Here is a 57,671-nt window from a genome sequence, read left to right as displayed (position 1 = left end):
GATAATTAATTTATCTGTTTTTGAATCATCCCCACCCAGTTCAGTATTGAAATAGAGAGAACCATTATCAGCCTTATAATCATTAAGAACATTTAAATGCGTTTGTGTTTGGTTGTCTCTTGAAAGCTTAACGACTCCACGGTTATCCAGTGAGGAAATAGTTTGCCCAAATCCATTGAGGTCAAACTGGCTGAAGTTTTTAACATCGACACGGCTTCCAAAGGCGTTTTGATTACCGGCCTTTAACGCGCCATCGTTGATGACCACAATGCCACTGTGCAGGTTGTTATCTCCTGCAAACGTGATGGTATTGGTATTGTTCTTCACTACATTAATGGTATTAATCAGGTTTGGGGCAAAATCATTATCATTTTGATAATTGAACACGAGTCCAGCCTGCATAGGGAGTTTATCGCTATCAAACTGGTAGTTATTTTTGCCAGTGAAGCCTTCGATACTCTCGGTATTTAATTCACCCGCTAGACCACCATCACCATGATAAATAACAGCATTAAAGTAATTACTGTCTTTGTTTAAATTGATTTTGTGGGTAGTGACGTTCCCGCCAGCCAGCAGGTTCAGAGTGCTTTTTCCTAGAGTCATTGGGAGAAGCTGTGTTTTACCGAGGGTTATCTCTTCTGCAGAGACCATGCCACCGTCAGCAATGGTAATTTCATGGCTGACATTATCCCCTAAAATAAGGTCATTTTGAGCGGTAATTTTTGATTGTTCGCCAGTCACGATGACGGTTGGATGCGGTCGGTTGATGTCGTAAGGGTCAACTGTTGGGGAATCACCCGTTCCTAATATGATATTTTTAGCGTTTATTTCAGCGCCATCTTCGACAGTTAATAAGCTTCGTAAATTTCCTCCTGTCGTAAAATTTTCAGACACATCAATTGATGAATCTTTGCCTGAGATTAATAAGGAGACAGGGGAATTATCACTCCAGACTTTATGTAAGCCAGCATGGAAGTTTTTAGCTTTAATTTTACCGCCAGACAAAATATTCAGTTCACTGGGGGTATCTGGATCGGCATTTCCAAAGTTTTTGGCAAAGTAAACGTCTTCTTTAACGTTTAATAATCCATTATTTTTGATATTTAAAACCGTTTTTAGGGATGCTTCGTCATAGTTTATGCCCATATCATGCATGACGACATTTTCAGCTTCAATAACACCGTCATTATCGATATTGATTGTGACAATGCCGATTGGGAATCGATTACTGTTAAATGACGAGGCGGTTAAATCTTGATTAACCTTTAAGATGGAACCTTTGCCATCGACATTTAAGGTATATTGCGCTTCCTCGTCTAGATTGGCACCCCAATAATTACCCATAGAAAACTTATCGGTATAAACTTGAGCGCCATTAAGAATATCAATACCTGATTGCGAGGGTGTTTTTGTGTATCTGTTATGAATGCTGATGACACCAAGATTCAAGGTACTTTTGTTATTCCAGATAGAATCGCTTCCTGAAACCGTCACATTTCCAGATTCTCCGAAAAAATCAGTGATCACTGTGCTATTGGTTTCTAATGTCCCAGATTTAATAAGAACTTTCCCATTTCTTATATATAAATTATCAAGATCTAAAATTTCATTTTTATCATCTAACTCTTTGACTTCACCATTTGTAATGGTGGCAGCATGACCTGTTGAAGCCATTATCAGTAAAAGAAGATAATTGGCGGGGTAATAACGTTTTTTATTTTTCATGTGAAACCATCCTTGACGTTTAATTTTTATAAATTAAATCAAGTTATTAGCAGTGTAATGATGCCCAGCGAGCTGTTAGGCTACTGATGCAGTTACAGGATTATTTAAATTATTTTTAAGCTCTTATTATTAAATTAATGAGCATTGATTTTATTGGTGAATTTTTTTAGCCTTTAATAAAGTTATCTAAATTTGACTAATTAAGTGGAAAAGTTAATGACAATGTTATCGCTTGGATCTGTGTGTCTAATTTATAATTCTAATAACTATAATAGGTATAAAGAATACCTATTTTGTATTAGAACTATAATTTCGAGAACTATAATCAAGCTTGTTATTATTTTCCAAGTGTTTTATTCAAGAATTAGCACTCATGATCCTTTTATCTAAATTGAGAAAATAAATGGTTTTTAATTTTGAAAGTGGAATTAAAACGGTTTTTTAATCCTAATGTTAAGGGTGAGAATGATTCTTTATCATTGATTTTCATTAAGATAATTCTTAATTGGGATTTATTTTACCTGCGTGATTTTTCAATTACGTAATTTGTTTTTATCCGTCCTGGTATTACCAGTTTTATTTTTTAACGATAATTAAAAATATATTTTTCATTTTTTAATGGATTTTTTGATAGGTTTAAATATTAATAAAAAGATATGAAAAATAATTTCTTGATTATTATTTTTATATGAAAACTAAATTCTTTTATGATTTATAAAATATTTTCGTTGCTACCAAATACTTTTCTCCATTGCATCGGGCTAACCCCAAACTTATCCTTAAATACCTGCCTAAATGTCACGGAGGATTGAAAGCCTGCTAATTCAGCCACGCGTTCAATAGAGAAGGCTGAGCTTTCCAGAAGTTCTTGGCTGCGATTCAAGCGGGCAACGGTTAGCCATTCGCCGATGCTAATGCCTGTCGCTTTTTGAAAATGACGAGTGAGGGTACGACGGCTCATGGACATCTTATTGGCAAGCTCATCGATAGAGTGGGGGAGTTGTAGGTGATTTAGCAGATAATCGAGCAGTTGATTAATGCGTTGGTCACTGGTGTTACGGGGAATAAGCTGTTCAATATATTGTGTTTGACCGCCGTCTCGATGGGGCGGTGTCACCATTCTGCGCGCCATTTCATTCGCTATCTTGGCGCCAAAACGTTGTCGGACAATATGCAAACAACAGTCTAGGGCGGCGGCAGTTCCTGCGGACGTTATTACGCCCTCATCTTCGGTATACAGCACATTGACATCTAGTTTGACCTTTGGAAATAACTGCTGAAATTCTTGTTCAAATTTCCAATGGGTGGCGGCTTTGTGGTTATCGAGCACGCCTGCATAGGCAAGTACAAAGGCACCTAGGCATAAACCTACCAATAAGGCGCCATTTTGTTTTGCCTCATTAATTGCAGTAAGTAAGGGCTCACTCGGGCGCTCATGAATTTTTTCCCAAAATGGGATCACCACAATATCTGCGGTTTTGAGGGCTTCGAAGCTGTATTCTGCATTGACCGCTGTTCCCTCTTTAGACCAGACTAACCCCGTTGTTTCAGCACATATTCTTCGTGAAAACAGCGGTTTATCCGTCATCATATTGCCAAAGAAAATCAAAGGAACCGACAAATGGAAGGTGCTAAACCCTTCAGTGACCACAATTGCAACGGTGGTTGTTTTCATTGAACGTTCCTTTATGGCAGCAAGTGGTAGAAAAGCAGTCAATGACAGAAAACAGCGGTGATAGCGATTTTAAATAGAGACAGTTTCACCGTCTTTCGGGGCAAAAACCGCATCGGCCAAACCATTTACAGCTGCGTAATTGAGCAACTGTTGCCGAGTGACTAAGCAGTGATTAATGGCTTCCATATGGGTACCAATAATCTTTGCATTTGGTCTTATCTGCCGTACTTTCAGCATATCTTCTTGTCCAAAAATAATCGAGCCGTATCCCAAGATATGCGCCCAGCCGGTATTCATGATCACTACATCGGGCGAATGAACCGCCAAGTTATGTTCGATAGCGGAAAACCAAATAGAATCTCCCATTAAATACAGCACCTGTTCAGAAGGGTGTTTAAATATCACGCCGGAAGCATCTCCCAATCGTTCACTTAAAACAGGATTTTCATAAGCAAGGTCAGAGCCATGTTGGCATTGGGTTTTAATTAAATGAATACCCGCAAACTCCGTGGATTCAGACAAAATGCAGAGATTAGTGAATCCTTGAGAAGATAATAGCTGTTTATCGTGTTCATTCTGAACAAAGATGAGCTTATCTTTCGGAATGGCTTTTACAGCGGCCTCATCCCAATGGTCTAAATGAGTGTGTGTGACAATAATCGCATCAACCTCCAATAAACTATTAATGTCGCAGGGTAGGTCAACCATAGGAATACGAATATGTGAATTGGCGGTGCCTTCAAAGCCGGGGTAGCTTCCTTTTTCCCCTAACATGGGGTCGATAAGAAATCTTTTGCCCGCATAGTCGATGATTTGTGTGGCATTGCGAATTTGGGTAATTTTCATAAAAATCGCCTTATTAAGTGAGTTGATAAGCTCGTGGCTCAATAAGGCGATTATGATGTTTTTGGGCAAAATCACCGCAACCATTAGGACAATTAGCGATGAGATTGGGTCAAATCATTGATATAAATAATCTATTTATTTTTCGCTCTGTATGATTAATTCGCAAGATATCCTATTGAGTTCAATAAATTCATTCCAAGTGTATTGATCCTTATAATGCAATAAATATTGCTTATCAACACGGCATATATCCGGCCGACTATCATAAACAGTACATAGCTTTTCTATTTCATCATAATTTTTGCATGTACCGTCACCTCTATCTAAGAATTGAGTTTCTATAGCTCTATTTACGTGGCGACAGCAAGCTCCGCATTTATTGCACGGAAATGAATGTATCATGTCTAGTTTCATAGAGAATTTAACCAATCTTCAAATGCCCCTTCTTTTTCAATATCATAAGGCATATCGATATTTCTTCTTTTAATCTCTTGATTAAGAATGATTTTTCTCTCATTTTCAGAGTTGGTTTCTTGCAAGGAGTTTACAAATATCTGCATTTCATCAGTATTGAAATTGAATTCGATTTTGGCGAGTTCTTCTACGTATTTATCTAACTCTTGGTTAACACTTTGATAATATTCTAATGTTAACTCATATTTATCTTTGAATTTATTGAGGAAGGCCCACAGTTTATTCATTAGCGCACTGTGTTCTAAAACATAGCACAGTGTTAAGGTCAGTAACCCTGAAGCTAATGCACCAAGAAAAAAAGAAATATCGCTACCGAATGGGAAAGTTAGCATAGCATTCAATGATGAAGTTATCATTGAGCCTAGGAAAACAGAAACGCTGGTTGCGATGATTTTTATCGAAGATTTAACTAGGTCACCTAGAGATAAATTTTCTGGATTGAAAAATAATAATTTTACGGCAGAGACTAAGCTACTCCATGATTCTCGAATTAATTTTCCGATAAGCTTTGATGATGTAAAAAATATGTTCAGTAGTGTGGTTGTGATGCTAGCGAATAAACCACCAAAAAAACCATTTTTAAACTCACTGAAAAAGTCACTAAATCTTATTTTTAGCCTTTCCCATATTTTTTCTAGAGTAGTTCCAATGTCATGTAAGAAATCGCTGAATGTAAAATTAGTTTTATGTTTTTTAATAAGCTTGGGAATGGATTCTTTCAGTTCGAACCACATTTCAGCAAATACAATGCCTAGCATTTGCCTAGTGCCCATTCGGAATCCAGTATTTAATGATGACGATGCGGAGCTCAATAAAAACTTACTGCTACTATAATAAGTACTGCTAATTTCTGCTTCATAAGCTTTTCTGGCTTTTTTATCGACAGCTGCCATCGCATCAAAATTAGCTTTTTCTTTGTTTTTAAGAGACTTTAATTTTTTTAGGTCAGCACTAGTCGGATTTTTTTTGTTTTCTAATGTCAGTATTTCTGATTTTATATCACTTAACTGGGAGTTAAGTTTGTTAATAAAATCAGTCATTTTGCTTGCTTTTTTTGATTTATTTATTGTTTCGTTGGTAAATGTTAAATTTGACTCTCTATTGGCTAGATCTGAGCCATTCATGTCAGCCAATACTCTAGCCGGGTCATTATGTATTTCATAAGCGGCAATAATATGGTCTAGATTGATATTATCATTTTGTGAGAACACATCGCCGGTGTAAGAATCTTTTAAATCACCAGCAAGTTTTTTTTGCTTTCCTACTTTGTTTGTCTCTTTATAGTTATTATGGCTGTGATATTCATGAGAGTCATATTCACTTCGGTTTTCGTATTTACTTTTTTCTTCTTGAGTCGCCCAAGTGCTGTTTCTAACATTATGAATAGTATCAACATCGCCTCCCTTTTTATCTTTTAATAATAAAAAATCTAATCCAAAAGATGTGACAAGGCTCTGAACCACAGTATCGTTAACTTCTTTTTGCCAGTTATAGTTTTTATTTATCATATTATGTTACCTTCGGATAGCCTAACATCGCAGGCTATCCGTGAGTTTAATTTATAGAGTTAAGATAAGATGTGGCGCCCAGCTATTTCTAATTGCTCATCTAATTTTTCATTGTTTAACTTTTGTAATCCATTGCTATCGGTTTGAATCTCAATTACCCCATCAACAATGATTGCTTCTTGGTCTTTATTTAATTTAGGTTTGAACAACGGAGTGGTGATGAGATCAGTCATGATTTTTGCAAGCTTATAACCATTTTCGATGACTGTTTTGACATCTTCGTCAATAACCAAAGGATTTTTATTACCCGCCTTTTTGTTTTTTTCGATCGTATTATTTATTTCGATCAATTTTGTTAGGTATGGTGCAAAAATTTCAAACTGAGCATTTAATATGCTGTGTATAGAAACAACATACTCTTTTGTTTTTTCTAGGTGTTTAGACGCTAGATTCATTTTTTGTATAGCAGAATTAACTTCACTGCGAACTTTTTGAGCATTTTCTAGTGCTTTTTCAGCATGGCTAGCATATGCCCATCCTGCAATGGCTAATATTGGTGCTACAACTGCGCCACCTAATACCATTGCACCTCCGGCCATTCCCCATCCACCAGCGGCGAGAGAACCACCTCCGATAGCTGCCATTGTTGCATTATAGGCGGCTGCGCCAGATAAGGCTGCAATAGGTGTTCCTGTTGATGCTGCGGCGAATGCCATGACGCCACCATAGACGGCAAAACCCGCAGCGGTACCTGATACACCAGCTCCTACAACTGTACCTAAATATTCAGTGGCGGAAATAGCGAGATTTTCAATTTTATTGATTTCATTACGTGGAATAGAAATGGTTATATCTTTACCAGACTCATTGAGTTGTTTAAGAATGCTTTGAGCTATTATGTTGAATTTATTAAAGTCTTCACCAATTTTTAATTCTAAATGGCCTAACTTTTCTAATTCTAGTGATGTCTTGTCATTCACTAAATCAAGACATTCTTTTTTTTCTTTATAACACCCCTCTGCATTTGACAATATATCCTCTGCTTCTGATTTTGTTTGATATCCATCATAAGCTTTTTTTCCACCAAAAGCGGCGGCTGCTATTGCTGCACCAGCAATAATAAATGGGATAGCCATAATATTCCTCTCAGTTTAGTTTCAATGAATAGTAACTTTATTGTTGATTTAGATAATTAATTAAATTTGCTTCAAGTTTAGATTTCAACCAGTTAGGCTCTAAAATTTTTATTTCTGGAATCCAATATAGTATTAAAGGTAAAATTTGTTTTTCACTTGTTACTGAACAAGAAATGACCAGATTGTTATTTTCTTCGTGTAGGATTTTTTGATCTGGTAATAATTCTCTTCTTTTAAAATAGTGTGAAATAGAACTAGAGATAGATACTTTAACTGTAAATTGAAGATCACTTACCCATGGGTTTTTACAGCTTATTAACTTGTTGCCAATATTATCGTCATATGAAAATTTTTCTTTAGAAATATCAAGCCATTCAATTCTGCTAAGTGAAAATGATTTTAATTGACCATTTTCTTTTGCGTTTAGATACCAAACGGTGTTATGACATATGAGCTTGTATGGTTCTATACTTCTATTTTTCCCTTTGTAGAAAATATTGCATTTTGCTTTGTTTTCAATGGCATGGTAAATTTTGTCATAATATTTTCTTAGGTAGTTTTTTATAGAGTACTCAATACCTTGAAATTTAATAATCACGTTCTCATTTTTTATTGTGGCGGGAATTCTTTGTAAGAAAGAATGGTTGAAATCTGGTAGGTATTTATCCACGCCAAAAAATGAAGTCATTTTATGATACTCAATAGCATTAGATAGCCCATACTTTGAGTTACCTCTATGTTCTAAAATTAAACTTAATGAACTTAAATCTCGATAGATAGTTCTTTCACTCACATTAAAACGTAGTGCCAGTTCATATTTATCCACTTCACCATATAAATATGAGTCTAAGATAATAGTAGCTAATCTTATACCTTGATTTTTTTTGTAATTAGTCATTTTTAGATATTTGAGTTATTGCCATTTGCCTAGAATATCAAAACAACTGACAAATAGCGTCAGTTTAGTGTATTTAAGCTAATGGGATTTTTCTTAAATTATATTTAACTCATATATGAGTTAATTTTGTTTAATATTTAATCCATTAACTACTGCTAATAATTCTGGGAATACCTACATTTAGTAATTTATATGAATTCTGGATTTAAATGTAATTAATTACTTAATGTTATAATCAATACTAAATATTAGTTGTGATTGTACACGAACAATCAATCGATATTCTTACCGTTACGCCCACCCCCCCTTTCGTCATTACTGTCGAACTCCCACCCCACAAAACCCCAACCAGCTGATAAATAACAATATTATTTCTGGCACAAAAAATGCTTAGGTGTCTGCAACAAACTTAAGATCCGACTGATTTTATTGGAGGGGAAAGCGAATGAATCGCTTTGTAATTGCAGACCCACAACTGTGTATCGGATGTAACACTTGCATGGCGGCGTGCTCAGAAACGCATAAAGCCCAAGGATTACAAACATATCCGCGACTAAAGGTGGTCAAAGTTGGCGAGCTAACCGCACCGATGCTCTGTCGTCAATGTGACGATGCCCCGTGTGCGCGTGTGTGTCCGGTCAATGCCATCACCCACGAAAATGACATGATTGTGCTGAATGAAAGCCTGTGCATTGGTTGCAAACTGTGTGGCTTGGTGTGCCCATTTGGGGCGATTACACCATCAGGCAGCAAACCGGTCGATATGCCTGATTTCTTTGAACAATATGTTCCAAAAGAGATGCTATTAGATGTGCCAGATAGCCTCCCAACCATGAATCCTTTCCTTGCGTGGAATGCGGGAATTCGCAATGTCGCCGTGAAGTGTGACCTGTGTGATTTCAGTGACGAAGGGCCAGCTTGTGTCAAAGTCTGCCCAACCGATGCCCTCCATCTGGTGGAAGAACACCAACTCGAAAACGAAAGTGCCAAACGCCGCAGCGCATCTGTCGATGCCATGCCGCCAGAGTTCGACATTTTTGTTGCTGATCGGGAGAACCCATAATGACACCTCTTCAGTTACTTTTATGGTCGGTGATTTTCTACGCGGTGGGTGGCTTTGTCTCGTTGCTCTTTAAACGCCAAGAAAAGCTCGCCATTTATGTCGCGGGAATTGCTGCCATGATCGGCGGTGTGCTGGGCTTATGCAGCTCTATTCCGGTGCTAATGAATGGCGAAGTACTCACTTACCTGTCGCAAGGCCCATTCCCGTTTGCCAACTTTGTCGTCCGATTAGATAGCCTCGCCGCCTTTATGGTGATGGTGATTTCGCTACTGGTGACTGTCAGTGCCCTCTATTCCTTAAACTATGTTCAGGAATATTGCGGTCGTGGCGCGTGGAGCATGGGATTCTTCCTGAACCTGTTTATCGCCTCGATGGTCGCCTTGGTGGTGATGGACAACGCCTTTTATTTCATCATCCTGTTTGAAATGATGTCGCTAGCCTCTTGGTTCTTAGTGATTGCCGACCAAGATGACAAATCCATCCGCGCGGGTCTGCTGTACTTCTTTATTGCCCACGCCGGTTCGATTTTAATTATGATCGCCTTCTTCTTAATGTGGCGTGAAAGTGGCAGCTTAGATTTTGACTCCTTCCGCCAGCTTTCACTTTCACCGGCGATGGCTTCGGTAGTCTTTTTACTGGGATTTTTTGGTTTTGGTGCCAAAGCCGGGATGCTCCCACTGCACAGCTGGTTACCGCAAGCTCACCCCGCAGCACCGTCTCACGCATCAGCATTAATGTCGGGTGTGATGGTAAAAATAGGTATCTTTGGGATCATCAAAGTAGGTATCGACTTACTCGGTGCCACTCAAGGCTGGTGGGGCATTGTGGTGCTGGCATTCGGTGCAGTCTCCTCGGTTCTTGGGGTTATGTATGCACTGGCTGAGCACGACATCAAACGCTTATTGGCTTGGCACACCGTCGAAAATATCGGGATCATCCTGATGGGGGTTGGTGTGGCGATGGTCGGCATGGCAAACAATATGCCTGTGCTGGCAACCATTGGTCTGCTCGGTGCGATTTACCACTTACTCAACCACGCCGTCTTCAAAGGCTTACTGTTCCTTGGGGCGGGCGCTGTGATCTACCGCGTGCATACCCGTGATATGGAAAAAATGGGCGGCTTGGCGAAGTTAATGCCACTCACTGCAACCGCGTTTTTAATCGGCTGTATGGCGATTTCCGCGCTGCCACCACTCAACGGCTTTGTCAGTGAGTGGTATACCTACCAATCTTTATTCTCCATGAGCCATGAAGGCACTTTTATTATGCGCATCAGCGGCCCAATCGCCATTGTGATGTTAGCCATCACCGGGGCATTGGCGGCAATGTGTTTTGTGAAAGTGTACGGCGTTAGTTTTTGTGGTGGTGCTCGCAGTGAGCAAGCCACTCATGCTCGCGAAGTGCCATGGACAATGACCGCCGCGATGCTGATTTTAGCAGCTATCTGCGTGATTTTAGGGGTAGGCGCGACCTATATCGCTCCGGTTTTAGCCAACGTGGCAATGTCCCTGACACACGCCACCGATATCACCGTGGCGCAAGGGGCGATGCTAGTTCCAAACAGCGCGTCTCAAGCGATGATCTCTCCAGCCATGACGCTGATCCTGTTGCTCGCACTGCCTATCATTCCACTGATTATCTACATGGTATTTAAAGGCAAACAGCTCGAAGCGCGCCGTAAAGGGGATGCTTGGGCGTGTGGTTATGCATGGGAAAAAGAGATGTCCGTATCCGCGGGAGGCTTTACTCAGCCGCTGCGTTCTATGTTTGCACCGCTGTATCGCCTGCGTACTCAGCTCGACCCTTCAGCGCGTTTAGCGCAAACCTTAGAAGTGACGAAAGAGGGAGCAGGGAAGGTGGAACCGTTCTGGGATGAGAAAATTATCTACCCGCTGGTTCGCGTGATTAACCGAATAGCAAAACGCATGCAATGCCTGCAAGGCGGGGACTTCAGGCTCTACTGCCTGTATGTGGTCGCGGCCTTGATCGTGTTGCTTGTTGTGATTGCGGCGTAAGGAGAGAAACCATGTCGATTCAAGAAACACCCACATTGATGACAGGGATCTTCGCCGTCGTTCAAGCCGTGGTTTTACTGCTGCTGACGCCGCTGTTCACAGGGATCTCCCGTCAAATTCGCGCCAAAATGCATTCCCGCCAAGGCCCCGGTATTTGGCAGGATTATCGTGATATTACCAAGCTACTGACACGTCAATCCGTCGCGCCGCGTGATTCTGGCATTATCTTTCGCATCATGCCGTATGTGCTGCTGGGCAGCATGTTGCTGCTAGCGATGGCGTTGCCAGTGGTCACGAACACGTCACTGTTTAGTGGTGCAGCCGACATCATTATCGTGCTGTATATCTTCGCGTTATTCCGCTTTTTCTTCTCACTTTCTGGTCTCGATACGGGCAGCCCATTTGCGGGTATCGGTGCGAGCCGTGAACTGACACTTGGCGTACTGGTGGAACCGACGTTATTCCTCGGCTTGCTAGTCGTAGCTCTGATCGCTGGCTCCACCAATATTGGCACCATCAGCGCTACGATGAGTGAAGGCTGGGTGTCTCCAACTGCCACGTTATTAGCGCTACTCGCTTGCGGATTCGCGACATTTATTGAGATGGGCAAAATCCCATTCGACGTGGCGGAAGCGGAGCAAGAGCTGCAAGAAGGTCCATTAACCGAATACTCCGGTTCAGGATTCGCGATGGTGAAACTGGGCATTGGCCTGAAACAAGTGGTCGTTGCGGTTCTGTTCCTGTCGATTTTCTTCCCATTCGGCAATGCCGGAGTCTTTACTGTTGGCAGTGTGCTGTTAGCGATGGGATTAATGCTAGTGAAATTATTGGTGATTTTCGTGCTGGCGTCGCTGGTCGAAAACAGTCTGGCTCGTGGTCGTTTCTTATTAACGCACCATGTGACTTGGTTAGGATTCGGTGTTGCGGCACTCGGATTCGTCTTCTACCTCACCGGTCTATAAGGAGCGACGAAGCATGTTAGAAAATATTGCACTAGCAACCTTGATAATCCCGTTCATCGGGGCGTTGCTGGTCAGTGTGCTACCCACCCGTCTAGCGCCGTGGCTAAGTACCTTAGTTGCCTTACTGGCGTCTTTGGGAACGGCAGCATTAGGCTGGCTCTATTTAGACGGTGGCAAGGTCGCCACTACACTGGAGTTAATCCAGACAGGCGATGTCGCGCTGTTCGGTTTTACTGTGGATGGCGTCAGCACGCTGATTGCGTTTGCGGTGGTGTTCCTTGGCTTCTTGATTTGCCTCTATTCAACGGGGTATCTCACTGAAGGAAACCGTGAACACGCTCATGGGCCAACTCGCCGTTATTACGCTTTCTTGCTGATCTTTATCGGTGCGATGGCAGGGGTTGTGCTCTCTTCCACTATCTTAGGGCAATTGGTGTTCTTCGAAATTACCGGTGGATGTTCTTGGGCGCTCATTGGTTACTACCAAACTGAAAAATCCCAGCGTTCAGCGATGAAAGCGTTGCTCATTACCCATGTTGGCTCACTCGGCTTATACATGGCGGCGGCAACTCTGTTTATCAGCACCGGAACCTTTGCTCTGAGCGCCATTGACCGCTTGAGTGAATCCCAAAGCCTGATCGTGTTTGGCGGTATTCTGTTTGCAGCATGGGGTAAATCAGCCCAGTTACCACTGCAAGCCTGGCTACCCGATGCGATGGAAGCCCCAACCCCAGTTAGTGCTTACTTACACGCCGCCTCCATGGTGAAAGTGGGTGTGTATATCTTTGCCCGTGGCTTGATGTCTTCCACCCATGTGCCAGAAATTATAGGTTGGGTGGGTGTCGTGATGGCGGTCATCACACTGGTGTATGGCTTTATGATGTATCTGCCGCAGAAAGATATGAAACGTCTGCTGGCATGGTCAACCATCACGCAGCTGGCGTATATCTTCCTCGCTTTATCCTTATCCGTTTTCGGTTCCAAAGAAGCCTTCGATGGCGGTATCGCGTATATCTTCAACCACGCATTTGCGAAAAGCCTGTTCTTCTTAGTGGCGGGCGCGCTGAGTTATAGCTGCGGTACCCGTATGCTGCCACGCTTACGCGGTTTGGCAAAGCGCTACCCATTACTCGGTGTGGGCTTCTGTGTGGCGGCACTGGCCATTGCGGGTGTTCCACCACTTAACGGTTTCTTCAGTAAATTTCCTATCTTTGCAGCGGGCTTCGCGCTGTCTGAACAGTTCTGGGTATTAACGCCAATTATGGTGTTGGTACTGATTGAATCTGTCGCGAGCTTTGCATGGTTGCTGTACTGGTTCGGTAAAGTGGTTCCGGGTGAACCTAGCGAAGAAGTGGCAAACGGCAGCGCAGTTCCTTGGGCAATGCAGTGGGTTATTGGCTTACTGATCGTAATGTCCTTCTGTTCTAGTGTTATCGCCGTCATCTGGCTCGGTTAAGGGAGAGAAAGCATGACTGGTTCAATGATTGTGAATAATTTAGCAGGGCTGATGATGATCACGTCGCTGCTGGTGATCGGCGCGAAAAAGCCGGTGGTCTCTTGTTGGTTCTATGCGTTGCAGTCGCTGGTGTTAGTGGCGATTTTCGGCACGTTATCTTACACCCTCAACGCCCCTGAATTGGCAATGTGGGCAGGTACCGCGTTCGCCACAAAAGTGGTTTTAGTGCCGCTGATTATGGGCTACGCCTTCCGCAAATTGTCCGACCCAACCGCTAACGGCGGGGTGATTAGCCCAGCTTGGTTGATGTTAGCGGCAGCGGTGATTGTGGTGCTGTGCTGGTTTGTGGTCGAGCCAATTAAACTGCCACTGGCGGCTGATTTAAAACCTGCTTTAGCAGTTTCTCTTGGGCACTTTATGTTGGGACTGCTGTGCATCGTCACTCAGCGCAATATTCTCAAGCAAGCCTTTGGTTACTGCCTAATGGAAAACGGCTCCCACCTGACCCTAGCGTTACTGGCGTATAAAGCCCCTGAGCTGGTGGAGATTGGTATCGCCACAGACGCCATTTTTGCAGTGATCATTATGGCGGTATTGGCTCGTAAAATTTATCGCACGCTCAACACACTGAACGTGGATCAACTGACCGCGCTGAAGGGGTGATGAGATGAGTCAAACAATGTTATTAACCTTATTGATGGCAACCCCGCTGGTGATTTCACTGCTGGCGTTCGCCTGCCGTTTATTGGGTAACGGTGCAAAAATCCCTGTCACTCTGATCCATGCTATTGGGATCACGGCATTGCTAGTGTTATCGATCTGGATGGTTGGCACGATAGATAAAGTCGGTGATTTGCTGATGGCAGGTCACTGGATCCACCTTGATAGCCTTGCCGGGTTATTCCTCGCTATCTTAGGGATCGTCGGCTTCCTGACTGGCTTGTACTCTATCGGTTATATGAACCATGAAGTGCATGAAGGGGAAATTAGTGTTGGAACCTTATGTAACTATTACGGTTTCTTCCACTTATTCCTGTTCACTATGTTGCTGGTGATCACCAGTAATAACCTGATCTTAATGTGGGCGGCGGTCGAAGCGACCACCTTAAGCTCCGCGTTCTTAGTGGGCATTTACGGTCAACGTTCTTCACTGGAAGCGGCATGGAAATACATCATTATCTGTAGCGTAGGTGTGGCGTTTGGTCTGTTTGGTACTATTTTAGTGTATGCCAATGCGGTGAACGTCATGCCGGATCCTGAAATGGCGATTTTCTGGACGGAAGTCCTGAAATATACCGACCTTCTCGATCCAACCTTGATGCATCTTGCCTTTGTCTTTGTGTTAATCGGTTTTGGTACCAAAACCGGTCTTTTCCCAATGCACGCCTGGTTACCGGATGCGCACAGTGAGGCACCAAGCCCAACTTCGGCGTTGCTGTCTGCGGTGCTGCTCAACTGCGCACTGCTGATTATCATCCGTTACTACATCATCGTCACTTCATCAATTGGTGGCGAATTTACGCAAACCTTATTGTTGGTGTTCGGATTAATGTCCGTCGCGGTGGCTGCGTTTTTTATCTTGGTACAAAAAGATATGAAACGTTTGCTGGCCTACTCCAGTGTGGAAAACATGGGGCTGATCGCGGTGGCATTAGGTATCGGTGGGCCTTTAGGTGTACTGGCTGCGCTGCTGCATACCTTAAACCACAGTTTGGGTAAAACCTTGCTGTTCTGCGGTTCCGGTAACGTGTTACTGAAATATGGCACTCGCGATATTACGGTGGTGAAAGGGCTACTGCGCACTATGCCATTTACCGCGGTGGTGTTTGCGGGGGGCGCATTAGCACTGGGTGGCATGCCGCCATTCAACGTCTTTTTAAGTGAATTTATGATTGTGGTGGCGGGGCTGGTCGCTAACCATTTCTGGTTAACCTTGCTGGTGCTGATCTTGATTACGGTAGTGCTGGGCGGGTTGATCCGCATGATCTCCAAAACCTTATTTGGCGAACAACCAGAGTGCGTAGCGCGTGGTGAACTGGGCATTTTAACCACATTACCAATGGCGATTTTGATTGTACTGATGCTGGTGATGGGAACGTATATTCCTCAACCTGTCAGTCGCTTACTGGAAAATGCCGCGACAATCGTGCTCAAAGATAGTGCGACAGTCGACCACCAAATTACCACCTTAAATTATCAATGGCCGTGGGGTGCAAGCACCTCCGAACCTTCATCGCAGGAGAAATAACGTGAGCTATCAGAATTATACAGATACCCTTCAGGGCGTTCGCAAAGGCGCGGGCTATCTGGCAAAAGTGCGCGAGAAATTTCCTCATGCCATGCTGGAAGAGGAGTGGCAAACCGCCAACCAAGTCACCATTACCGTCAAAACCGAGATGCTGCCAGACGTGGTGGAATTCCTCTATTACGGCTGTGGCGGTTGGTTGCCGGTGTTATGGGGGAACGATGAACGTCCTCTCAATGGGCAGTTTGCAGTTTATTACGCACTGTCGATGGAAGAGGGAGAAAAATGCTGGGTAACGGTGAAAGCGTATGTCAGTCCAATCACCCAAGAGTTCCCATCTGTAACGCCACGGGTGCCTGCGGCTGTGTGGGGAGAGCGTGAAATCCGTGATATGTACGGTTTACGTCCGGTGGGCTTGCCGGATGAGCGCCGCTTAGTGCTGCCGGATGATTGGCCGGAAGACCTGTATCCGCTGCGTAAAGACACTATGGATTACCGTCAGCGCCCAGCGCCAACCACCGACACAGAAACCTACGAGTTTATCAACGACAGCAAAACCCAAAGCCGCATCGTGCCAATTGGTCCGCTGCATATCACGTCCGATGAACCGGGACACTTCCGCCTGTTTGTGGATGGCGAGCGCATTGTGGATGCGGACTACCGTATGTTCTACGTGCACCGCGGGATGGAAAAATTGGCTGAAACCCGCATGGGCTACAACGAAGTCACTTTCTTATCTGACCGCGTATGCGGCATTTGCGGCTTCACCCACAGCGTGGCATACACCACCTCTGTGGAAAATGCGCTGGGTATTTATGTGCCTCAACGCGCTCACACTATTCGTAGCGTATTACTGGAAGTGGAACGTCTACACAGCCACTTGCTGAATATCGGCTTAGCGAGCCACTTCACCGGTTTTGATACCGGTTTCATGCAGTTTTTCCGTGTCCGTGAAAAATCCATGACTATGGCGGAATTACTGACAGGCGCCCGTAAAACTTACGGTACCAACTTAATTGGTGGGGTTCGTCGTGACTTCTTGAAAGAGCAGCGCGTGAAAACCATTCAGCTGGTTAAAGAGATGCGCCAAGATGTAACTCAGCTGGTGGACATGTTGCTGAGTACACCAAATATGGAGCAGCGTACCGTCGGCGTCGGCCGCCTCGATCCACAAGTTGCTCGTGATTACAGCCCTGTGGGACCGATGATCCGCGCCAGCGGCTTCAAGCGCGATGTGCGTTTCGACCACCCATTTGCGGACTACGGCAATTTACCAAAAACCTTATTCACCTTAGATGGTTGCGATGTTTATTCCCGCGTGATGGTACGCATTAAAGAGACATTGGACTCTCTGTCGATGATTGAATATGCCCTCGACAATATGCCAGAAGGCCCAATTCTGACGGAAGGCTTTACCTATCAGCCCCATAAATTTGCACTGGGCTATACCGAAGCGCCGCGAGGTGAAGATGTTCACTGGAGCATGCTCGGCGATAACCAAAAACTGTATCGCTGGCGTTGCCGTGCTGCCACTTACGCGAACTGGCCAGTGCTGCGCTATATGCTGCAAGGCAACACCGTTTCCGATGCGCCATTGATTATCGGTAGCCTTGACCCTTGTTACTCCTGTACTGACCGCGTGACGCTGGTGGATGTGAAAAAACGCAAAGCGAAAACTGTCGCGTACAAAGAGCTCGAACAGCACAGTATCGAGCGCAAACATTCGATTATGAAATAACGGAGGGACACCATGTTTAAACTTTTTAAAACCCTTCGTAATGCGGGTACTGCAACGGTGAAATACCCGTTCAAACCGCTGGAAGTGGCTCACGGATTTAGAGGTAAACCAGAGTACGACCCACAGCAATGTATCGCGTGTGGCGCCTGTATTTCCGCTTGCCCTGCCAATGCGTTAACCATGGAAACTGACTTAGAAAGTGGTGAACGCCGCTGGCAGCTGTTTTTAGGTCGCTGTATTTATTGCGCGCGCTGTGAAGAAGTTTGCCCGACTCGAGCCATCCACTTAACGGAAGAATTTGAAACGGCGGTAATGAACAAAGCGGATTTATATATGAAAGGGACATTCCGCCTGCAACATTGTCGCCAGTGTGGCGAAGCATTTGCCCCGAAAAAATCCGTGGAGTATGCCATGGCGCTGATGGTGGCATCGGGGATTGAGGAAGGCGGCATTGAAGCTCTGCGCCCAATGTATGAAACCTGCCCATCTTGTAAGCAAAAAAACAATTTATTGAATAATGATCGTCAGAACTTCCGTTTGCATATTCAGGGAGATAAATCATGAGTTTGCCAAATATCCCCGTCAACCATCATGTTAGCCAGCCGATTGTGCTCGATGAGCAGGTCGCAAAACTGAAAAGCACGCTGCTGAAAGATATTAAGCGTTCAGCCTATGTGTATCGCGTGGACTGTGGCGGTTGCAACGGATGTGAAATTGAAATTTTCTCGGCAATCACCCCGGTTTTCGATGCAGAGCGTTTTGGGATCAAAGTGGTGGCATCTCCGCGCCATGCGGATATTTTACTGTTCACAGGCGCTGTCACCCGTGCAATGCGTATGCCTGCACTGCGTGCGTATGAATCTGCGCCGGATCCAAAAATCTGTATCTCTTATGGGGCTTGCGGTTGCGGTGGCGGGATCTTCCACGACTTGTATTGTGTCTGGGGCGGTAGCGAACATATCGTGCCGATCGATGTGTGGATCCCAGGTTGCCCACCAACCCCAGCAGCCACGATTTACGGTTTCGCGGTGGCATTAGGGTTATTGAATCAGAAATTGGTTGGGCAAGATCACCGTGAAGCAGATGGGGAAAAAGTGGAGCTTTTACTGCCATCCATCCCTTTGGCGACCCGCGTGATGATCGAGCGTGAAGCGCGCCGCCAAGCGGGATATTACCAAGGTCGAGAAATCAGTGACCGCTTCTTGACCCTGCTGGATGGAGCGACCCCAAGCCAAGTGAAAGCTACGATGCAAACATGGATGGACGAGGAGCAAGACCCGCGTCTGCGTGAGATTGTGAACCGACTCGTGACCGTGCTGCAACAAGGGGGCATCGATGAGTGAGCCAGCAACTGAAACGGGCAAAGTGATTTTCTGGTCACTGCGCCAGAAATTTGTCGACAGTGACGATGACGTACCTGAAGACGCGCAGCAAGTGATGTATTACTCACTGGCGATTGGTCACCATGTTGGGATGATTGACTGCTTAAAAACGGAATTGGAATGTCCATTGGATGGCTACCAAGCATGGGTGAATGCCCTTCCTGAAGGGGAGGCGCGTCGCAAATTACAGGGCTTGATCACCTTTGGCGAGATTAATATCGATTCCACCCACACCAATATGCTGGCGTTAGCATTAGATGGTTTCGCTAAAGACAGTGATTCTCCCTATCAGGCATGGAGCGCCACACTGATTCGATTACTCGGTGAAATTGAGCGTGAGCCGGCAATTTATTTGATCGTGAAAAGACAGATAGCGAAAAGGCAGCCGATGAGTGATGTTGCGAGACAAACTCAACCGTCTTTTTCGATGGAAATCGAATCTTCAGCAGAAAATACATTCTCTTCAGAGAATCAATCACCCGTGCAGAATCTGATGCTGGCGGTGGGTAATAGCATGATGGGAGATGATGGCGCAGGCCCGATGCTATTCGACCTGATGCAGCAAACCCCGATTGACGGCTGGGTGGCAATTAACGGTGGCAGCAGTCCTGAAAGTGTTTCCCATCAAGTGCGAGCGTTAAAACCTCAGCGTTTATTAATTGTGGATGCTGCGGATATTGGTTTAGCGCCCGGTGAAATTCGGGTTATCGACCCCGATGATATCGCCGAAATGTTTATTATGAGCACCCATAACCTGCCGCTGAATTTTCTTATCGACCAGTTAAAAGAGGATGTCGGAGAAGTTATTTTCTTAGGCATTCAGCCCGACTTAGTGGGTTTTTATATGCCGATGAATGACAAAGTGGTCTCCGCTGTCGAGCAAGTTTATCAAGCCTTACCAACGTGGGAAGGGTTAGGGGGATTTCAGTTATTTGAGGGTGAGTAACGGCAGACTGGAAGCCTTTATTTAAAGGATATAATTTTAAGGGAATAAATAGACCGCGCTACAGGGATGCCGTGCGGTTTTTTTGTTTTAAGTGTTATTCATACTTAGCTAATAATCCGATTTTTTGGTTTCAATAATTAAATAAGATTAATCTATGAGTAATAAAAAATGAAATAAAAGATAAGTAATTTCTATTTTTATACTTATTTTATCCATATTTACACTCTCTATTGGTTAAATTAAGAAAATATATATCTAATCTATATTGGTTTTTGTTTCTTTGTAATTACTTGTTTAATTAGTGATTTCTTATTTTCATCTCTTAATTTCTCCTTGTGTTGACCACTTAAGTAAAACTGATTAAATTACGGAAATAGAAATTAGCATTTTTAATCAAATTGATTGCAGTTTATCCGTTACGTAATATTAATCGAGTTAAATCCCGTGCCATTAAAAAAACATTTCAGCAATACGATAAAACAGCATAAATATCGCCAATGGGTTGCGTTAAGTTTGCTTTTTATAAGCCCTAATTTGTGGGCTGAACCATTTTTGAATCCAGCAAAAGAAGCGGCGAATATCGATCTTCGCGAACAACAGCGCCAACAAGAACGAGAAAGAGAATTACAACGACAAAATACTCCAGTGGTAGATACGCAATTTGCTCAGCCTGATTTGTCATTACCGGATTATCCACAAAATGAAACGCCGTGTTTTACCATCAATACGATCCGCCTTGAAGGTGATTCGGCGGCTGATTTTCAGTGGGCATTAAAAGCGGTGAATGATGCTAAAGGGCTCTGCCTAGGTGGGCAAGGCGTTTTGCTGGCTTTAAACAAAGTGCAGAATGCTATTTTGGAAAAAGGTTATGTGACCACTCGTGTAATGGCGCAAGAGCAAGATTTAACCCAAGGCGAGCTAGTCTTAATGCTGCAACCTGGTCGGATTAATGCGATACGTTTTGATGAAGGTACTTCATGGCGAGGGCGTTTATGGAATGCTATCCCTGCGTCTTCAGGGGATATTCTTAATCTGAGAGATATCGAACAAGGTCTAGAAAACTTCAAGCGCGTCCCTAATGTCATCGCCGATATTCGTATTGAACCCGGCCCGGTTGATGGTACCAGTGACTTAGTGGTCAGTTGGCAAGAAAAACACCCTGTTCGTTTGAGTTTAAGCCTTGATGACAGTGGCTCAAAAAGTACAGGGCGCTATTTAGGCTCCGCGACGCTAGCCATTGATGCACCGTTTGCCCAAAACGACATGTTTTACGCCAATATCAGCAAAGATCTGTTCGATAAGGGTCCTTTTGGTAACGATTCTTATACCCTGAACTATTTTATACCCGTAGGTAATTGGGGATTTGCAGCCAACTATAACGAATATAACTATCACCAAAATATTCCTAATGCCAACGAAGTGCTGCGTTATACCGGTAAGAGCGATACCGCCCAATTCACGGTATCTCGCTTACTGTTTCGCGATCAATCCCATAAAACGACCCTTAATTTGCGCACTTACCGAAAAACAGCCAGTAACTCAGTTAATGACATTGATATTGAGCAGCAACGTCGCCGTACTGCCGGTTGGGAAGTGGGCGTAAACCAGCGTAGTTTCCTAGGTAATGCGACAGTGGATGCAAATATTAACTGGCGTCGTGGGACAGGGGCGTATGGTGCTCTGCGCGCACCAGAGGAAAAATCGAACAGCGGTAGTGCTCGTGTGGGGACATTGCTTGGTGATATTAGCTTAAACCAACCTTTTATGTTGGGTGAACAACCTTGGCGCTGGAATACCACTTTGCGTGGTCAGTGGACTCAGCACGCCTTAACACCGCAAGAGCGTATGTCTATCGGTGGGCGCTATACCGTCCGTGGCTTTGATGGTGAACAAGTGCTTTCCGGTGAAAAAGGCCTGATCTGGCGTAATGACTTGGCGTGGAATGCCTTCTCTAAAGGGCAGGAAATCTATCTTGCGGTGGATTATGGTCGTGTTGAAGGCCAGAGCACTAAGTACCTTGTTGGAAATCAACTTGCAGGTACCGCATTAGGGCTTCGCGGCTCAATATCATCACGTTTAAGTTACGACTTATTCGTTGGCATTCCGCTGTATAAACCTAAAAAATTCGACACCTCGGGAACCACGGCAGGATTTAGCCTCAATCTCGAAATGTAGCTGTGTTTCCATTAGACAGACTCGGTTATTTCCGTGTTTGCGTTGTGTTTTCTGAAGGATAGTACGTTATGAATAAGCATTGTTATCGTCTGATTTTTAGCCGCACTCACGGGGAATTACGTGTGGTGTCTGAACTGGCAAAAAGCTGTAGCACTGAAGCAGGTCAAACTCGAGGGTCGAATGGAGGCCGCCTATGGGTCACTTTACGCCGTACTTCGCTGTTGCTTTGGTTGGCACTATGGGGAAGCTCAGCACTAGCTAGTAGTATTGTGGCAGATAACAATGCACCTAAGAACCAACGTCCTGAAGTTATTAATACGCAAAATGGGATCCCGCAGGTCAATATTGCAGCGCCGAATGGTTCGGGAATTTCTCATAACCAATACAAGCAATTTGATGTGGATAATCGCGGGACGATCCTTAATAACTCCGCGGTCATGACATCCACGCAAACGGCTGGAATGATCCAAGGAAACCCAAATTTAGATCCGAATAAAGCGCCTGCTCGCGTTATTCTCAATGAAGTTAACAGTAATAACCCAAGCCAAATTAAAGGCTTCCTTGAAGTAGCAGGTGGCAAAGCCCAAGTAATAGTGGCTAACCCTGCTGGTATTATTTGTAATGGCTGCGGAACGATTAATGCGGGGCGCATGACGTTGACCACAGGAAAACCGCAATTTAATCAAGATGGCAGCCTTGCTGGATATCAAGTTGAGCGTGGTGTTATTCGCGTAGAAGGTGGCGGACTGAATGCGGATCGTCGCCATGACACTCAATATGTGGATCTGCTTTCCCGAGCTGTGGAAATCAACGCAGGAGTGTGGGCAAAAGACAATATTACTGTTGTAGCCGGCAAAAACCGTGTTGATACACAAAACAAAGCAACACCAATAGACAGCCAAGCTGCAAAACCTGAATTTGCTATCGATATGGGGCAAATGGGGGGAATGTATAGCGGCGCGATACGCATGGTGGGTACAGAAAATGGTGTGGGTGTCCGTAACCAAGGTGGACACATACAAGCAGATAAAACGCTGACGGTGAGCAGTAATGGGAAGCTGAGTTGGGGTTCTGACACACAAGAAGCGACCACGCAAGCAGGTAGTAATATTACTTTAACGGCAAAAGAGGATATCGACCATAAAGGTAAATTACACAGTGGCGGAGCACTGCAAGTTGAAAGCCAGCAAGGGTCGGTGGCAAATACTGGAACACTCGCTGCGCTCCATGATGTGAATATCAACGCAAAAGACAATGTTCAAAGCCGTGGCAATGTCCTTGCGGGAAGCGATAACAAAAGCAATATCGTCAATAACGCCAATATTACATTAACGGGTGGTGGCAATATTGAGGCTCATGGCAATGTGTTAAGCAAACAAACCGTGTCGGCAACAGGGCAATCACTGGATTTAAGCCAAAGCCAAATTGCGGCCTCAACGCTAGGGTTAACCTCAAAAAAAGGGGATATTGCGTTATCGCAATCGAAAGTGGATGCCAATGATATAACGCTAAGTAGTCAAAAAAATATTCATGCGGAACAAGCACAAGTCAAAGCCAAGCAATGGGATGTCAGTGGAAACACGTTGTTTAGCCAAAAAGGGACGTGGGTTCAAACAGGAAAAAGTGACAGCCAGTTTGCCCTTACAGGGCAGCTTGATAACCAAGATGGTGCGATAGAAGCGTATGGGCTTAAGTTAAGTGCCGATTCATTGAATAACCAACGTGGACAGTTAACTGCACTCGGTAACACTAAACAAGATTGGCAATTCAAAAACAGCCTCAATAACCAACAGGGTGTCATGGGCAGTAATGGTGATTTAACTCTGACTGCTAGTGAGATAAATAACCAGTCCGGAACCATTAAAAGCCAAACACAACTGACGCTGAACGCGAAAGATCGGGTGGATAACACGGCCGGTAACCTTGTGGCTGGGAAGTCTATTGATCTGCAAGCCGGCAGTGGGCTAAACAACCAGTCGGGTACAGTCAATAGCCAAAAAGTTACGGTGACGACTGATAATCTGAATAATGCACTGGGTAAACTGATTAGCCAAACTACTCTCGATATTGTCGCTCGCCAGCAAGTGAATAACGCACAAGGGTTTATCGGCTCAGGGGATTCTCTTTCCTTAAAAACGACGGGAAGTGTTGGAAATCAGCAGGGAACAATTCAAAGTGAGGCCCAGTTAGCAATTGAGGCAAAGGGCATTAATAATACAAAAGGTAAAATATTGGCTGATCAAAATCTGACTCTGAATGCAGGGGCAGATCTTGATAACCAAAATGGCACGATCTATGGTCAGGAAATTGCGCTTAATGCAGAAAATATTGGCAACCATTCTGGCCAAATTGTTGGTGAAAATACAGTCGATATCAAAGCAAAAAATACGTTAGATAACAGCAAAGGAAAAGTGATTGCCAATCAGGGCTTAACGGCTACTGTCGGCCAACAGCTCTCCAACCAAGCAGGTTTACTGCAAAGTGGTAATCAATTTGTTATCACCGCCCAATCATTGAATAACCGAGATGGCCAAGTTCTGTCTGGTAAAGTCCTTGATATCACGACTGCCGCGAAAATTGACAACGCAAAAGGCGAAATCAGCAGTCAATATGTCGACATCGATACAGAGCAGCTCGAAAACCAATCGGGTAAAGTGATTGCTAGCCAAAATTTAGATATCACTAGCCGTGATGGCGTCAATAATCAGACCGGATTACTCGAAGCTGGTCAGCAACTGAGCCTCGAAACCCAACGTGATATTGCAAACCAGAAAGGGGTTATTCAGGCAGGGAAAATTGCCGAGATTACCGCCAACAATCTTGATAACACCGAAGGCCAGTTACAATCTGGTAAAACCCTTGCGCTTAACACGCAAGGTAACATTGATAATATTCAAGGAAAAATAAGTGCAGGGCAGGCTTTAGACTGGCAAGGTCGCCAGCAGAGCACGTTCAATAACAATGGTGGGTTGCTACAGAGTGGTGGCACGTTAGCGTTAGCTGGCGGACAACTGAGCAACCAACAAAAGGGACAAATCCTGAGCCAAGATGCGCTTTCATTCACCCTTACTGGCGATTTTAATAACCAAACTGGTATTCTGACCAGTCAACGTGATGCTGTGATCAATGCCAACCTCGTTAATAATGCGCAAGGGGCAATCAATGCTCTTGGTCGTTTGAATGTTCAGGTCGCACAGCTGATTGATAACCGCGATGGGCGCATTTTTAGCCAGCAAGCCCAAACACTTAAAGCGCAAAATATTCAGAACCAGAAAGGCTGGATGGGTAGCTTAGATTCATGGCAGGCGACGACTCAGTCATTGAATAACCAAAGTGGTGAAATTCAAAGCCAGAAAAATATCGAACTCACGGCAAACTCACTGGATAATCAACAAGGCATATTACAAGCTGGTGGTGCTGCATCACTATTAGTTGCCAACGAAATCAATAACATCCAAGGCAAAATTAGTGCCAGCCAAAACCTGACTATGACAGGGCAATCCATCAATAATCAGCAAGGGAAAATACTCTCTGGCGGTACATTACAGCTTAGTGCTTCGAGTGCGAATAACTCGCAAAACGGCTTACTCTACAGCCAAAAACAGCTGTTGTTATCGATTGAAAATGTATTGAATAACGATCACGGTAAATTACAAAGTGGCGAAAGTCTTACGCTTACGAGCAAAGCGTTAGACAATACCGCTGGCAAGATCGAAAGCCAACAAACGCTGAATCTCACAAGCACAGAACTGATAGACAACACATCAGGAACCATTCTTAGCAATCAAAAACAAAAATTAGAAACCAACGTATTTAAGAACCAACAAGGTACAGTCAGCAGCCTTGGTGAACTTGCCCTGAATACGACAGAGCTTGATAACCGTACAGGTACTGTTATTAGCCAACAAGCGGGCATGTACAACATCGCGCAGCTCAATAACACGCAAGGAAAAATTCACAGCGGCGACACCTTAACGTTGAATGCTACAGATATCCAAAACCAGCAAGGGCAGCTAGTCTCCACCAAAGCGCTGAAATTGATTGCACTGACATTGGATAATCGATATAGCGGTATTTTAAGCAGCCAAGGTAGCTTCAGCCTGTTACTGAGTACCTTAGATAACCGTGAAAATGGTCTGGTACACGGCAGTAAAGAAACCACGCTAACCGTTAAAAATATCGAAAATACCCAAGGTCGACTGCAAAGTAACGAAAACTTGATGTTTTCGGGTGTCAATCGCTTGGATAACCAATCCGGCAATATCGTTGCCAATGGCGATATTGCACTGAATACGGATGCGGCTTCCGTATCAACTCAGCTTGATCTACTGAATCAAAAAGGTACCCTGCAAAGTGGTTCGGCTCTCGCCATTAAAACCCAGTCTATTAATAATCAGGGCGGGATCATCAAGAGCCAAAAAGCACTCTCGTTAACGGCTGCTCAGGATTATACACACCGTTCAGGCGATACCCTCACCAGTAATCAATCCGTCACACTGAATATTGCGGGCGCTTTGACCAATCTTACCGACTGGTTACTACCGGGTGATTTGACGATTAATAGCCAAGATTTGACTAACCAAGGCTCGCTTGTTAGCAAGTCAATGAATGTCACGACAGGCAAATTGGATAATCAGAACCGCTTAGAAGCAGATAACCTGACATTGAATGTTAATGACCTAGGTAATGCCGCCACGGTGATGGGGGACTCTATCCGTGTTAATGCCAAAACAATAGATAACTATGGTAAGAATGCAGTTATCGCAGGAGCAAAACACGTTGATCTTCGTACCCAAAATACATTAACTAACCGTGGCCAAGCGCTGATTTACAGTGGGGATTCACTGAATCTACAGAGTGACAATATCATTGAAAATAACGCCAGTTTTATTGAGGGCGAAGGCGCAGTTTCTATTATCGCTCGTCAGCTCAATAACTTACGCGAAGGTGTGGATATTCAGCGAGAAGCTGAAAGTCAGACATATCATAAGAACTTGTATAATTTCTATTGGCGTTCATTTGGAACAGAAGTGCACAAAACACCAGATGCAATGGCGCCAACGACTCAAAAACTGACTTTTCAAAATGAGCAGGCTGCATTAGACAGTAAGTACGGAACTATTCTCGATATTGATGCGCAGAAGAAGCGAGCTCAAGTTCGTGTGAAAAATAAAGATAACCAATTAACCACGATTTGGGTCAATTATTTAGCGCTTACGCCAGACAGTGATGGCGGCTATTCGATGACGTTCTATGAAACGAGAGCGAGTTCGGACTATCGCCGACAAAATCCACCTACACCTTATCATGGTGCAGTATGGCGGGAACATAACGAACCTAATTACGAAATATGGGATCCAAACAGACATATGGATCTCGCTAACTCGACTAAGGTTGAAGATTATAGCTGGATACGAGAACGCTCGGTCACAGGAACAGACACTCGAGATAAGCTGATATCGGAAGGTATTGGTGCACGTATCCTGTCGGGTGGGAATATGATGATCCATATTACTGAGCAACTCAAAAATGATGCGAGCACTATTACATCAACCGGTAATTTAGATATAGAAGGTAAAGAATTCGTAGAAAATACGGGTTATTCCGTGAATGAACGCCGCAAAGAATTCTACTCTGACCATTATGATGTCAGTAAAAGCCATTGGTACCCTGAATATAGTAGTGACAAAACCACGGCACTGACGACTCTTGATAGCATTATTTCAGGTAATGGTAATGTATCGATTACTGGCGCCAATATTACCAACACTACGGTTAATGACGCCCAAATATCCACAATCGAAGCGGCGATTAACGCTGCCAAAGCGGAACGCGCGGAGTGGGAACGCAACCCACTGACATTTGATATTGACGGTGTCGACAAACAGAACCTTAACACAGGATTGACCACGCATGGTGGCTCTGGGTTAACTACGCCAGAAGGTCAATCACCGCAAGAGCGCCCATTATTACCAGCAGAGCTGGCCTTAACGGAAAAACAGCATATCGGCGATGTGGCAACTTCTATCCCGAATAACGGATTATTCCGTCCAAACTTAACGCCAGATAGCCCATTTTTAGTGGTGACGGACTCGCGATTCACCGACAGAAATAAGTTTATCAGCAGCGACTATTTACTTGAGCGCGTTGGCTACTCTCCTGCGGACGTACACAAGCGTTTAGGTGATGGCTTCTATGAACAGCGTTTAGTTCGCGAGCAAGTTTTGAAATTAACGGGACGCCCTTCTGTGAAAGAGGGTGATGCGATGACGCAATATCAATATTTAATGGATAACGGTATTCGCGTAGCAGAGGAGTTTCATTTACGTCCAGGAGTAGCATTAACGCCTGCTCAAATTGCGGCATTGCAGCAAGATATCGTGTGGATGGTGAGCGAAACTGTCAACACGGCACAAGGTCCCCAAACAGTTTGGGTTCCAAAAGTTTACTTAGCGAATCAAACCATTAGGTTAACTCAGCAAGGCGCAATTATTGCGGGTAATACACTGCATCTTTCTGCGGATAGCGTCGATAATGCGGGGAACCTGTTGGCGGATAACTCCCTGAGTGTGGATGCGAAGCAGTTCACTCATCGTAATGGGGATGTCAATGCGGATAGCATCCAAGTTAAAGCGGATAGCATCACATTAAGTACCAACTTACAAGATGCCTTACGCCAAGCGACGATGAATGCCACCGATATCACGCTAACGGGAAATGACATTCAATTACAAGGCGCGAAGCTTGACGCAACCCATGACATTAAATTGAATGCCCGAGATAGCTTATCGATAACATCGGTCAAAAGTACTCATAAGGGGACTATTGATATAATAGCCGGCGCAATGGGTGACCGTAGTAATATCGTTAATACTTCGGGGAATCTCGCTCAAGTCAGCGGAGAATGGCAATTAGCACAAAGTAGTGAACTGAGTGCGGGTGGAAACCTCAGCCTGAATGCTGGAAAAGATATCACTGTCAAAGGTAGCCAAGCTCAAGCTGGCGGCACGCTGGATGTCAACGCCGGTGGCGATATCAATATCCTGTCGGATAAAACCACCAATAAAACTCAGCTCGATGCACAAGGAAACGGCTCTTCTGTTAGCAACTATCGCGAAGAAGGCCGTTTGGTTCTTAGCACTCTCAGTGGCGACAAGGGCATCTCTCTTAATGCGGGCAACAACTTGGTGGCTGAAGGAGCTCAAGTTGACAGTCAAGCAGGTAAGATTAGCGTCTCAGCCCAAGATGTGACCATCACGGCGGCTACCAAAGATACCTACGCGTTAGACCAAGAGCAAACCCGCAGTGGCAGTAGCAAAGGCTCGCGTGTTGATGAAACTTCATCCCATGAGGTGGTCGGCAGCACATTCAGCGGGCAAAACGGCGTCGATATCACCGCGCGCGATAAAGACATCACCATCACGGGCAGTACCATTCACAGTGAAAAAGGTGAAATCGCCTTAGAGGCTAAACAGAATGTCACGCTCAATACCGCGACGGAAGAACACAAAAAATACGTTGAAGAGCAGCGTAGCAGCAAAGGATTGTTGAGTTCCAGCAGCGAACATACTGTTCAAAACGATGAGAGCACCCGCGAAAAAGGCAGCCTGCTCAGTGGTGAAAAAGTCACCATTACGGCGGGGAATGACTTGACTGTCAAAGGCTCTTCCGTGGTGGCAGAAAACGATGTCACCTTAACCGCTGGCAATAATGTGGATATCATTGCTGCCACCGAAACGGATTCGCATTATCTCCTTGAAGAGAAATCAAAAAGTGGCTTAATGAGCAGCGGCGGTATTGGGTTTAGTGTGGGTAAACAATCCTCTCGTCATGAAGTGGATGAAAAAGGCACTACCCAAAGCCAAAGTGTTAGCACGATTGGCAGTACACAAGGAAATGTCAATATCACCGCCGGCAACAAACTGCATGTTGGCGGGGCTGATCTTGTTGCCCAAAAAGACTTAAGCCTCACAGGCGATAGCGTACAAATCGACCCGGGCTATGATGAGCGTACTCGCAGTGAAACCTTTGAAACCAAGCAAAGCGGGTTGACTATCGCGTTATCCGGTACAGTTGGCAGCGCTCTCAACACTGCAGTAAGTACCGCGCAACAAGCACGTAAAGAGAGTGATGGTCGTTTGAATGCCTTGCAAAACACCAAAGCGGTGCTGTCAGGGGTTCAAGCTCAACAAGCTTATGAGCTGGATGGCCTGAAAACGGATGCAGCCAATGCGCATAACCTTGCCAATAACCTGAAGCCGGGTGATGAAGGCTACCAACAAGGGGCGACGAATACGGTCGGTGTCAGTGTGTCCTATGGTAGCCAATCCTCGAAAAGCGAAACCCATACTAACAGTAGTCAGTCCCAAGGTAGCACGTTAAATGCGGGACAAAACTTAGCGATTACTGCAACGGGTAAAAACAAGGATACTAACCCAGACAGCGGCAACGTCACGGTTGTGGGTAGCGAACTCAAGGCGGGTAAAGATTTATCACTGTCTGCCACGCAAGATATTAACTTGGTTTCTGCGCAAAATACGCAGCAAACGAACAGTAAAAACAGCAGCAAAGGCGGCAGTGTTGGAGTTGGTGTGGGCGTTGGTGCAGGCGGCTACGGAATCAATGTGTCTGCCAGTGTTAACCAAGGCAAAGGTCATGAAAAAGGCAATGGCCTCACTCACACGGAAACCACACTGGATGCGGGCAATAAGCTCACGTTAACCAGCGGGCAAGATACCACTCTCAAAGGGGCACAAGTCAGTGGTGAACAGGTCACTGTCAATGTCGGTCGTGACCTCACCTTGCAAAGCGAGCAAGACAGTGACCGCTATGATGCGAAGCAGCAAGATGTGAGTGTCGGTGGCAGCTTTACCTACGGCTCAATGAGTGGCTCGGCGAATATCAGCGCCAACCAAGATAAAATCAAAAGCAATTATGATAGCGTCAAAGAACAGACGGGGATTTTTGCGGGCAAAGGCGGTTTTGATGTCAACGTCAAAGAACACACTCAGCTTGATGGCGCGGTGATTGCATCAACGGCAGACAAAGACAAAAATCGCCTTGATACCGGTACACTGGGTTGGAAAGATATCGACAACAAAGCCGACTTTACCGCCGAGCACACGGGGGGCTCGATTGGCACAGGTGGCCCAATAGGTGGTCAGTTGATTACCAATGCTGCGGGTGGGTTACTGTCGAATGCCAATAACAGCGGCCATGAGGAAGGGACAACGAAATCGGCGGTCAGTGAAGGTAGCGTTATTGTTCGCCATGAAGACAAACAAAAACAGGATGTTAACGAGCTCAATCGCGATACGGAACACGCCAATGACGGCAGCATCAACCCCATCTTCGACAAAGAGAAAGAGCAAAACCGCTTAAAACAATCCCAACTGATTGGGGAAATCGGCAATCAGACGATGGACATCATCCGCACGGAAGGGGAAATCGCGGGGCTGAAAGCGCAGAAAGACCCAGATGCGTTGGCGGTAGCCAAACAGCAACTTCTTAAGGACAATAAAGTTGCGACGGATGATGCGATTAAACAGCAAGCCTACAACAACGCGATGGCGCAGTACGGCACGGGCAGCGACTTCCAGAAAGCGGCGCAAGCGGTGACAGGGTTGCTGCAAGGGTTGGCGGGTGATAACTTAGCGGGAGCGTTAGGCAATGCCTCTTCACCGTATTTAGCAACCAAGATTAAAGAACTGACAACTGACCCAGTGACTGGTGAGGTTAACAAAGCAACCAATGCGATGGCGCACGCTGTACTGGGTGCTGTGGTTGCGGAGCTGAATAACCAATCCGCTGTGGCAGGTGGGCTGGGAGCCGGTGGCGGAGAGTTGTCGGCTCGCATCATCATGGATAAGCTGTTCCCGGGCAAGAAGGTGTCCGATTTAACGGAAAGCGAGAAACAGCAAGTCAGCGCATTAAGCCAGTTGGCCGCAGGTTTAGCGGGCGGCCTTAGCTCCGGTGATGCGGCCGGCGCTGTCACCGCCGCGCAGGCTGGGAAAAATGCGGTTGAGAATAATGCATTGTCCTCTGACAAATTTGGACAAAGTGATTGCTTAACCATGTCCCCTGCGGCATGTGGTAAAGCGAAAGAGTTGAATCAGCGCATCTTGGACAAAGGGTTACCATCGGTTGAAACGATGCGTGATAAGTTAGCTTCTTGCCAAGATGATGCCTGTCGCAAAGCGGCCTGGGTGGACTATCGTGCCGCGAGCGATGCTACGATTAGCACCTTGAAAGAAATGGCATTAAGTGGTGAACTGAGTCGTGAAGAGTTAGCCTTCATCAACCATGAATTAGGGAAAGAGTTAGCAGTAAGGGGCTATCGAGAAGGCGGTAAAATTGGTGTCTCTGAAAACTTAAGCTGGACAAATAACGGTCAAGGTCCATTAACAGGTTTCTTCGATACAGAATTACGCCAGAAAGAGCTTGTCAATTCAGGGATGTCAGTTGCGGATGCAGCTCAGTTTGTACAAGAAGAGCAACGTAATTTGATGTTGATGGAGTCTGCTGTAGGTGCCATTGGTTCTAAGTTTGGTTCCAAAGTCAACATAATAGGAAAAGGTTCTAAATTACCTACAGGTTATAACTCAAAGGACAATTCAGTCGTTGGTCCAAAAGGAAGTATCTATAATAATACGGGCAAAACAGACGATTCAGGAAATACCATTTATAGCAACAATGGTGGTTATTATACATTTGAGAATGGTGTTAAGACGAAAGTACCATCACCAAATCCGCCAACAAATGTTCAAAAAAATAATGAAAAAGGTAAGGAATTTGAACAAAAACATTATGAAAAATACCAACAAGAAAACGTAACATCTCAAAGAGAAATTACAATAAAAACTGAAAGTGGAACTAAGGTTCGAGTTGATATGATAGGTAAAGATAAGGATGGGGTAATAAACTGCGTTGAATGTAAAAGCTCACAAACAGCCCCTCTAACTGATAAGCAAAAAATAGGTTATCCTGAACTAGAGAAAAGTGGTGGGGTTATAGTCGGTGAGGGTAAACCGGGCTTTGAGGGAGGAACAAAATTACCTCCAACCAAAGTTGAAGTTGTTAGACCAGAAAAAGAAAAATAGAGGGAATAAATGTCAATAGTAGATACAGATAAAGTAGATATGATTGGTATACCAAAAGATAATACAGAGCTTGTACGGCTTGGTATAACTGATCATCTAAGTTGGAATGACGATACACTTGAACATTTATACTTACTGCAAGAAAAGATTAATAGTTATATTCGTTTTATTGAAAGTAAAGAGGTTTATGAAGCTTTCCCTGAATCAAAGGGAATTAATAATTTTTTGATAGAAATATTCTTTCTGTATGAAATACCTACAGAATGTATTGAATTTCTGGACACAGTAAAAGATGTACTGATGAACATTAATACATCATTAAGATATGAAATAGATAGTGAATAGCTCCCAACACTGGGTTGAGAGCTTTCTTAATTTATTCTACTCCCCCTTCAGCCAGCCGGATAATCAACTGCCCGGCTTGGCGGGTGAGAGTAACGTTGCTGCCCACCGTAAACCCTAACTCACTTAACCACTTACCGCTGAAAGTCAGATGCGGGCTGGGATTGGGTTTACCACGGTTGAGGACGTAACCCACTGTATATTATCTGGTTTTAACTCCTTCTTCTTTAGCTGTCGGTGTTTTTACACTACAATCGCGCCTAGCCATGGTGACTACTCCTTTAGTTGCAGTGGTTAGCCATATTGGGGGGACCCGCACCCGAGCATGGCGTTATCTCAATTTACTATCCAATCAAACGCTTAGCCTGATGTTTTCAAATCAGCACATCCAAAATCGATGTCACTGATTTTAACTCTTCTCCATCCATCTGTTTGACCACTTTAAGGGTGTTGCAAAATACAAAGGGGTAATGTAGGGATTAGTAGTGGAGTAGAGTCCTAAATATCAATCGGCTAATGGTCGAATCAAGTTTCAATTAGAAAAACATAAATAGACCGCGCTACAGGGATGCAGTGCGGTTTTTACTGAAAACCACTGCATCCCACCCAGCGAATTCGGCTATTTCTCCAAAATTGAGTAAAACCAGTGTTTAATATGGCATTGATATGATTATTAAACTCGCCACTCGTTTTGTGCGTGGAGTTAGGTTCAATGATCAACTAAAGCGGATATTATCACTATTATAAAGTATTTCTCTTCAGTATTATTGAGTTGTGATGACTTCTGTTTTTTTATAAGCATAATTAAGGATGATTTTTTTAGAATTAATGCGTATTAAACTAAAGGGAAACTCAGTGGGTATATCACCTTGTATTTTAAATGAATAACATGTTTTTAGCTCTTTTCTATTATGTTTTTTATATTAAATAACATTATTTCATTTATATTTCAGTGGTTGTTTTTGTTTTGTTAATATGTTTTAAAATTCAGATTTCATTAATTTATATATTTACTCAATGAATGAGTTTTTTATTTTTCATATCAGATTTTCAATAGCTTATTTATATAATTAAATTGTTTAATTTATTTTATTTATCATTAAAAGATAAGATTGATAATACATTATATTGTTTTTAATGCTATTTTGAAACTTTAGTCTTTATATGGTTTTTGGATGAAATAGACAGTCTGTTTGCGATAATTATATTTTATAAAAAATTGGAAGGTAATTTATTCTTTATATTTTAAACTGTCTTTTTGTTATCTTGATAGCTTTAATATCTTATTTGAATGTATGTTTGGTATTTGATGTTTAATTAATTCTTTTAACTTAGTATAGGAATTGCTCATATGTTTTATATTTAAAATGGAGTTATTGTAATGACAGATTATATTCTAAATAAGAGCATCCCTATTGGTATTAATGAAACAGGCACCCGTGAAGAATTCGATAGCATGGGAAAAGTAAATGTTCCTGCAAATCGTTATTGGGGGGCACAGACTCAACGTTCATTACAGCACTTTAATATTGGCGATGATTTAATGCCAAAATCGGTTTACCACGCGTATGGCTATGTAAAAAAAGCCTGTGCATTGGTTAACTGCGAAGCAGGTCGATTAGCTGAATGGAAAAAAGAGGCGATCGTGATCGCTGCTGATGAAACTATTCATGGTCAATTGGATGAGCATTATCCGCTTTATGTATGGCAGACAGGCTCTGGCACACAATCTAATATGAATGTGAATGAGGTTATTTCTAACCGAGCTATTCAATTACTCGGTGGTTCATTAGGAACTCAATTACCCGTTGGACCTAATGATGATGTCAACATGGGGCAGTCTTCCAATGATACATTCCCGACTGCAATGCACATCGCCGCTATTTTTGCGCTTGATGAACAATTGATTCCGAGCATTGAAGATTTAATTCAACTTATTGAAAAGAAAGCTGATTCGTGGATGACTGTCGTTAAGATAGGTCGTACTCACCTCGAAGATGCAGTACCTTTAACTGTAGGGCAAGAGTGGCACGGTTGGGCGGGTCAATTACGCGATGCGCTAGATGACATTAAACGTAGTCAGCAAGATCTCTATAAACTTGCCGTTGGCGGCACGGCTGTTGGTACAGGATTAAATGCGCCAAAAGGCTTTTCAAAAGATGTCGCAGATAAGATAGCGGAATTAACCCAAAAACCGTTTATTACTGCGCCCAATAAATTTACCGCTCAAGGCTCCCTTGATGCGTTAGTTCGTACACATGCCGCTATTCGTGGATTAGCTGTCGCACTTATCAAAATTGCGAATGATATGCGCTGGTTAGCTTCGGGCCCCCGTTGTGGTTTCAGCGAGTTAATACTGCCATCGAATGAACCTGGTTCATCCATCATGCCCGGCAAGGTCAACCCAACCCAATGTGAAGCGATGGTCATGATTGGTATTCAGGTTATGGGTAATGATGCTGCGATTGCGATATCAGGTAGCCAAGGTAATTTTGAATTAAATGCGATGAGACCGGTAATTATTAATAACCTCTTACATTCCATTCGCATTATTTCTGATGGCTGTCGTAAATTTATGGAATATTCAGTAGAAGGTACTGAATTAAATAATACGAAAATAACCGAGTATGTGGACAATAGTGTCATGTTAGTGACGGCATTATCCCCAATTATTGGTTATCAAAATGCAGCACATATTGCTGAAAATGCAATAGCGAAAAATATCACGTTAAAAGAATCTGCAATCGCTTCTGGAAAAATAAGTGAAGAGGATTTTAATAAATATATCAATCCGATTGATATGACAGGAAATGGTCTATCTGGCGCGTAGTTTTCTCTGAATTATAATATTTAAATTAGAAGGTATTAATTATGTATAATCGACAAGCTAAAGTTGTTGTGGAAAATAACATTCGTAAAATTAAAACCACTGCAAGAGGATATGAAGTATTACGCGATCCATCATTAAATAAAGGAACGGCTTTTACTGAAGAAGAACGAAAAGCGCTGGACTTAAATGGTATTCTTCCTCCTGTTGTCACTGAGGATATGGAAACACAATTAAACCGTGCTTATCACGCTTACCGTGGATGCCATTCTGATTTAGATAAACATATTTACATGTGGCGCTTGCACGATAATAACGTGACATTATTTTATGCATTATTACAACGTCATATGCTGGAAATGCTGCCAGTCGTTTATGACCCAGTTGTCGGCGATGCCATTGAAAACTATAGCGAGATTATTACTCGTCCTCGCGGGATCTTCCTCAGTATTAATGAACCTGAATTAATCGAAGAAAAGCTGCGTGCATTCGGTGCTGAAGGTGGTGATATTCGACTGATCGTGACCACTGACGCAGAAGAAATTTTAGGCATTGGAGACTGGGGTTCTAATGGTATCGATATTTCAGTCGGTAAGCTGGCTGTTTATACTGCCGCAGCGGGCGTAGATCCTCACAGTGTTATTCCTGTTGTTCTCGATGTCGGGACTAACAATGAAAAACTGTTAAATGACCCATCATATGTGGGTAATCGTCATGAGCGTATTCAAGGCAAAGTCTATGACGATTTTGTTGATGCTTATGTCAAAGCGGCAAGAAAGCTATTTCCAAATGCTGTTATGCACTGGGAAGATTTTGGTTCAACAAATGCGCGTCGCATTTTGGATAAATACAGAGCGAATTTCGCGACATTTAACGATGATGTGCAAGGCACGGGTGCCATTGTATTGTCGGGCTTATTGAATGCGGTGAAATTAAGTAAAACGCCTTGGACTGAGCAAAAAGTGGTTATCTTTGGTGCAGGAACTGCGGGCTGCGGTATTGCAGACCAAATTCGTGACCAAATGATCCGCAGTGGTCTGTCTCGTGAAGAAGCCATTTCTCGCATTTGGTTAATTGACTTGCCGGGACTACTGACCACCGACATGGTAGACAGCTTACTGTATTTCCAAAAAGATTATGCGAAAAACAGCCAAGATGTTGCCAATTATCCAAGAAAGATTGTTGATGTTTCTGTTGAAGCACAAACCCGCTGGCCGGATATGGCGGATATCCTTGCGAAACAGAATAAAGCTAAAGGTATTATTGATTTAGCAACGGTTGTCGAGAATGTAAAACCAACGATTTTAATTGGTACATCAACAACACCGGGTGCTTTCACTCAAGATATCGTTCGCAGCATGGCAAGCCATGTTGAACGCCCAATTATTTTCCCATTATCAAACCCAACATTACTGCATGAAGCAACACCACAGCATTTAATTGAATGGACTGAAGGGAAAGTGTTTGTTGCAACGGGCGCGCCATTTGATGATGTGATTTATAACGGTGTTTGCTACAAAATCGGTCAGGCAAATAACGCAGCGCTTTATCCAGGGCTAGGTTTCGGTGCTATCGTGTCGAAAGCCACGAAAATTACCGATGAAATGATTTTTGCCGCAGTTCAAGCCGTGGCAAGCCAAGCAACATTAGGCTCAGAAGGTGCATCGTTATTACCATCGAATGAAGATTTACGTATCACTTCAAGTATCGTTGCTCTTGCTGTTTTACGTATGGCGAAAAGCCAAGGCGTAGCAGGGGTTAACGCCAGTGATTCTGAAGTCGAAATGGTGAGAACACAATCTTGGTGGCCGGTTTATGTGCCAGTTGAAGCTATCTAATTACAGAGTGTGATTGATAGTTTGATTGAGTAAAACGGTAATTAATGAAACCTGACACAAAAGTGTGTCAGGTTTTTTTGATGTATAAAAAGGTGCGAAATACAAAAAGCTGTGGGGGGAATAAACACGTGCTATCACGCGTTTCCTCGCAAAAAATACCCTACATCTTCTTCAACCTCTTCCATTGCCATTAATGCTTCTAAGGTATCTCTAGCTTCTTTTTCATCGAGAATACTCATGGCGAAACCGACGTGAACTAATACCCATTTACCAACCATGCTCTCGGTATCCCCTTCACATACGAGGGCAATATTTACTTCACGCTGGACACCACAGACATCCACTTGGGCGCTATCCATGGGGGTTTGACCAACGGCAACCACTTGACCGGGAATACCTAAACACATAACTGGCTCCTAAATGGGTTATTCAACTTCAATTTGCTTCACTTGCATGGCGCTAGCGCTGTCGACAATTAAATTTTGGCTGCCGCAGTGGGGGCATCCTTCACCAAATTGGGTGATTTGTACCTGATGTTGACAATCTCGGCATTGTGCTTGGGCAGGGGAAATCACAATATGTAATTCGGCACCTTGTGCGAGGGTATTACGGCAAATAATATCGAAACAAAAATGCACGGCGGATTCCTCTACGCAAGAGACGGCGCTGAGTTCTAACCACACACCCGTCACCCGCCGAGCATGGTTGCGTTTAGCGTGCTGTTCAATAATCTCAAATGCGCTTTGGCATAAGGCAACTTCATGCATTTGTCATTCCTTAAGACAAAATATCCGCTGGATTTTCAAAGGCAGCGCGACGGCGGCGTTCTTTGATAATTTCATCCATTTTATTTCTGTCGACGATCATTAAGGCTTCTGTTGGACAGACTTCTACGCAAGCTGGTCCACCTTCACGGGTATGGCATAAGTCGCATTTATGCGCCTCAGCACGATACTGTGGAATGGTATTGAGTGCCGTGGTGTGCTGAGCTACGGGGCGGCTGATGACTTCCATGGTGCCGTAAGGACAAGCGATCACACAGGTTTTGCAGCCAATACACTTAGATTGGTCTACGTACACGAAATCATCTTTACGGCTGATGGCGCCATTAGGGCATACATTGGCGCAGGGGGCATCTTCGCACTGACGACACACTACCGCTGTGCTGACGGTATAGCCTTTTAGCACATGAATCCGTGGAAAAAATTCATCTTTTACAACAGTGGCAATCCCTGTTTCTTGCTCTTGGTGGGAGACCACACAAGCCACTTCACAGGTGTGACAGCCAATGCACTTCTTTGGGTCTGCAATGATGAAACGGTTCATCATATTCTCCTGAATGATCGTAAACGGGCATGGGATCCGGTCTATTCCGGTTGCCTCGTCTTATGCTGACAATACTCAGAGATAAGCATGGATCGTGCCAAATTCGATAAATAAATTAATTCAATAAAATCAATCGGTTGGTTATTATTGGATAATCACGAAAAAATAGATTTTTCATATTCGACACGGCTTTCGACATTATTGTCGAGAGACATGAAATCGGTATTAAGCGGATATTGGGTTAAATCAACCAATATCTAAAATAGGTGAATGGATCAAACTTAAATCAGACTTCGATATTATTTTTTCAAATAATGACTACAATATTAGTATTAAATCAAAAACAGCAATCGCATTAATCACACTATTAAACTTTTTTATTTTTATTATTGATAAATAAGTCGTTTATAAATGAAAATTTAAAACTCTAACTAATTCTCATTATTGTTAGTCAGCAAAATAAATAAATGACTTAGCAATGCAGTGGGTTAGGACGAGATTGGAGATTTTGTGAGCATATCCGAAACCACCGAACAAATTCGTCATGAACGTGACCAATTCAGGATCCTTGTGGACATCACTAACTCAGTGCTTTCTCATCTTGAAATGGATGGGTTAGTGGCTGAAGTTTCGCGAGAAATTTACCGATTTTTTGGTATTAGCCAAATTAGCGTTGCTCTTTGTGATAATGTCAGTTCAGCGGTTTATCTTTGTTATTCAAGCCATTATCAACGCTCAAAACCGGTTAAAAAAAGCCAGTATCATCTTAATGAACTGCATGCGGATCTCGCTCAAGTCTTGGAGAGCAACAAACCGCTGCGCTTAACGCTCGATAGTCAAACTCAAGACCCTCTGTATCAAAACCTGTGCGCGGAAGGGATGACGGAAACCTTATTATTGCCGTTGGCATTCAATCATAAGCCATTGGGTGTTTTGGTATTATCCCATGAAGATGACCGTATTTTCACCGAAGATAACTGCACTTTGTTGAAACAAGTGGCGGCACGCTTTGCGATAGCCGTGGACAATGCGGCAGCGTATGGTGAAATTACTCGCCTCAAAGATAGCCTGAAAAATGAAAATTTATGGCTCAATGAACAGATCCAAAACACCAATAGCTTCAGCGAAATTGTCTTTCAAAGTCAGGCGATGCGTGAAGTGCTGGAGCAAGTGGATTTAGTGGCCCGCAGTGATAGCACTGTGCTCATTTTGGGTGAAACGGGTACCGGTAAGGAGTTAATTGCCAGAGCTGTTCACCAGCTTAGCCATCGTCACCAACGCTCGCTGATTAAAATGAACTGTGCGGCAATTCCAACGGGTTTACTGGAAAGTGACCTGTTTGGGCATGATAAAGGCGCATTTACAGGCGCGACGAGCACCCATATTGGTCGCTTTGAAATGGCGGATAAAAGCACGCTGTTTTTAGATGAAATTGGCGATATGCCATTGGATTTACAGCCAAAATTATTGCGTGTTTTGCAAGAGCGTGAGATTGAGCGCATTGGTGGCAATAAAGTTATCCCTGTGGATGTGCGCCTTGTGGCGGCGACCAATCGCAACTTAAAGGCGATGACGGAAGACCGAGAGTTTCGTGAAGATCTTTATTATCGTTTGAATGTGTTCCCGATTGTGATCCCGCCATTACGTGACCGACCAGAAGATATTCCGCTGCTCGCGACCTATTTCACCAAGAAAATGGCGCAGCGTATGAACCGTAAAATTGATTGCATTCCTCGCGATGCTCTCGCGCAGCTATCCTTGTATCCATGGCCGGGCAATGTGCGAGAACTGGAAAATGTGATTGAACGTGCCGTCATTTTAACCCGTGGAAATACGTTGAATATTCAATTGCATGAGCTAAATATCCCAAAACCATCTCGTATTAAAGAAGCCCTGAATAAGCCCAGTTCATTAGAGCGAAAAATGCAGACGGATGCGCCAGAAAGCGATGATGAAGAGCGAAACCGCATTATTGAAGCGCTGAAAGCCACCAATGGGGTGGTTGCAGGGGCGAGAGGGGCGGCAGCTCGTTTAGGGTTGAAGCGTACGACGTTGCTTTCAAGGATGCAGAGATTGGGAGTTAGTGTTCAAGATCTATTCCAGTAATCTCGTCATACTTCACGCCGTGGCGTTGTTGGCTATCCTTACTAACCCTAGTCACATACTTATGTATGCTCCTAGGGCTTAGCTGCGTCTGCCGCCTAGCCACAACGCGAATTATTTAGAGATTGGTAGAAGCTGGCAAAGGAAAAAGGAAAGGGAAAAAAGAAATGGGAAAAAGGAAAGTTAATAAGTAAAAAATAAAGGATGTTGATTATTTTGTTGGAAAGTTATTTTTTTATTAAATAGTTTTTAATGGCGATTAATATTTTATTTTAATCGTTTGTTGAATGGGGATGTTTATTATCTTTATACGGATTTTAATCTATATCGTTTTTAATATAAATTTGCACTGTAGGTTTACTTTATATACGCATACCTACAGTGCAAAGCGTTAAAACAAACTATAAACCTTCGGCCGCCTCACGTAAGCGACGTTTGATACCCGTATACTCCTGAACCACATAATGCTCGGCTTGATGTTGATCCGCGATTGGCTCAACTCGCACCGCACAATATTTGTATTCTGGTGTTTTGGTTATCGGGCTTAAGTTTTCGGCGACCAGTTCATTACAAGCACCAATCCACCACTGATACGTCATATATACGGCGCCTTTATTTGGGCGGTCGCTGATATTGGCGCGAGTGATGACTTTACCTTGTCGTGAACAGACCCAGACCAGTTCCTGATCTTTAATGCCTAACGTTTTCGCATCGGCAGTATTGATCTGAACAAAACCTGGTTCGTCAGCAAGAGACGCTAGGGCTTTACAGTTACCGGTCATAGAGCGGCAAGAGTAGTGACCTACTTCACGCACGGTGGCAAGAACCATAGGGTACTCAGCACTGACTTGGTCGATTGGTGGACGCCATTCGCAAGTGAAGAATTGACCGCGACCATTTGGTGTATCGAAATTACCACCTTCATACAGGTACTCAGTGCCTTCACTTTCTAATGTACGACATGGCCATTGAATGTATGCCAAGCCCGCCATTTTTTCGTAAGTTGCACCAAAATAAATCGGGCAAAGCTCACGCAGCTCATCCCAAATTTCTTTGGTGTTGTTGTAGTGCATTGGGTAGCCCATTGCGGTTGACATTAAACTGATGATTTCCCAGTCAGTTTTCACATCACCCACAGGCTCTACCGCTTTATAGAAGCGTTGGAAACCACGGTCAGCCGCCGTATAAACACCTTCATGTTCCCCCCAAGAAGTGGCTGGGAAAATCACGTCTGCAATTGACGCGGTTTTAGTCATAAAGATATCTTGCACGATTAACAGCTCAAGTTTGTCGAACGTGCGGCGGATCGTTGCTAAATCCGGCTCTGTTTGCAGTGGATCTTCACCCATCACATAGTGTGCTTTCAGCACGCCTTCATCGATAAAGTGAGGGACTTCACTCAGTGGAATACCATTTTCATCCGGCATTGCGTCAATGCCCCAGAATTTGGCGAATTTCTCGAGTGCCGCTTTATCTGAAACATACTGGTAGCCCGGCAGCGTATTTGGTAATGCGCCCATATCGCAGGCACCTTGTACGTTATTTTGACCACGTACAGGACCCACACCCACATGCGGCTTGCCAAGGTTGCCTGTCAGTAATGCCAAGCTGGTCAGAGACTGAACCGTCTCTACCCCTTGATAGAACTGAGTCACACCCATGCCCCATAAAATGGTGGCATTTTCAGCTTTAGCGTACATCCGTGCAGTTCTGCGGATATCCTCGGCTTTGATGCCGGTGATCTCTTCAACTGATTCAGGTGTGTATGGCGCGACTAATGCACGATATTCGTCGAATTTATCGGTATGTGCCTCGATAAAGGCATGGTCATACAGATTTTCCTCGATGATAACGTAGGCTAACGCATTCAATAATGCGATATTCGAACCGTTTTTCAGTGGTAAGTGAATATCTGCAATACGCGCGGTTTCAATATAACGCGGGTCGCAGACAATAATTTGTGCCCCTTTCTCTTTCGCTTTTAAAATACGGCGAGCGACAATAGGATGTGAGTCCGCGGCGTTATAACCGAAGACAAAAATACATTTGGTATCCTCAATTTCAACAATTGAGTTGCTCATTGCGCCATTACCGACCGAACGCTGCAGACCTGCAACCGAAGGGCCGTGTCAGACACGAGCACAGCAGTCGATATTGTTACTACCGACCGCTGCACGAACAAATTTCTGCATCACGAAGTTAGCTTCGTTACCCGGACCGCGGGAAGAGCCTGTCGTCATGATGGCTTTTGGGCCATATTTTTCTTTGATGGCTAATAAACGGGAGCTTGCAAATTCAATGGCTTCCTCCCAAGAAACGACCTCTAATTTGCCACCACGTTGACGGCGGATCATCGGGTTTTTTAAACGCGGCGTTAAAATTTTAGTGTCATGAATGAAGTCCCAGCCATAGTAACCTTTCAGGCAAAGCTCCCCTTCATTTGTGTGACCATTTGCGCCTTCAGCGCCTATGATCTTCCCGTTCTCCACCTTCAGGTTGATTTTACAGCCTGAGGCGCAATACGGGCAGACGGTGATGACTTTTTCCATCAACATTGCTCCTCTATTTTTGTGTAGCGGTTTCCCGCTCTTTCAAGAGAGCTAATGCAGGGTTTGTGCCAGTTTTTTTAGCGAAGACTGAATTTGTAATTAACTGAATAAAAAGAAAATATTTTTAGGTGGAAAGTAAATAAAAGCTAAATGGAGAAGAAATCGTCAAAAGTGTCGAGGATTTCTCGGACAATGACGTATAGTTCTTGCATCATTTATTTCATAATCTTGTCACAAAGTGGTTATTTATTCGTCATTATTATGACTTAAATTTGCCAATAACGCGCATGTGAGAGGACTTCATTATGTTTAGTGTTGATGCTTTACTGGAAAGTGCTTTTCCGCAGCAAACACTGCCCGCTTGGAAACGGAAGTTATTAAAGCGTTTATTACATGAAAGAGATTTCCAGCAGCTTGCTGAAGATTATCCGCATTTAAAAGGGCTCGATCTTGTCGAGCAGTTTATGAATGACTTGAATGTCCGTTGCGAATTAGGCGATGGGGATTTAGAGAATATCCCAAGCCAAGGGCCGGTCTTATTTGTTGCAAATCATCCGATTGGCTCCCTTGATGGGCTCGCAATTTTACGCGCAGTGGCAACGGTTAGACCCGATGTCAAAATCGTCGCCAACCAAATGCTCAGTTACCTTGAGCCACTTCAAAGCTTATTTATTCCTGTCGATAATGTTGGCAATCGCACCAACCGCCAGCAAGTCGTCGGTATGCAATCGCATCTTGATAACCAAGGGGCCTTGGTTGTTTTCCCTGCGGGGGAAGTTTCTCGCTGGAGCACGAAAGGCGTTCGTGATTGTCATTGGCGTACAGGTTTTTTACGTTTAGCCGCCAAATCTCGCGCACCGATTGTTCCTGTGCATGTGCAAGCTCGTAACAGCCTGCTGTTCTACACAACATCCTTGGTGTATAAGCCGCTATCTGCTTTGATGCTGGTGAACGAAATGTTCAAGCAGCGCAATAATCGCATCAAATTACGCATCGGTGGGCGCATCCCGTTTTCCCAATGGTATGACGGGCGAACGAATGATAATGAACTGGCAGAGCGGTTTCGTCGCCATGTGTATCTGCTAGGGAAAGGAAAGGCCGGGCTGTTTACCTGTGAAGCCCCAATCGCGTTACCTGAAGATCGCATTGAACTGAAAAAGGCGCTAGCGGCTTGCGAACAATTAGGCGTCACTCCTGATGGTAAAATTATTTACCTCTACCAGCGTCAGCAAGAAGAGCGAACGCCGATTCTACGCGAGCTAGGGCGATTGCGGGAAATCGCATTTCGCGCGGTGGGGGAAGGCTCCGGTCGACGCCGCGATCTCGATAGTTTCGATGACGATTATTACCATCTTATTTTATGGGATGAAGAAGATTTAGAAGTGGTGGGCGCATACCGATTTGTGCCGACGGAGCAGCAACTAGAGAAAAAAGGGTTAGAGGGGATCTACAGTAATAGCCTGTTCCACTATAACCAAGACATGATGCCTATTTTGGCGCAAGGGATTGAATTAGGGCGCAGTTTTATTCAGCCTGCCTATTGGGGAAAACGTGGCTTAGATTATCTTTGGTTAGGTATTGGCGCGTATTTAGCGAAGTATCCGCAATATCGTTATCTATTTGGCCCTGTGTCTATCTCAGGAAGTATGCCCGTTGCTGCGCGTGATTTGCTGATTGCCTTTTATCGCCTTTATTTCTCCTCGGAGCTGGCAATGGCGCAATCCCGTAAGCCGTATCCCGCGTCACTACCACAGGTTTTAGCCCAGTTTGATGGCAATAACTATCAAGAAGATTTAGTAAAGCTAAAAAGCTTACTCAGCAATATTGGCTGCTCTATTCCGACGCTGTATAAACAGTATACGGAGCTGTGTGAACCAGGTGGCGTGCAGTTTATTGATTTTGGTACTGACCCTGCGTTTAACGACTGCATTGACGGTTTGGTTTTGGTGGATTTAAGCCGCTTAAAACCACAGCGTTATCAGCGTTATATCGCAGTTCATCAAGCGCAATCGACGACTGAATAAAATGATGGGAAGGGTGAGGAAACTCATCCTTTCCTATCTTATTTATTATATTAATAATCCCATTGATGTCATTCACCCTGTCATTATTCCATCATAAATTTGTCATCTCACTGACCCATTCCTTTCGTAGCATCCTCGATAACGATTAAGTCCCAAAGAGGATAACAATGTATGTTAAACGCACTCTCTTCATTGAATGGGAGTCAGGATGCTTTTCAAAAAGCTAACGCAGCGAATGCGCAATTAGCCTCGCAGCATCCGATGATTTCTATTCACAAACTCTCTCAAGTTTTTGCTCATCAAACGGTGCTGGATGGGATTGATCTGACCGTCGCAAAAGGCTCGATCTTAGCGCTATTAGGCCCCTCCGGTTGCGGTAAAAGTACCTTATTGAAGCTGTTAGCGGGGTTATTGCAACCAAGCTCAGGCGAGATTTTATTGAATGAAAAGCTGGTCGCAAGTGCCCAGCGACTTGTCCCGCCGGAACAGCGCAATCTCGGTATGGTGTTTCAAGATTATGCACTTTGGCCTCACATGACCGTATTTCAGAACGTGGCTTTTCCTTTACGTATGCGCAAAGTGGCGCGTCAAGCGATAGAGGATAGGGTGAACCAAGCCTTAGAGCGGGTTGGATTAGCAGGTTTTGCCAAGCGTAAACCTGCCGACCTCTCTGGCGGTCAGCAGCAGCGGGTGGCATTAGCCCGCGCCATTATCGCGGAACCTGAAATTTTATTGTTTGATGAACCCCTTTCTAACCTTGATGTTGCTTTACGCCGTTCTCTGTGTGATGAGATGGCGCAGCTACTTCGCGCATTAGAAATTACCGCCGTTTATGTCACTCACGATCCTGCAGAAGCCCATGCATTGGCGCATCAAATCGCTCATATGCAAAACGGCAAAATAGACAGTTTGGCCACCTTATGAAGAGAGACTCTGTTATGCAAAAGCTGATGTTATCAAACCATTTTTCCATGAAAGGTATCGCAATGAGTTTAGGATTATCCTGCGCACTATTTTCCGTTTCTTCCCATGCCTTGACCGTCTACACCGCAGGGCCAGGGGCGATGGCAAAACAGCTAGCCGCGGGGTATGAAAAGCAAACGGGCGTGAAAGTGGATGTGTTTCAGGCAACGACGGGCAAAGTGATGGCGCGCTTAGAAGCGGAACAGGCCAACCCGCGTGCGGATGTCTTGATTTCTGCCTCATGGGATACCGCGGTAGACCTTCAGCAAAAAGGCTGGTTACTGGCGTATGAAAGCCCAAATGCCGAAAAAGTGCCTGCGCAATTCAAAACACCATACTATGTGGCACAAGGGATCTCCGCCTTGGGGATTGTTTGGAACAGTAAAAGTGGCACGCCGAAGCCAACAGATTGGGCAGATCTAGCTCAGCCAGTTTTTAAAGACAAAGTCACCATGCCAGACCCTGCATTGTCAGGGGCATCGTTAGACTTATTGTTGGGATTACAGAATGCGAAACCAGATGCCGCATGGACGCTATTCTCTGAATTAAAAGCTAATGGAATGGTGATTTCTGGCCCGAATGCGCAAGCGTTAACGCCTGTGTTGCAAGGAGCAAAAGCGGCTGTATTTGGTGCAGTCGACTATGTGGCTTACGGCAGCATCGCGGAAGGTGAATCCATCGAGGTGATTTTCCCAAGTAGCGGAACGGCCATCGCGCCACGTCCCATGATGATTTTAAATAGCAGTAAACAGCAAAATGAAGCTAAAGCTTTTGTTGATTACGTGCTCTCTCCTGAAGGTCAGAAAATCGTGGCAGATGCCTGGTTAATGCCAGCCAGAACGGATGTTGCTGGCAAGCGGCCTGATTTTTCGACGTTAAAACTGTTGCCAGAACCGACTACCGACAGCGCAGAGCGCAGCAGCGTGTTATCTCGCTTTAGCGGCATTTTCCGCTAACGGTTTTCTCTTCCTCGCCGCTGGGTGGCATTAGCGACCCAGCAGGAGCTGATTTTCTGATGATGACACATCGTTTATTGCCATTTTCGATCTTAATCGCCTTGGCGATTTTAGTGATTATTCCCTTGAGTTTTATTGTGTTACAAGCGCTATTTCCGTATTTTGGACAAGGGGATTTCAGCCAAATTTTCCAGCCGATTACCCATCTATTTAATGAACCGGCACTGGCAAATTTACTGCAAAATACGTTTTTACTGGGTTTAGGTGTGGCGCTGGTAAGTGCCGTGATAGCGATCCCATTAGGGGCTTTACGTGGCTTATTTAACCTGCCTTTTGCCCGTGTTTGGGACTTACTGTTTTTGATTCCATTTTTAATTCCACCTTATATCGCAGGGCTTTCATGGATGTTAACCCTGCAACCGAATGGTTATTCTCAGCAACTATTTGGTATCAGCCCCGGTAGCGCCCTGTTTTCCCTTGGGGGAATGGTGGTGATTATGTCGTTAAATCTGTTTCCGGTGCTCTATTTTGCGGTCTCCCGCAGTATGGCGGTGAATGGCAACCGTCTGGCGGATGTGGCACAAGTTCATGGGGCATCCGCATGGCAGGCATTTATGCGAGTGACATTGCCTCTCTCTTTGCCTTCGATTGCCGCAGGTTTATTGCTGGTCTTCACTTTGGCGATTGAAGAATTCGGCATTCCTTCGGCGATTGGCTCTCCGAATGGTATTCGGGTTCTGACAACGGATATCGAGCAGCGTCTTGCCGATTGGCCGATTGATTTACCGGGAGCGGCATCGCTGTCATTGGTATTAGCCAGTTTGGCGCTATTGGCTTATACCTTACAGCGTTCGTTAGTGTCTGGGCGTAATGTGGCGACGAATACGGGCAAAGCCGCGGCATTGGTGACTCGCTCATTGGGTATTTGGCGGATTCCCGCGGTGTGTTTGTTTTCTTTCGTGGCGCTTTGCGCGGTTGGCATGCCATTACTGGCTATGTTTGGCACGGCATTTTCCAATACGGTTTCTGGCGGTTTGACGTGGGATAATCTAACGCTCCGGCATTTTGCTGGACTGTTAAATAGCCACACAGAAGCCCTCGATGCATTAGTGACGAGTGTGTCTCTCGCAACGGCAACCGCGATATTGACGGGGATATTGGGCTTTTTATGTGCATGGCTGGTCGTCGCGCAGCGGATCCGTGGTGCCGCATTGCTGGATGGGCTTTCGTTACTGCCAATCGCCATTCCGGGCATTGTGGTCGCAGTGGGGCTAATTTTGGCGTGGAATCAACCGTTTTGGCCCATCACGCCTTATCATACTTGGGGTATTTTATTGCTAGCGTATAGTTGCTTATTACTGCCTTATCCCGTGCGTTATTGCAGTGCGGCATTTACGCAAATTGGTGGCAGTTTATCCGATGCGGCACGGGTTCATGGTGCTGGGTTAATGACGTCACTGAGACTGATTTTATTTCCGTTGGTTTTACCGAGTTTAGTGGCGGCGATGATGTTGGTGTTTGCGGTGGCATCACGAGAGCTAGTCTCCTCTCTGTTACTGGCTCCTGCGGGTATGCAAACCGTGTCGATTTTTGTTTGGCGCCAGTTTGAGCAAGGTTCCATTGGCAGCGGTATGGCGATGGCCTGTCTGGCAGTGTTGATAAGCTTAACCTTGATGCTGTGCGCGCAATTTATTCAGCAGCGGTATAGCCGTTAATCAACCATCCCAAGGGCGATATTCACCTTGGGATGCATGATTTTACAAACTCGATTTAGGAATTGGTGGCGCGAATTGCAGAGCACCCGCAATACGGTTCCAAGCATTAATCGCCCCAATCGCTGAGGTTAGAAACGCAATTTCGGATTCAGTAAATTCATTCTGTAGTGCTTGATAAACATCATCAGAAACATGCTGAGCAGCCATTAAAGTTAGTGATTCTGCCCAAGCGAGCGCGGCTTGTTCGCGAGGAGTATAAATACCGGCATCACGCCAAGTTGGCAAGAGATCCAATTTAGCGGCTTCAATCCCCAATTTACGGGCTAAGTTTAAGTGATATTGAAGGCAAAACGCACAACCGTTGATTTGGGATACGCGTATTTTCAGTAACTCAGTAAGTGGTTTTTCAAGCCCTGAATTGCTAACGGCTTTTCCCAGGTCTCCCATCGCGGCAACGACTTCAGGGGCGATTTTTTCAAACTGATTCCAATCACTTCTTCCAATAATTTCAGGTTTCATTCTGTGCTCCAAACGGATAATATAAGAACTCTGATAATAATATTCGAATTCTTACATTATGCGCAAGTCAAAAGTTAATACATCGATGATCCCTGAAATAGGGGAAGGCAAACGTGGGGAATCAGGTCATATTGGCTATTTACTGCGACAGGCTCATGCGGCTCATCGTATTCGCATGGAGCAAGTTTTGCAGGATGTGGGAGTAACGCTTCCTCAATTTTCTGTGTTGTTAATGGTTGCAGAATATCCTAAAGCCTCAGGGGCTGATTTAGCGAGGCTATCATTATTAACGCCGCAGACTATGAGTGTGATTGTGAAAAATCTCGAAAAGGCGGGAATGATCTCTAAGTTGCCGCACCCGGAGCATGGGCGGATCCAAATTATTGAAATAACCCAATTAGGGGAAGCATTATTACGTCAATGCAAAGGGGCTGTTAAGTCCACTGAAAATAGGTTATTAAGTGGAGTGAGTGAATCTGATGAAAAAGTGATCCGAAAATGGCTGGTGGATGTCGCCAAGCAATTTGATAGCGACAAAACCTAATACTCCCTATCTAATACTTCCTATGACGTGAGAGAAAATAATGAAATTCAAATACGCTATTTTGTATGTCGAGAATGTAGAGAAAACCCTCGATTTTTACCAACAAGCTTTTGGTTTTAAAAAATCGTTTCTCCATGAAAGTGGTGATTATGGCGAGCTGGATACTGGTAGCACAACAATTTCATTTTCTTCATTGGCGTTAATGAATCAACTCGGTAAAGGCGCGGTTGCTCCTAATCCGCACGCCCCTGTTTTTGAACTTGCTTTTGAGACTGATAATGTACAAAACGCGTTGGCTCAGGCAGTTAAAGCCGGAGCTGAGTTGGTACAAGACGCGCAGGAGATGCCTTGGGGACAAACGATAGGTTATGTTCATGACCTAAATGGCTTTTTGATCGAGATTTGCACACCAGTGCAAGGCTAATTCACTGTAAATATCGGAATTAGTCGATATACCGAATTACCTATTTTAGTGAAAATACAGCCAATTACGCTAAAAATAAGGAATAACGATGCAGGGCATGAACCCAGAAGCGCTCGACCATTTCAATGACATTATGCAGGTGGTTAACAAGCTGGCGAAGCTGTTAAATCCAGATTCAATCGAGAATATGGAAACGGATATCTCTTCATTTGAGGAAGAGTTAAAAGAGTCGATCAGTGAAGACGAAGAGGGGTTCGTCGAGCGTATCGAAGAGGGTGAAATTGGCTATTTAATGGCAGATCTTATTGTCAGGTCGAATATGGGAAACAGCTTTTGGATAGACTGGAAAGACAGTGAATCTGCGGTGAGTTTCTTGGAAGACGCTGTTGACGTTGAAGGGTTGGATATTCAGCTAGATTTTGCCGTTAAAGACCCTAAAAACGATTTAAGACCAGACCAAATTTTTGTTCGCGCTAATCAGCAACTACAAGCCCTTGGTTACTATTTATTGGGTCTGACTTCCGGCAATGATGCCTACCATGAGATGTTAATTCCTTCCGGTATTTTTGAACCGTTTATGGACATCATGGAACATTTCGACGTCATGGTTGAACTGAATGACGAAGAAGTTGAAGAATTACAGAGTGAATTTTTTATTTCTAATTAACTGAAAAAGTAATTTCACTTTTTATTTTATGAATATGGATAATATTTTTATTTATATTTGTGATCTAGGTATCTAAATTATCATTGATAATAATTTTATTGACTTGTACTAAGCTAAATTTATTGCAACACTTCTGACGATGAATAGATACGCTTTAATATTAGGTATATCTAATAAGTATCATGACCTAGAGGTGTTGAGTGAGAGAATCACTGAAAAGTTTATTTGGAAAAACAGTATTATGGCGTTACAAATTGCCTAATATGGAACCTAGTTTATCTAAGGTTACGATGAGTACATTGAACGATGATGTGTTTGAATGTAATGATGATTCAGATCTTTCTGAAATAATCTACAACTCAATTGTTGAATATTCATTCAATCATTTTGATTTAGAAGGAAAAGATTTTAGAAAGCAGCTTGAAATTGCTTTAAGAACAAAAATAAAATATAAAGAATCTCAAAAATCAGAAACAAAAATAAAATATGGTTTTTATGGCGAGGTATTACTTTATGTTATGCTATGTGTGTTCTATAAATCTAATCCTCTTATTTCAAGAGGGTATTTTTATAATCCGTTAGAAAATTCTGAAACTAAAGGTTATGACTCTTATCATTTAGTCGAAAGTGATAATAAGGTAGAGTTATGGTTTGGAGAGGTTAAATTTAGAACAACGTTAGAGAGCTGTATTAAATCAGCAGTTGAAGGGTTAGATAAGGCTTTTTCTGATGGTTATTTAGAAGAAAACATATTAGCAATGGTGAACTTCCAAGAAAGTTTTAGCAAAAAAGAATGTAGAATTAAGGAAGTTATTAGCGCTTGGGAGAAAGAGCCATCAATTAAAATTATAGATGAACTTAAGAAATTTAATATTAAATTAATTTACCCAATATTTCTTATATATCCTGATAACTCAACAGACTTTGATAGTAAAGTAAAGAAAGCAATAGATTATATAAATAATAAATACCCACCTAAAGGATATAATCTATCTATTGATTTTGATGTTTTTTTTATATTTCTACCTGTGAGTGATGTTAAAAAAATTAAAGAGGAGGTCATTAGATGGATAGAATTGCAGAAGCCGCTACTATCATAAAAATACTTAATGAGTATCGGAGTAAGGAAATTGATGACCCATATTTTATTAGTAAGGTTTGTAATTACTTTGATAAAATAAAAGGTTTGAATTTGTCTAGCTCAGATATGAAATTTCTTAGATATTTATCTAATTCTTGTGGTGTGCCTCATTATTATGACTTATTAATGAAAAAGTTTGGCCATGAAGATGATATTAATGATTTTGATTTAAATACTTTATCAGCATCTATTTATGAAAGCACGTTACACGTAGATGAAAAAATAAAAGTACATAAATATCAAAAAAAAATCCTAGATAAATTTGATATAAACAATAAAAATAGATTTTTTCTATCAGCAACAACATCATTTGGTAAAACATTTTTAATTTATGAATTAATAAAAAATCTTGAATATAAAAATATAGTATTAATATTTCCAACAATAGCTTTACTATCTGAAAATCATGAAAAACTAATGTTATCGTCAGAGTATCAATATTTTAATGATAACTTTGCAATACATACCTTAAGCGATATAAATAAAATTAAAGAAAAAAATATATTTATATTTACACCAGAGCGTTATCTTTCTTTTATTGATAAAAATAAGGCTATTAGTTTTGATTTCGCTTTTGTGGATGAAATATATAAAATAGACAATGAGTTCATGATTGACTCTTTAAATGTAGAAAATGAAAGAGATACAGCATATAGAGTTGCACTTCAAGATATTTTAACTAAATGCAAGGATGTTCTTCTTGTTGGTCCATATATTCAGTTTCCAAAAAAAGATGATTTCGCTGCTAATCAATCGTTCAATGTTTTTTTAAATCATAATGATTTCACTGTGATTGATTTTAATAAATATGAAATGGTGAATAAGACAAATACATTAATTGGAAATAGAAAGATAGTTATTGATGATAGTTTAACTATTGATTTAAAAGGATATAGTGGTAGGAAAATAGAAGAAAGAATTGCAAAAATAGTATCTGATGTAAGGAGTGTCAATGAAAATATGATTTTATATTCAAAAGGCCCCGGTATGGCTGAGCGTTATGCAAAATATATTATCAACCATAATACTAATTCTAAGTTATCAACTAAACTTAGCTTATTCATAGAACACCTTTTAAAAAGCTATAAGTATGATAACTGGGTAGTAATTGAATCTTTGATAAAGAAAGTAGGAATTCATCACGGATTAGTTCCTAAATATATACAGAAAGAAATAATTGATTTATTCAATAATGGTGATATAGATATATTGATTTCCACAACAACTATTACTGAAGGTGTTAATACATCGGCAAAAAATCTTTTAGTATTGAATTCTACAAAAGGAAATAAAATATTAAAAAAATTTGATGCTAAAAATGTAGCAGGAAGAGCAGGACGATTTTTACACCATTACAGTGGACGAGTTTTAGTGCTAGATAAAAAATTCAATGAAATAATTAATGGTGAAGATGATGAGATTAAACATAAAAATTTCGATCAAAATTCAAATAAAAATGAAATAGACTATTTTATTACAGATGAGCTATTCTTAAATGATTCAGACAAGTTAAATAGAGCTGCTATTTTATTTGAGCTGGAAAAGAGAGGGATTCCAGATAATATAATTGGAATGTACAAGGTAATATCTTACAGTGATAAACTAAAAGTTTTTGATGGAATATGTGAGGTTTCAAATGATGATTTTAATAAAATCAACAAATTGATTTCATTATTAAATTACAATTTAACTATTGATTTTGATGGGTTGAAAGTTATATTCGAAGTTATTAAGCCAATAGTTTCAAATAAAGATTTAAACTTTTTAATTGAAACTGAATCTATGGTGAAGAGTGGTGATAATCAGGGGAAATACTATCCTATATTAGTTTATTCACTTTCTTTTTACTTGAAGGATGGATTTATAGGTAGCGTAGATTATAACTTAAGAAGAAAAAAAGATAATGAAAAGTATACAGTTGATAATGCGATAAGAGAAACATCTAAGTTTGTTTTTAATACTTTAAAGTATCAATTAGTTAAGTATCTAGGCGTATTTAATCTCATGTATAAATACTTTTACGCGACTAAAAATAATGTGGACTTTAGCGAAGTAATTGGAATTGATAAATTACTTGTTAAATTGGAGTATAATGCCATTTCAGAAAAGGGACGCTTGGCAAGCGATTATGGTGTACCAAATAAAGTGGTTGAATATTACGATAATGGTGAAACTGAAAGCTTTGCTAGAGAGTTTGATGAATATGAACATGCAAAATTCGAATTAGTAGAGTCTATCTTGAACAAAAATCAGTAACTAATTATAGTTACTGATTTTTAATTAAAACAATAAGGTTAATTAATAACTTATTGGTGAATGTATGAAAATATAAAAATTATTTTCCAGTGAGATATGTCTTAGTATTGAATAAGTTATATTGTGGAATACATATGAGTATGTTTTTCTTTTCTATAATTTTATTTTTTTAATACTGTTATCTATTTAAAAAATTGTAGGGGTATTTTTAGCAAAAGGGGAATACCATCAGTATTCCCCTTCACATATCAAATCACTTTAAATCACACTACCATTCAAAGTTCACTGACGCGTTGTACATAGTGGAAGAACCTGTACCCGTTGATGCGGCGACTCCCCCTTTGATAGCGACATTTTCATTAATGCGATACCCCATACCGACAGCGACTGCGGATTCATCTTTATAACCCCCGACACCCGCCGTTAAGTTCATTTTTCCTACGCCATACGGTTGGAATAAACCGGATAGTGCGGCATTCGCAGCAAAACCTTTGTCGACTTTTTTGTCTAAATCATCAATTTTGGTATTCAGGCGATTTAACCCATTTTCTGTAAATTCACCCAACTGATTGACTCGTTCATCGGTGTAAGTGTTCGCAGATTTTAAGGTTTCGGCATTACCACGTTTCATTTGCGCTAAATTGACGGCATCGCTGTCATTTTTCGCATCGGCAATACCGGAAAGTTGTTTGTCGCCAAAATTGATGGATTTGACGCTTTTTGCCTTATCACTGAGGTTGATACTTTCACCGTCACGGCTCATTTTCAGCGCTCCGGCATCTCCCATTTCTGAGGATAAACGCGCAATTTCACTACCTTGTTTATCTAATGCCGCCGTATTTTTCTGAATATCGCTGGTGTTTTTACTAATGGCGCTATCATGCTCAGCCAGTTTTTCCGTATTCGCTTTAATATCCTGTTTACTCTGAGCAATTTCCTTATCGTGCTCGTTTAGCCGGTTGGTGTTTTCCTTAATATCTTGGCTATTCTGGTTAAGCATTTTGTCATGCTGCGTCAGTTTATCGGTATTGGCTTGGATATCTTTGGTATTTTGCGCAATCGCCGTATCGTGTTGCGCTATTTTGTCGCTATTTTCTTGAATTTTTTGCGTATTTTTAGCTACGCTTTGGTTGGTCGTGTGCAATTGGCTGCCATTGACAGCTTCTGTAGAGTCAGCCGCTACACGACCTGCCGATACGCCGCTCAATGTCCGGTTGTTAAATTCAAACACTCGGGCACTATCAGCTTTGCTATTCAACACAATTTTCTGGTTGTCCGCACTTAGCTGCACCAATCCTAATGAGCCAGAATCAATGTTTTTGGTGATCGTGGTAATCGCGTTTTTATTTTCTACGATATCCTGGGTATTTTGGCTGATAGCGTTTGTATTCTTGGTAATATTGTCAGTGTTGGTTTTCACCGTTTGATTGGTGGCATAGAGCTGACTGCCGTTCACCGCTTCGGTGGAATCTGCACTTAATTTACCCGCTTTCACGCCGTTCAGGGTTTTATTTCCGATATTAAACGCTTTGGCATCTTTGGCTTTTTCGCTCAATATTACTTCTTCACCGTTCGCCGATAACTGAACAAGCCCTAAAGTACCGGACTCCAAGTTGCTGGAGATATCTTTCAGTGTTTCGCCTTGTTTGGATATGTCCGCTGTATTTTTCTTGATATCGTTGGTGTTTTTATCGATAGCCGTTTTGTTGTCGGCAATGTCAGTGGTGTTCTTATCGATAGCGGTTTTGTTATCAGCGATCGCAGTGGTATTCGCTGTCACAGCTTGATTGGTGGCGTGCAACTGGCTACCGTTTACCGCTTCAGTGGAGTCGGCACTTAATTTACCCGCCAAAACACCGTTCAGGGTTTTATTGCCAATATTAAACGCGTTGGCATTTTTGGCTTTATCACTGAGGATCACTTCTTCACCATTAGCCGACAACTGGACGAGCCCTAAAGTACCGGATTCTAAGTTGGTGGAGATATTTTTCAGCGCATCACCTTGTTTGGAGATGTCTTGGGTATTTCTATCAATGGCTACGGTATTGCTGGTGATATCAGACGTATTTTTGTCGATAGCGGTTTTGTTATCGGCAATGTCAGTGGTGTTCTTGTCGATAGCGGTTTTGTTATC

At 43.1% G+C, this 57,671-nt stretch carries 33 protein-coding genes and 7 pseudogenes (1 of these 40 running past the window's edge); 26 read left to right on the top strand and 14 right to left on the bottom strand.

The annotated features are described in order from the left end of the window. From GKR74_RS06425 to GKR74_RS06395, 7 genes and pseudogenes are all read right to left on the bottom strand, one after another. On the bottom strand, positions 1 to 1,725 hold the 5' portion of the coding sequence (locus GKR74_RS06425; RefSeq protein WP_230089129.1) for an autotransporter outer membrane beta-barrel domain-containing protein. Its footprint begins 1,719 nt before the window's first position; the window shows 1,725 of its 3,444 coding nt (coding positions 1-1,725); the start codon lies at positions 1,723 to 1,725; its stop codon lies off the left edge, out of view. A 712-nt stretch (positions 1,726 to 2,437) separates the two neighbouring features. Further along, complete coding sequence (locus GKR74_RS06420) at positions 2,438 to 3,400, bottom strand: GlxA family transcriptional regulator (protein ID WP_154602970.1); 963 nt, start codon at positions 3,398 to 3,400, stop codon at positions 2,438 to 2,440. Positions 3,401 to 3,469: 69 nt separating this feature from the next. Then, positions 3,470 to 4,246, bottom strand: a complete 777-nt coding sequence (locus GKR74_RS06415; protein WP_154602969.1) for an MBL fold metallo-hydrolase — start codon at positions 4,244 to 4,246, stop codon at positions 3,470 to 3,472. A 135-nt stretch (positions 4,247 to 4,381) separates the two neighbouring features. Next, complete coding sequence (locus GKR74_RS06410) at positions 4,382 to 4,648, bottom strand: YkgJ family cysteine cluster protein (RefSeq protein ID WP_230089138.1); 267 nt, start codon at positions 4,646 to 4,648, stop codon at positions 4,382 to 4,384. A gap of 2 nt (positions 4,649 to 4,650) precedes the next feature. Beyond that, positions 4,651 to 6,228, bottom strand: a pseudogene (locus GKR74_RS06405) (cobalamin adenosyltransferase). A gap of 59 nt (positions 6,229 to 6,287) precedes the next feature. Further along, positions 6,288 to 7,364 carry a chemotaxis protein gene (locus GKR74_RS06400; RefSeq protein ID WP_154602966.1) on the bottom strand — a complete coding sequence of 359 codons (1,077 nt, stop codon included), beginning with the start codon at positions 7,362 to 7,364 and terminating at the stop codon, positions 6,288 to 6,290. A gap of 37 nt (positions 7,365 to 7,401) precedes the next feature. Beyond that, a complete protein-coding gene (locus tag GKR74_RS06395) occupies positions 7,402 to 8,262 on the bottom strand; it encodes a helix-turn-helix transcriptional regulator (protein WP_154602965.1) in 861 nt (286 codons plus the stop codon). A gap of 445 nt (positions 8,263 to 8,707) precedes the next feature. Here GKR74_RS06395 and GKR74_RS06390 point away from each other — a divergent pair, with 445 nt between their 5' ends. The 14 genes and pseudogenes from GKR74_RS06390 (at position 8,708) to GKR74_RS06330 (ending at position 33,688) form a co-directional block, all read left to right on the top strand. Further along, entirely contained in the window at positions 8,708 to 9,325 is a 618-nt protein-coding gene (locus GKR74_RS06390) for a 4Fe-4S dicluster domain-containing protein (RefSeq protein ID WP_154602964.1), read from the top strand. Continuing rightward, positions 9,325 to 11,340, top strand: a complete 2,016-nt coding sequence (hyfB, locus tag GKR74_RS06385) for a hydrogenase 4 subunit B (protein ID WP_154602963.1) — start codon at positions 9,325 to 9,327, stop codon at positions 11,338 to 11,340. Before GKR74_RS06390 ends, hyfB begins: the two co-directional genes overlap by 1 nt. Before the next feature lie 11 nt (positions 11,341 to 11,351). Next, the gene (locus GKR74_RS06380; RefSeq protein ID WP_154602962.1) at positions 11,352 to 12,302 is read left to right on the top strand and encodes a respiratory chain complex I subunit 1 family protein; all 951 of its coding nucleotides are present in this window, start codon (positions 11,352 to 11,354) and stop codon (positions 12,300 to 12,302) included. Positions 12,303 to 12,315: 13 nt separating this feature from the next. Further along, positions 12,316 to 13,758, top strand: a complete 1,443-nt coding sequence (locus tag GKR74_RS06375) for a hydrogenase 4 subunit D (protein WP_036949173.1) — start codon at positions 12,316 to 12,318, stop codon at positions 13,756 to 13,758. Positions 13,759 to 13,770: 12 nt separating this feature from the next. Beyond that, a pseudogene (gene hyfE / locus GKR74_RS06370) lies at positions 13,771 to 14,418 on the top strand (hydrogenase 4 membrane subunit); the annotation flags it as partial. 7 nt (positions 14,419 to 14,425) lie between these two features. Continuing rightward, the gene (locus GKR74_RS06365; RefSeq protein ID WP_154602961.1) at positions 14,426 to 16,006 is read left to right on the top strand and encodes a hydrogenase 4 subunit F; all 1,581 of its coding nucleotides are present in this window, start codon (positions 14,426 to 14,428) and stop codon (positions 16,004 to 16,006) included. A gap of 1 nt (position 16,007) precedes the next feature. After that, on the top strand, positions 16,008 to 17,741 hold the full coding sequence (locus GKR74_RS06360; protein WP_336431309.1) for a hydrogenase large subunit: 1,734 nt from the start codon (positions 16,008 to 16,010) through the stop codon (positions 17,739 to 17,741). Positions 17,742 to 17,753: 12 nt separating this feature from the next. Beyond that, a pseudogene (hyfH, locus tag GKR74_RS06355) lies at positions 17,754 to 18,302 on the top strand (hydrogenase 4 subunit H); the annotation flags it as partial. Beyond that, positions 18,302 to 19,075, top strand: a pseudogene (locus tag GKR74_RS06350) (NADH-quinone oxidoreductase subunit B family protein); the annotation flags it as partial. The pseudogenes hyfH and GKR74_RS06350, both read left to right, overlap by 1 nt. Next, positions 18,957 to 19,481, top strand: a pseudogene (locus tag GKR74_RS17965) (formate hydrogenlyase maturation HycH family protein); the annotation flags it as partial. The pseudogenes GKR74_RS06350 and GKR74_RS17965, both read left to right, overlap by 119 nt. A 135-nt stretch (positions 19,482 to 19,616) precedes the next feature. Continuing rightward, on the top strand, positions 19,617 to 20,069 hold the full coding sequence (hycI, locus tag GKR74_RS17960) for a hydrogenase maturation peptidase HycI (protein ID WP_230089136.1): 453 nt from the start codon (positions 19,617 to 19,619) through the stop codon (positions 20,067 to 20,069). A gap of 513 nt (positions 20,070 to 20,582) precedes the next feature. Beyond that, on the top strand, positions 20,583 to 22,244 hold the full coding sequence (locus tag GKR74_RS06340) for a ShlB/FhaC/HecB family hemolysin secretion/activation protein (RefSeq protein WP_154603104.1): 1,662 nt from the start codon (positions 20,583 to 20,585) through the stop codon (positions 22,242 to 22,244). A 68-nt stretch (positions 22,245 to 22,312) separates the two neighbouring features. Continuing rightward, complete coding sequence (locus tag GKR74_RS06335) at positions 22,313 to 33,343, top strand: hemagglutinin repeat-containing protein (RefSeq protein WP_154602958.1); 11,031 nt, start codon at positions 22,313 to 22,315, stop codon at positions 33,341 to 33,343. Positions 33,344 to 33,352: 9 nt separating this feature from the next. Then, positions 33,353 to 33,688: a DUF6572 domain-containing protein gene (locus GKR74_RS06330; RefSeq protein WP_154602957.1), complete on the top strand. Its 336-nt coding sequence runs from the start codon at positions 33,353 to 33,355 to the stop codon at positions 33,686 to 33,688. A gap of 31 nt (positions 33,689 to 33,719) precedes the next feature. On the opposite strand, the gene GKR74_RS06325 is transcribed toward GKR74_RS06330, so the two are convergent. Beyond that, complete coding sequence (locus tag GKR74_RS06325) at positions 33,720 to 33,881, bottom strand: SymE family type I addiction module toxin (RefSeq protein ID WP_336431308.1); 162 nt, start codon at positions 33,879 to 33,881, stop codon at positions 33,720 to 33,722. 1,185 nt (positions 33,882 to 35,066) lie between these two features. Between GKR74_RS06325 and fumC the strand changes: the two genes are divergently transcribed. Together fumC and GKR74_RS06315 are read left to right on the top strand one after the other, a co-directional pair. Beyond that, positions 35,067 to 36,515 carry a class II fumarate hydratase gene (fumC, locus tag GKR74_RS06320; protein ID WP_154602956.1) on the top strand — a complete coding sequence of 483 codons (1,449 nt, stop codon included), beginning with the start codon at positions 35,067 to 35,069 and terminating at the stop codon, positions 36,513 to 36,515. A gap of 41 nt (positions 36,516 to 36,556) precedes the next feature. Further along, entirely contained in the window at positions 36,557 to 38,350 is a 1,794-nt protein-coding gene (locus GKR74_RS06315; protein WP_036949186.1) for an NAD-dependent malic enzyme, read from the top strand. Positions 38,351 to 38,481: 131 nt separating this feature from the next. On the opposite strand, the pseudogene hybG reads toward GKR74_RS06315, so the two are convergent. From hybG to hydN, 3 genes and pseudogenes are all read right to left on the bottom strand, one after another. Then, positions 38,482 to 38,757, bottom strand: a pseudogene (gene hybG, locus GKR74_RS06310) (hydrogenase maturation factor HybG). A gap of 18 nt (positions 38,758 to 38,775) precedes the next feature. Next, complete coding sequence (hypA, locus tag GKR74_RS06305) at positions 38,776 to 39,117, bottom strand: hydrogenase maturation nickel metallochaperone HypA (protein WP_154602955.1); 342 nt, start codon at positions 39,115 to 39,117, stop codon at positions 38,776 to 38,778. A 10-nt stretch (positions 39,118 to 39,127) separates the two neighbouring features. Then, positions 39,128 to 39,676 (bottom strand): electron transport protein HydN, encoded by a 549-nt coding sequence (gene hydN / locus GKR74_RS06300; RefSeq protein ID WP_132496486.1) that lies wholly within the window; start codon positions 39,674 to 39,676, stop codon positions 39,128 to 39,130. A gap of 510 nt (positions 39,677 to 40,186) precedes the next feature. On the opposite strand from hydN, the gene GKR74_RS06295 reads away from it, so the two are divergent. Next, positions 40,187 to 41,782, top strand: coding sequence for a sigma 54-interacting transcriptional regulator (locus GKR74_RS06295; protein WP_336431307.1), 1,596 nt, complete (start codon positions 40,187 to 40,189; stop codon positions 41,780 to 41,782). A 398-nt stretch (positions 41,783 to 42,180) separates the two neighbouring features. On the opposite strand, the gene fdhF is transcribed toward GKR74_RS06295, so the two are convergent. Further along, the gene (gene fdhF, locus GKR74_RS06290; protein ID WP_154602954.1) at positions 42,181 to 44,328 is read right to left on the bottom strand and encodes a formate dehydrogenase subunit alpha; all 2,148 of its coding nucleotides are present in this window, start codon (positions 44,326 to 44,328) and stop codon (positions 42,181 to 42,183) included. Positions 44,329 to 44,633: 305 nt separating this feature from the next. On the opposite strand from fdhF, the gene GKR74_RS06285 reads away from it, so the two are divergent. The 4 genes and pseudogenes from GKR74_RS06285 (at position 44,634) to GKR74_RS06270 (ending at position 49,986) form a co-directional block, all read left to right on the top strand. Beyond that, positions 44,634 to 46,352: a lysophospholipid acyltransferase family protein gene (locus tag GKR74_RS06285; protein WP_154602953.1), complete on the top strand. Its 1,719-nt coding sequence runs from the start codon at positions 44,634 to 44,636 to the stop codon at positions 46,350 to 46,352. A gap of 171 nt (positions 46,353 to 46,523) precedes the next feature. Then, a pseudogene (locus GKR74_RS06280) lies at positions 46,524 to 47,348 on the top strand (ABC transporter ATP-binding protein). Beyond that, complete coding sequence (locus GKR74_RS06275) at positions 47,291 to 48,271, top strand: ABC transporter substrate-binding protein (RefSeq protein ID WP_418055356.1); 981 nt, start codon at positions 47,291 to 47,293, stop codon at positions 48,269 to 48,271. The pseudogene GKR74_RS06280 and the gene GKR74_RS06275 overlap by 58 nt, the downstream one beginning before the upstream one ends. A gap of 59 nt (positions 48,272 to 48,330) precedes the next feature. After that, positions 48,331 to 49,986: an ABC transporter permease gene (locus GKR74_RS06270; protein WP_442959340.1), complete on the top strand. Its 1,656-nt coding sequence runs from the start codon at positions 48,331 to 48,333 to the stop codon at positions 49,984 to 49,986. Positions 49,987 to 50,028: 42 nt separating this feature from the next. Here the strand turns inward: GKR74_RS06270 and GKR74_RS06265 are convergent, their stop codons facing one another. Beyond that, entirely contained in the window at positions 50,029 to 50,505 is a 477-nt protein-coding gene (locus GKR74_RS06265; protein WP_154602951.1) for a carboxymuconolactone decarboxylase family protein, read from the bottom strand. Positions 50,506 to 50,563: 58 nt separating this feature from the next. Here GKR74_RS06265 and GKR74_RS06260 point away from each other — a divergent pair, with 58 nt between their 5' ends. From GKR74_RS06260 to GKR74_RS06240, 5 genes are all read left to right on the top strand, one after another. Further along, positions 50,564 to 51,049, top strand: coding sequence for a MarR family winged helix-turn-helix transcriptional regulator (locus tag GKR74_RS06260; RefSeq protein WP_154602950.1), 486 nt, complete (start codon positions 50,564 to 50,566; stop codon positions 51,047 to 51,049). 40 nt (positions 51,050 to 51,089) lie between these two features. Then, a complete protein-coding gene (locus GKR74_RS06255; RefSeq protein ID WP_154602949.1) occupies positions 51,090 to 51,473 on the top strand; it encodes a VOC family protein in 384 nt (127 codons plus the stop codon). 88 nt (positions 51,474 to 51,561) lie between these two features. Continuing rightward, positions 51,562 to 52,140 carry a DUF6630 family protein gene (locus GKR74_RS06250; protein WP_154602948.1) on the top strand — a complete coding sequence of 193 codons (579 nt, stop codon included), beginning with the start codon at positions 51,562 to 51,564 and terminating at the stop codon, positions 52,138 to 52,140. 200 nt (positions 52,141 to 52,340) lie between these two features. Next, complete coding sequence (locus tag GKR74_RS06245) at positions 52,341 to 53,240, top strand: HamA C-terminal domain-containing protein (RefSeq protein WP_154602947.1); 900 nt, start codon at positions 52,341 to 52,343, stop codon at positions 53,238 to 53,240. Next, positions 53,207 to 55,537, top strand: a complete 2,331-nt coding sequence (locus tag GKR74_RS06240) for a helicase-related protein (RefSeq protein ID WP_154602946.1) — start codon at positions 53,207 to 53,209, stop codon at positions 55,535 to 55,537. The genes GKR74_RS06245 and GKR74_RS06240 overlap by 34 nt, the downstream gene beginning before the upstream one ends. Before the next feature lie 268 nt (positions 55,538 to 55,805). Here GKR74_RS06240 and GKR74_RS06235 read toward each other — a convergent pair. Continuing rightward, on the bottom strand, positions 55,806 to 57,671 hold a 1,866-nt coding region (locus GKR74_RS06235), incomplete at its 5' end, for a YadA-like family protein (protein WP_195848754.1).

Source organism: Providencia sp. wls1914, assembly GCF_009706645.1.
In the GTDB taxonomy this organism is placed as follows: Bacteria; Pseudomonadota; Gammaproteobacteria; order Enterobacterales; family Enterobacteriaceae; genus Providencia; species Providencia zhijiangensis.
This window is presented reverse-complemented; position numbering and strand designations above follow the sequence as displayed.

Bases quoted from the DNA above. Each gene is read 5' to 3' on its own strand.
- GKR74_RS06420 (WP_154602970.1), bottom strand. From the start codon at position 3,400: ATGAAAACAACCACCGTTGCAATTGTGGTCACTGAAGGGTTTAGCACC.
- hyfB (WP_154602963.1), top strand. From the start codon at position 9,325: ATGACACCTCTTCAGTTACTTTTATGGTCGGTGATTTTCTACGCGGTG.
- hydN (WP_132496486.1), bottom strand. From the start codon at position 39,676: ATGAACCGTTTCATCATTGCAGACCCAAAGAAGTGCATTGGCTGTCAC.
- GKR74_RS06285 (WP_154602953.1), top strand. From the start codon at position 44,634: ATGTTTAGTGTTGATGCTTTACTGGAAAGTGCTTTTCCGCAGCAAACA.
- hycI (WP_230089136.1), top strand. From the start codon at position 19,617: ATGCTGGCGGTGGGTAATAGCATGATGGGAGATGATGGCGCAGGCCCG.
- GKR74_RS06260 (WP_154602950.1), top strand. From the start codon at position 50,564: ATGCGCAAGTCAAAAGTTAATACATCGATGATCCCTGAAATAGGGGAA.
- GKR74_RS06380 (WP_154602962.1), top strand. From the start codon at position 11,352: ATGTCGATTCAAGAAACACCCACATTGATGACAGGGATCTTCGCCGTC.
- fumC (WP_154602956.1), top strand. From the start codon at position 35,067: ATGACAGATTATATTCTAAATAAGAGCATCCCTATTGGTATTAATGAA.
- GKR74_RS06375 (WP_036949173.1), top strand. From the start codon at position 12,316: ATGTTAGAAAATATTGCACTAGCAACCTTGATAATCCCGTTCATCGGG.
- hypA (WP_154602955.1), bottom strand. From the start codon at position 39,117: ATGCATGAAGTTGCCTTATGCCAAAGCGCATTTGAGATTATTGAACAG.
- GKR74_RS06265 (WP_154602951.1), bottom strand. From the start codon at position 50,505: ATGAAACCTGAAATTATTGGAAGAAGTGATTGGAATCAGTTTGAAAAA.
- GKR74_RS06330 (WP_154602957.1), top strand. From the start codon at position 33,353: ATGTCAATAGTAGATACAGATAAAGTAGATATGATTGGTATACCAAAA.
- GKR74_RS06275 (WP_418055356.1), top strand. From the start codon at position 47,291: ATGCAAAAGCTGATGTTATCAAACCATTTTTCCATGAAAGGTATCGCA.
- GKR74_RS06400 (WP_154602966.1), bottom strand. From the start codon at position 7,364: ATGGCTATCCCATTTATTATTGCTGGTGCAGCAATAGCAGCCGCCGCT.
- GKR74_RS06415 (WP_154602969.1), bottom strand. From the start codon at position 4,246: ATGAAAATTACCCAAATTCGCAATGCCACACAAATCATCGACTATGCG.
- GKR74_RS06410 (WP_230089138.1), bottom strand. From the start codon at position 4,648: ATGATACATTCATTTCCGTGCAATAAATGCGGAGCTTGCTGTCGCCAC.
- GKR74_RS06315 (WP_036949186.1), top strand. From the start codon at position 36,557: ATGTATAATCGACAAGCTAAAGTTGTTGTGGAAAATAACATTCGTAAA.
- GKR74_RS06255 (WP_154602949.1), top strand. From the start codon at position 51,090: ATGAAATTCAAATACGCTATTTTGTATGTCGAGAATGTAGAGAAAACC.
- GKR74_RS06335 (WP_154602958.1), top strand. From the start codon at position 22,313: ATGAATAAGCATTGTTATCGTCTGATTTTTAGCCGCACTCACGGGGAA.
- GKR74_RS06250 (WP_154602948.1), top strand. From the start codon at position 51,562: ATGCAGGGCATGAACCCAGAAGCGCTCGACCATTTCAATGACATTATG.
- GKR74_RS06395 (WP_154602965.1), bottom strand. From the start codon at position 8,262: ATGACTAATTACAAAAAAAATCAAGGTATAAGATTAGCTACTATTATC.
- GKR74_RS06390 (WP_154602964.1), top strand. From the start codon at position 8,708: ATGAATCGCTTTGTAATTGCAGACCCACAACTGTGTATCGGATGTAAC.
- GKR74_RS06240 (WP_154602946.1), top strand. From the start codon at position 53,207: ATGGATAGAATTGCAGAAGCCGCTACTATCATAAAAATACTTAATGAG.
- GKR74_RS06365 (WP_154602961.1), top strand. From the start codon at position 14,426: ATGAGTCAAACAATGTTATTAACCTTATTGATGGCAACCCCGCTGGTG.
- GKR74_RS06270 (WP_442959340.1), top strand. From the start codon at position 48,331: ATGATGACACATCGTTTATTGCCATTTTCGATCTTAATCGCCTTGGCG.